49 protein-coding genes (1 of these 49 running past the window's edge) are annotated in these 57,671 nt (G+C 46.5%); 33 read left to right on the top strand and 16 right to left on the bottom strand.

Annotation, left to right across the window (positions count from 1 at the left end; translation table 11 throughout):
- Positions 1-393 carry the beginning of a peptide-N-glycosidase F-related protein gene (locus IY568_RS22160; protein WP_194868733.1) on the bottom strand. Its footprint begins 1,485 nt before the window's first position, so the window shows 393 of its 1,878 coding nt (coding positions 1-393); it begins with the start codon at positions 391-393; the stop codon falls past the left edge of the window.
- A 550-nt stretch (positions 394-943) separates the two neighbouring features.
- Between IY568_RS22160 and IY568_RS22155 the strand changes: the two genes are divergently transcribed.
- On the top strand, positions 944-3,439 hold the full coding sequence (locus IY568_RS22155) for a GH92 family glycosyl hydrolase (protein WP_194868732.1): 2,496 nt from the start codon (positions 944-946) through the stop codon (positions 3,437-3,439).
- A gap of 172 nt (positions 3,440-3,611) precedes the next feature.
- On the opposite strand, the gene IY568_RS22150 is transcribed toward IY568_RS22155, so the two are convergent.
- Entirely contained in the window at positions 3,612-4,682 is a 1,071-nt protein-coding gene (locus IY568_RS22150) for an esterase-like activity of phytase family protein (RefSeq protein ID WP_194868731.1), read from the bottom strand.
- A gap of 323 nt (positions 4,683-5,005) precedes the next feature.
- Here IY568_RS22150 and IY568_RS22145 point away from each other — a divergent pair, with 323 nt between their 5' ends.
- The 3 genes from IY568_RS22145 to IY568_RS22135 all read left to right on the top strand — a co-directional run bounded on the left by IY568_RS22145 (position 5,006) and on the right by IY568_RS22135 (position 8,113).
- Positions 5,006-5,800, top strand: coding sequence for an MBL fold metallo-hydrolase (locus IY568_RS22145; protein WP_194868730.1), 795 nt, complete (start codon positions 5,006-5,008; stop codon positions 5,798-5,800).
- A 93-nt stretch (positions 5,801-5,893) separates the two neighbouring features.
- Positions 5,894-6,922, top strand: a complete 1,029-nt coding sequence (locus tag IY568_RS22140) for a helix-turn-helix domain-containing protein (protein WP_194868729.1) — start codon at positions 5,894-5,896, stop codon at positions 6,920-6,922.
- Positions 6,923-7,003: 81 nt separating this feature from the next.
- Positions 7,004-8,113: a nuclear transport factor 2 family protein gene (locus IY568_RS22135; protein ID WP_194868728.1), complete on the top strand. Its 1,110-nt coding sequence runs from the start codon at positions 7,004-7,006 to the stop codon at positions 8,111-8,113.
- A 112-nt stretch (positions 8,114-8,225) separates the two neighbouring features.
- On the opposite strand, the gene IY568_RS22130 is transcribed toward IY568_RS22135, so the two are convergent.
- The 3 genes from IY568_RS22130 to IY568_RS22120 form a co-directional block, all read right to left on the bottom strand.
- Positions 8,226-8,972, bottom strand: a complete 747-nt coding sequence (locus IY568_RS22130) for a hypothetical protein (RefSeq protein ID WP_194868727.1) — start codon at positions 8,970-8,972, stop codon at positions 8,226-8,228.
- 429 nt (positions 8,973-9,401) lie between these two features.
- A complete protein-coding gene (locus IY568_RS22125; protein ID WP_125563721.1) occupies positions 9,402-10,703 on the bottom strand; it encodes a peroxidase, FMP-type in 1,302 nt (433 codons plus the stop codon).
- A 274-nt stretch (positions 10,704-10,977) separates the two neighbouring features.
- Positions 10,978-11,892 carry a LysR family transcriptional regulator gene (locus IY568_RS22120; RefSeq protein WP_125563719.1) on the bottom strand — a complete coding sequence of 305 codons (915 nt, stop codon included), beginning with the start codon at positions 11,890-11,892 and terminating at the stop codon, positions 10,978-10,980.
- A gap of 126 nt (positions 11,893-12,018) precedes the next feature.
- Between IY568_RS22120 and IY568_RS24965 the strand changes: the two genes are divergently transcribed.
- From IY568_RS24965 to IY568_RS22110, 3 genes are all read left to right on the top strand, one after another.
- A complete protein-coding gene (locus tag IY568_RS24965) occupies positions 12,019-12,543 on the top strand; it encodes a DJ-1/PfpI family protein (protein WP_228553513.1) in 525 nt (174 codons plus the stop codon).
- 33 nt (positions 12,544-12,576) lie between these two features.
- Complete coding sequence (locus tag IY568_RS24960) at positions 12,577-12,864, top strand: hypothetical protein (protein ID WP_228553512.1); 288 nt, start codon at positions 12,577-12,579, stop codon at positions 12,862-12,864.
- A gap of 85 nt (positions 12,865-12,949) precedes the next feature.
- Positions 12,950-13,828: an SDR family oxidoreductase gene (locus tag IY568_RS22110; protein WP_194868726.1), complete on the top strand. Its 879-nt coding sequence runs from the start codon at positions 12,950-12,952 to the stop codon at positions 13,826-13,828.
- Between the two features lie 141 nt (positions 13,829-13,969).
- On the opposite strand, the gene IY568_RS22105 is transcribed toward IY568_RS22110, so the two are convergent.
- Positions 13,970-15,229: a phosphatidylserine decarboxylase gene (locus tag IY568_RS22105; RefSeq protein ID WP_194868725.1), complete on the bottom strand. Its 1,260-nt coding sequence runs from the start codon at positions 15,227-15,229 to the stop codon at positions 13,970-13,972.
- 271 nt (positions 15,230-15,500) lie between these two features.
- Here IY568_RS22105 and IY568_RS22100 point away from each other — a divergent pair, with 271 nt between their 5' ends.
- Positions 15,501-15,671, top strand: a complete 171-nt coding sequence (locus tag IY568_RS22100; RefSeq protein ID WP_125563711.1) for a DUF6435 family protein — start codon at positions 15,501-15,503, stop codon at positions 15,669-15,671.
- Positions 15,672-15,844: 173 nt separating this feature from the next.
- Here the strand turns inward: IY568_RS22100 and IY568_RS22095 are convergent, their stop codons facing one another.
- Positions 15,845-17,185: a dicarboxylate/amino acid:cation symporter gene (locus tag IY568_RS22095; RefSeq protein ID WP_194868724.1), complete on the bottom strand. Its 1,341-nt coding sequence runs from the start codon at positions 17,183-17,185 to the stop codon at positions 15,845-15,847.
- A gap of 299 nt (positions 17,186-17,484) precedes the next feature.
- Here IY568_RS22095 and IY568_RS22090 point away from each other — a divergent pair, with 299 nt between their 5' ends.
- From IY568_RS22090 to IY568_RS22045, 10 genes are all read left to right on the top strand, one after another.
- On the top strand, positions 17,485-18,237 hold the full coding sequence (locus IY568_RS22090; RefSeq protein WP_010386433.1) for an ABC transporter permease: 753 nt from the start codon (positions 17,485-17,487) through the stop codon (positions 18,235-18,237).
- Positions 18,237-18,935: an ATP-binding cassette domain-containing protein gene (locus IY568_RS22085; protein WP_194868723.1), complete on the top strand. Its 699-nt coding sequence runs from the start codon at positions 18,237-18,239 to the stop codon at positions 18,933-18,935. Before IY568_RS22090 ends, IY568_RS22085 begins: the two co-directional genes overlap by 1 nt.
- Positions 18,907-19,944 (top strand): MlaD family protein, encoded by a 1,038-nt coding sequence (locus IY568_RS22080; RefSeq protein WP_125563705.1) that lies wholly within the window; start codon positions 18,907-18,909, stop codon positions 19,942-19,944. The genes IY568_RS22085 and IY568_RS22080 overlap by 29 nt, the downstream gene beginning before the upstream one ends.
- A complete protein-coding gene (locus tag IY568_RS22075) occupies positions 19,937-20,743 on the top strand; it encodes a hypothetical protein (protein WP_194868722.1) in 807 nt (268 codons plus the stop codon). Before IY568_RS22080 ends, IY568_RS22075 begins: the two co-directional genes overlap by 8 nt.
- A 155-nt stretch (positions 20,744-20,898) precedes the next feature.
- Positions 20,899-21,534 (top strand): glycoside hydrolase family 19 protein, encoded by a 636-nt coding sequence (locus IY568_RS22070; protein ID WP_228553511.1) that lies wholly within the window; start codon positions 20,899-20,901, stop codon positions 21,532-21,534.
- A gap of 2 nt (positions 21,535-21,536) precedes the next feature.
- The gene (locus IY568_RS22065; protein ID WP_194868721.1) at positions 21,537-21,881 is read left to right on the top strand and encodes a hypothetical protein; all 345 of its coding nucleotides are present in this window, start codon (positions 21,537-21,539) and stop codon (positions 21,879-21,881) included.
- Positions 21,857-22,354 carry a lamin tail domain-containing protein gene (locus tag IY568_RS22060; RefSeq protein ID WP_228553510.1) on the top strand — a complete coding sequence of 166 codons (498 nt, stop codon included), beginning with the start codon at positions 21,857-21,859 and terminating at the stop codon, positions 22,352-22,354. The genes IY568_RS22065 and IY568_RS22060 overlap by 25 nt, the downstream gene beginning before the upstream one ends.
- An 18-nt stretch (positions 22,355-22,372) precedes the next feature.
- Positions 22,373-23,368, top strand: coding sequence for a hypothetical protein (locus IY568_RS22055; protein WP_194868719.1), 996 nt, complete (start codon positions 22,373-22,375; stop codon positions 23,366-23,368).
- 182 nt (positions 23,369-23,550) lie between these two features.
- Positions 23,551-24,213 (top strand): hypothetical protein, encoded by a 663-nt coding sequence (locus IY568_RS22050; RefSeq protein WP_194868718.1) that lies wholly within the window; start codon positions 23,551-23,553, stop codon positions 24,211-24,213.
- 104 nt (positions 24,214-24,317) lie between these two features.
- The gene (locus IY568_RS22045; RefSeq protein ID WP_194868717.1) at positions 24,318-25,316 is read left to right on the top strand and encodes a hypothetical protein; all 999 of its coding nucleotides are present in this window, start codon (positions 24,318-24,320) and stop codon (positions 25,314-25,316) included.
- 49 nt (positions 25,317-25,365) lie between these two features.
- Here the strand turns inward: IY568_RS22045 and IY568_RS22040 are convergent, their stop codons facing one another.
- The 4 genes from IY568_RS22040 to IY568_RS22025 form a co-directional block, all read right to left on the bottom strand.
- Complete coding sequence (locus tag IY568_RS22040) at positions 25,366-26,667, bottom strand: dicarboxylate/amino acid:cation symporter (protein ID WP_164517617.1); 1,302 nt, start codon at positions 26,665-26,667, stop codon at positions 25,366-25,368.
- 10 nt (positions 26,668-26,677) lie between these two features.
- The gene (locus IY568_RS22035) at positions 26,678-27,535 is read right to left on the bottom strand and encodes a substrate-binding periplasmic protein (protein ID WP_194868716.1); all 858 of its coding nucleotides are present in this window, start codon (positions 27,533-27,535) and stop codon (positions 26,678-26,680) included.
- Between the two features lie 10 nt (positions 27,536-27,545).
- Positions 27,546-28,679, bottom strand: coding sequence for a DcaP family trimeric outer membrane transporter (locus tag IY568_RS22030; RefSeq protein WP_194868715.1), 1,134 nt, complete (start codon positions 28,677-28,679; stop codon positions 27,546-27,548).
- Positions 28,680-28,919: 240 nt separating this feature from the next.
- Positions 28,920-30,428, bottom strand: coding sequence for a helix-turn-helix domain-containing protein (locus tag IY568_RS22025; RefSeq protein ID WP_125563685.1), 1,509 nt, complete (start codon positions 30,426-30,428; stop codon positions 28,920-28,922).
- Between the two features lie 355 nt (positions 30,429-30,783).
- Between IY568_RS22025 and IY568_RS22020 the strand changes: the two genes are divergently transcribed.
- Positions 30,784-31,185 (top strand): ACT domain-containing protein, encoded by a 402-nt coding sequence (locus IY568_RS22020; RefSeq protein ID WP_125563683.1) that lies wholly within the window; start codon positions 30,784-30,786, stop codon positions 31,183-31,185.
- Between the two features lie 13 nt (positions 31,186-31,198).
- On the opposite strand, the gene IY568_RS22015 is transcribed toward IY568_RS22020, so the two are convergent.
- Positions 31,199-31,957 (bottom strand): hypothetical protein, encoded by a 759-nt coding sequence (locus IY568_RS22015; RefSeq protein WP_125563681.1) that lies wholly within the window; start codon positions 31,955-31,957, stop codon positions 31,199-31,201.
- A 209-nt stretch (positions 31,958-32,166) separates the two neighbouring features.
- Here IY568_RS22015 and IY568_RS22010 point away from each other — a divergent pair, with 209 nt between their 5' ends.
- Complete coding sequence (locus IY568_RS22010) at positions 32,167-32,697, top strand: hypothetical protein (RefSeq protein WP_125563679.1); 531 nt, start codon at positions 32,167-32,169, stop codon at positions 32,695-32,697.
- Positions 32,698-32,703: 6 nt separating this feature from the next.
- Here IY568_RS22010 and IY568_RS22005 read toward each other — a convergent pair whose 3' ends face one another.
- On the bottom strand, positions 32,704-35,298 hold the full coding sequence (locus IY568_RS22005; protein WP_194868714.1) for a serine/threonine-protein kinase: 2,595 nt from the start codon (positions 35,296-35,298) through the stop codon (positions 32,704-32,706).
- Positions 35,299-35,599: 301 nt separating this feature from the next.
- Between IY568_RS22005 and IY568_RS22000 the strand changes: the two genes are divergently transcribed.
- Positions 35,600-36,601 carry an FHA domain-containing protein gene (locus IY568_RS22000; protein ID WP_125563675.1) on the top strand — a complete coding sequence of 334 codons (1,002 nt, stop codon included), beginning with the start codon at positions 35,600-35,602 and terminating at the stop codon, positions 36,599-36,601.
- Positions 36,602-36,745: 144 nt separating this feature from the next.
- Here the strand turns inward: IY568_RS22000 and IY568_RS21995 are convergent, their stop codons facing one another.
- A complete protein-coding gene (locus tag IY568_RS21995) occupies positions 36,746-37,690 on the bottom strand; it encodes an energy transducer TonB (protein WP_194868713.1) in 945 nt (314 codons plus the stop codon).
- A gap of 351 nt (positions 37,691-38,041) precedes the next feature.
- Here IY568_RS21995 and IY568_RS21990 point away from each other — a divergent pair, with 351 nt between their 5' ends.
- From IY568_RS21990 to IY568_RS21975, 4 genes are all read left to right on the top strand, one after another.
- Entirely contained in the window at positions 38,042-38,749 is a 708-nt protein-coding gene (locus IY568_RS21990; RefSeq protein WP_125563670.1) for a hypothetical protein, read from the top strand.
- Positions 38,750-39,047: 298 nt separating this feature from the next.
- Positions 39,048-40,028 carry a hypothetical protein gene (locus IY568_RS21985; protein WP_194868712.1) on the top strand — a complete coding sequence of 327 codons (981 nt, stop codon included), beginning with the start codon at positions 39,048-39,050 and terminating at the stop codon, positions 40,026-40,028.
- 346 nt (positions 40,029-40,374) lie between these two features.
- A complete protein-coding gene (locus tag IY568_RS21980) occupies positions 40,375-41,727 on the top strand; it encodes a M24 family metallopeptidase (protein WP_194868711.1) in 1,353 nt (450 codons plus the stop codon).
- Between the two features lie 239 nt (positions 41,728-41,966).
- The gene (locus IY568_RS21975) at positions 41,967-42,434 is read left to right on the top strand and encodes a hypothetical protein (RefSeq protein WP_125563662.1); all 468 of its coding nucleotides are present in this window, start codon (positions 41,967-41,969) and stop codon (positions 42,432-42,434) included.
- A gap of 38 nt (positions 42,435-42,472) precedes the next feature.
- On the opposite strand, the gene IY568_RS21970 is transcribed toward IY568_RS21975, so the two are convergent.
- A complete protein-coding gene (locus IY568_RS21970; protein WP_194868710.1) occupies positions 42,473-42,991 on the bottom strand; it encodes a flagellar protein FlhE in 519 nt (172 codons plus the stop codon).
- Between the two features lie 225 nt (positions 42,992-43,216).
- A complete protein-coding gene (locus IY568_RS21965; RefSeq protein WP_194868709.1) occupies positions 43,217-45,736 on the bottom strand; it encodes a TonB-dependent receptor plug domain-containing protein in 2,520 nt (839 codons plus the stop codon).
- Positions 45,737-46,075: 339 nt separating this feature from the next.
- On the opposite strand from IY568_RS21965, the gene IY568_RS21960 reads away from it, so the two are divergent.
- From IY568_RS21960 to IY568_RS21925, 8 genes are all read left to right on the top strand, one after another.
- Positions 46,076-46,522: an ATP-dependent zinc protease gene (locus IY568_RS21960; protein WP_138539720.1), complete on the top strand. Its 447-nt coding sequence runs from the start codon at positions 46,076-46,078 to the stop codon at positions 46,520-46,522.
- A gap of 1 nt (position 46,523) precedes the next feature.
- Positions 46,524-47,429, top strand: a complete 906-nt coding sequence (gene rimK, locus IY568_RS21955) for a 30S ribosomal protein S6--L-glutamate ligase (protein ID WP_010386451.1) — start codon at positions 46,524-46,526, stop codon at positions 47,427-47,429.
- Positions 47,416-48,471, top strand: a complete 1,056-nt coding sequence (locus tag IY568_RS21950; protein WP_125563652.1) for a succinylglutamate desuccinylase/aspartoacylase family protein — start codon at positions 47,416-47,418, stop codon at positions 48,469-48,471. The genes rimK and IY568_RS21950 overlap by 14 nt, the downstream gene beginning before the upstream one ends.
- A 355-nt stretch (positions 48,472-48,826) precedes the next feature.
- Entirely contained in the window at positions 48,827-49,576 is a 750-nt protein-coding gene (locus IY568_RS21945) for a PEP-CTERM/exosortase system-associated acyltransferase (protein WP_194868708.1), read from the top strand.
- A gap of 9 nt (positions 49,577-49,585) precedes the next feature.
- The gene (locus IY568_RS21940; protein ID WP_194868707.1) at positions 49,586-51,580 is read left to right on the top strand and encodes a ThiF family adenylyltransferase; all 1,995 of its coding nucleotides are present in this window, start codon (positions 49,586-49,588) and stop codon (positions 51,578-51,580) included.
- Between the two features lie 255 nt (positions 51,581-51,835).
- Positions 51,836-54,646 carry a bifunctional aconitate hydratase 2/2-methylisocitrate dehydratase gene (locus IY568_RS21935; protein ID WP_194868706.1) on the top strand — a complete coding sequence of 937 codons (2,811 nt, stop codon included), beginning with the start codon at positions 51,836-51,838 and terminating at the stop codon, positions 54,644-54,646.
- 603 nt (positions 54,647-55,249) lie between these two features.
- On the top strand, positions 55,250-55,498 hold the full coding sequence (locus tag IY568_RS21930) for a hypothetical protein (protein ID WP_194868705.1): 249 nt from the start codon (positions 55,250-55,252) through the stop codon (positions 55,496-55,498).
- A 215-nt stretch (positions 55,499-55,713) separates the two neighbouring features.
- Positions 55,714-56,961 (top strand): STAS-like domain-containing protein, encoded by a 1,248-nt coding sequence (locus IY568_RS21925; protein WP_194868704.1) that lies wholly within the window; start codon positions 55,714-55,716, stop codon positions 56,959-56,961.
- Positions 56,962-57,671: the final 710 nt, after the last annotated feature.

Raw genomic sequence — 57,671 nt, 5'->3', positions numbered from 1 at the left:
GCCACCATAGTGAACATTAAAGTGTCCCTTTCCTTGTAGCACAGGGATTAAATGCGACACATCAAAGGTATAGGTACGCCGCCAGGTGCGGTCAAAACCATGCATAGCGCGTTGCATATAACCCGCATAAGGTGTGATCAATCTGCCCAGCTCATAACTAGTACCGTCTTTCTGCCATTCAAATCGCACTGTGTAGTCCCAGTCGCTGCAGCCCTGACTCGCGCAGCCGAGTTCTATTTCAAGTAAGTGCCGGCCAGTATTCTCCTGACTCGCCAGTTCGACGGCAAATGTATGATCACCATGTTTGGTAAATGAGGTGAATGGCGTGAGCAGCTGCTCTTTGGCAAGTGCGGTAGTGCAAAACAGCAAAAGACAGATAAACCCGATTTTCATCTTTAATCCCTGAGTGTTTGTTTACAAATATTTTACCACTGTGCCACATAAGGATACATAGGCATATCAACTTTTCGGATTTGAGCTTGAAAATTATTAAAGTGGACTGGACTCTCGACACCAGAGCTTATAAAGGAAGAGTGAAGGTGGCTTTGTGCTTTCTCTGAGTGTAAAGGGTGTTGGACTTATCAGGTACACTGCCATTTACTCCTCTGGCTTTTTTGCAGCCTCGGCAGTTCAAAAGCATCTAGGCTCCGAGCGAAAGCCTATCTTAATTGATGACAATTCGAGTTGGTTCTAACTGTATTACAATCAGCTGCTTGGTGCGTATTTTGGGCTATCTCAGCTTAGGTAGCACTGTTGCGGGTGATTGGTTGGTGCAAAGTGAAAATACCGACCACGAGCGTCTCAATAATGTAGATTATCGCTCATAACCTTTAAATCGGCGCATTAAAATTGTGTAAATACTGTAAAAAATGGCAGTGTGATGGTCAGTTCACAACTACTATATTAAAAAAATTGGAACGATCCATTTGGGTGGGAATCAGTAATGAAACAAAACAAAGTGGTCAGGCATCTGGCTTTAGTATCAGTATCATCCGCTATTTTAGCTGCGTGCGGGCAGGCACCCAGTCAAAGTGCTGGTACGCAAGTATCAGCAAACTCTAACTATGTCACAGACGTTGTATCCTATGTGGATCCCTTGATTGGGACAAAGGGGCCGTTTAACCACAGGCAGGCCGGTAATGTGACGCCGGGTGCATTGGTGCCATTTGGGATGTTTAATTTTGGTCCTGAGCATGCGTACACTGAAGATTTACTGGCCGAATCTGAAGGGATCTCAAAAAAAATCCTGCAAGAAAAGAAACGTGTTCCTGTATCCCCAGGTGGCTACAATTATCAGGCTAGTCGTGTAAAAGGGTTTTCCTTTACGCGCCTGTCCGGAACCGGTTGTTTAGGTGCCTCAGGTGATATTCCTGTGATGCCATTTACAAAAGATATAACGTTTTCTCCTGCAACTGATCCAATTAATGCTTACTACAGCGCTGGTTTTAGCCATGATAATGAAACCGCCACACCGGGTTATTATCAGGTTGGTTTAGACAACGGTGTGAACGTTGAACTGGCCGCAACGACCCGCACGGGAATTGCAAACTTTACTTTTGATCAGGCAGACAACGCCAAGCTACTTTTTAGAACCTCATACTCACAATTGGGTAGTGGCGATGCTTATGTCAAAGTCGATGCTCAAAAAGGCGAAATCACAGGGTATGTAACCTCAGGAAATTTTTGTGGTTATCTTGGCGAGCACAACCAAAGAGACTATTACACGCTGCATTTCGTCGCTAAGCTGGATAAAGCCATTGCTGGTTCGGGTGGCTGGAAGGATGATGAGGTATTTACGGGGCAAGACTCGGCCAAAGGTGGAATGGGCTACGGCGATAATGGTTGGCCGGATATAGGCAAAGGTTCAGGTGTTTGGGTTGACCTGGATATGGAGGCGGGTGAAACCGTGCAAATGCGTGTTGGCATTTCATACGTGAGTCTTGATAACGCCAGAGAGAACCTTGAAAAAGAACAGGCAGAGCAAAGTTTTGCGCAGGTTAGGGCGCAGGCTCAGGCGGCTTGGGAAAACACGCTTTCTAAAGTGAAAGTGGAGTCTGACGATACCAGCAAACTCAGAGTTTTTTATACTGCGCTGTTCCATAGTTTGTATCATCCCAACATCTATTCAGATGTGAATGGTCAATATGTCGGGTTTGATCAGCAGGTTCATACTGTTGAAGGGACTCAGACGCATCAGTATGCCAACTTCTCCGGGTGGGATGTATACCGCTCTCAGCTACAGCTCGTTACTTTGTTAGACAAAAAGCGTGGCAGCGATATCGCTCAGTCATTGTTTAATCAGGCGAGCCAGTATAACGGCGTATGGGACCGCTGGACCCACAACGCGGGAGCAACCGGCGTCATGAGTGGTGATCCGTCGACAATCGCGATTGCAAACTTTGTGGCATTTGGTGCTGATGATTTTGACGTGACAGGCGCGTATGACTCATTGTACAAAGCCGCGACAGAGCCTACAGCATTTGATTTGTCTGAGGTTGGCTGTCCGGTATTTTGTCGCGGCCAAAAACCCTCATTAGATCAATGGCAACAACTCGGGTATATTTCAGATCAATCCAACAGCTGGGAAGGTGCATCGGAAACACTGGAACAGGCATCAAGCTATTTCTCCTTGTCTCAGTTGGCAGCACGCCTGGGTAAGCATGATGACGCTTCGCGTTTTGTGAATGAGGCAGGAAACTGGCGCAATCTCTACAACCCGTCTGCCACTGAGTCGCTGGGCTATATTCAGGGGCGCAACAAAGATGGCAGCTGGAAAGACGAGTTTGACCCGTTTTCTGGTCATCTATTTGTCGAAGGCAGCCCGGCTCAGTATTTATGGATGATCCCGCATGATGGGGCAGGACTGGCAAAAACCCTGGGCGGTGACAAAGCTATGATCCAACGACTGGACAGCCATTTCCGCAAACCAGATGGCACCTGGGTGTTGTATCGTGATTCAGCGGAGTTTTCAGATGTCTCAAATCAGCCATCCATTTTGTCACCTTGGATGTATCTTCATACCTCGGAGGCTTATAAAACACAGCAAACGGTGCGCGAGACAATGAAGCAGCTATGGCTGGATGCGCCTGATGGTATTCCAGGTCAGGACGACTTGGGTCAGATGTCTTCCTGGTATGTGTTCAGTAGTCTGGGACTTTATCCTAAATACCCGGGCCGTGCCGATCTGGTTTTGTCCAGTCCTCAGTTTAAACGTGCTCGCATTGGCAATCTGACGTTGAACGCACCGCAAGCATCAGACACGCATATTTATATTGATGCGCTTAAGGTCAATGGTAAAGTCAGTCTGAACAGTTGGATTGATGAAACCTATATTAACCAGCCTGTCACTTTGGATTTTTCTTTAAGTGAAGCGCCTAACAAAGCGTTTGGTGGGGCTGCTGAGCACAGGCCTCCGAGCTATGCGCCTTCTGTTCAATAACTGCAGTGTGAATAAGGTTGCAAACTTGACCAGAGGTAAGCGCGCCTCTGGCTAACAAAGAACATTCCCTATCAAAGCCCCGTGCCGTTTGCCGGGGCTTTTTTACCCATAAAGTCGTGTCATACTCAGATTTTATAGGGCAAGGGTTAGTGCATTTATTTTGCTGACGCCTTTATTTACCTGTTTTAACCTCGAACAACAGGATCTGACTCAGCTGCTTGCCATGTACGTTGAAATTATCATCAGACACCATGAGTAGGCTTATATTGCCATTGGCAAGCCGGGGACCAAAAGTCATGCCCTCCAGATTATCAATGTGTTTCGAGCCCAGTTGTTGCTTAATGCTAGCCATGTTTAACAGCAAAGTTTTATGAGCAGGGCGAACGGATTGCTGGTTGAGCGAGGCTACCTGGCTTGTATCGGTTACATTTTTAAAATCAACGAGGTAGATGCTGACGTCGTTCCCGCCGTCTGCTATACCCGCCGTGTATGAACGCTCCATGGTGAGCAGTTGATGTTCATTTACCTGTAATATCTCGACCAGGCCGGTAGTGCGAAACGCATCGGGTTTTGCCTCTGGGCGATTTACCATAGGTTCCAGGTAGTAGGCGAACTGTTTTTGCATACCCTTTGAGGCAAAATCAAAATAGGAGATGCGGACCAGGCTACCGTGCTCAATATTGGACTCTTCACCGTCTTGCTTGAGTGCACCTTCCGCAGACACCCAAATACCTTTGCCTGAGTGTGCAACAGTGAGTCCTTCGAAGACGGCATTATGTCTGGGCCCGCTTGTTTTACTGATCTCGAACATTTTCGGTAGTGTAAAGTTAACTAAACCTTGTTCAGTCTGCATGAAGATAGCCGGTGCATGCTTATATTTAATGCTGCCTTCACTGGTCCAAATAATGTCCTTGCCATTCGGCGCGATTCGAAGGCTTTCGGGATCTACAACACCTGAACGGGTTTGTTGGTTTACCAGTGGTAGGGATTTTTCGAACTTAACCTGTTCAATTTTTTGATCTTTAATCGCAATATTTGCCTGGAAATAGCGCGGCTTTTTAGAATCATCGGCGATTAATAAATAGCGTCCATTGGTGTATTCAATACTAGATAATCCACCGACTTTGTCTCCGTCGACGCGTAGATCAGCCGGAACAATAAACTCATCTAAAAACTCGAGCTGCATAGCGGCTGAGTTCGCGAAAAAAGGGGCCAATAAGGTTAAGAATAGACAACTGCGCATAAGGATCTTTACTTCAAATATTCAGGACAGAACAATATACGCAGGTAATATGAAGTTTGCATCACATTGGGCTTAAAAAGTGCAGAAGATAAAAACACTATTTAAAATTAAATGTAGATGGGTTGTTTTTTTGTTGAGGTACTGTTTCATTCTTTATCCCTACACAGTTATTGGCTCATTCACTGATAGTTCGCAACACGAGTGTTAAAACCCGGTCATTGCTTAAACTAGTGCTTGCTATATCACACCCTGTTCTATTAATGTCTTAAACGTATCAGGGTAGACTGCTCAATTATAAAAACAAAAATAACTTAGGAGTTGTGATGAGCATATTCAAAACGATATTAGCCATGGCGTTACTCTTACTGAGCTGCGTTGCGTTCAGTGCCAGTATTCAGGTGCAGGCTGTGTCGTCGCACTTGCATATTCTGACCGGGAAAGACTACGGCACTAATATTGGCCTGCTTGAAACGTCCGATGGATTAGTTTTAATTGACCCTATGCCAGGTGAGCAATATTTGGTAGCGCTGGAAAAAACCATTCAGGCAATCAACCGAAAACCCGTTACACATGTTTTCAATACCCATGCCCATACAGATCATACCGGTGGCAATGCCTATTTTATTAGCCGGGGTGCGCAACTTGTGACGGGAGAGATGAGGCAGTTTGGTCTGTTTCAACATGCCGTGAAGTCTCATACCACGACAGATAATATCTACTATCACAAGCCGAGCAATGCCATATTTGTCGGCGATGTGTTCGATACCAGCTGGCATCCTACCTTTTATGCAGGCGGTGTTGCGGGCTTTAAGAATGCGATAGACACAGTTTTAAGATTAGGTGATGAGCAGAGCCTGGTGGTTCCGGGGCATGGGGTTGCTACGGATAAAGCCTCGCTGCGAAGGTTCAGAAAAAACACCCTCGAATGGGTGGATACCATCCGTTTACTGAGCATTCAAGGGCTAAGCGTAGAGCAGATTATGACAAACAAAAAGGTTATTGACCTTGCTGAGCGGTTTAACCTCTCGGGTAAATCGCCATTTTTGCCACAAAAAGCCTATCAGCGGTTTATAGAGAGAACCATTCAGGTTATTGAGCGTGAGCACGGCTCTGTCTAGCGTTCGGTTTGTTATGACTCAAAGAAGTGTATCCTTGGCGTTGTCTGGCTGATATGCGATAGTGGCAGGGTCTGTGTCCTAATAATCATAACAATGGAATTCTCACGCTACTTTTTGTTCTTCTTTGCCTCACTGGGTGCATTTAACGGGGTTTTACTTGCCGCATGGATTTATCACAAGCGATGCGAGATAACGGGGGCACCCTGGTTATCCCTGCTATTGCTGATGCTGAGTATTCGTATTGGCAAATCGATTGCTTTCTATTTTAGCCCCGGACTCAGTAAAGACATCTTACAACTGGGGCTCAGTGCGTGCTGCCTGATTGGTCCAAGCTTGTTTTCTTTTTGTGTGCGTAACTTAAATCCGAACAAAAACAGCCCAATATTGCGATGGCATTTTGCAGGCTGGGTGCTTGTGGTTGTCTTCACTGGTGCAGTCTATCCCTATCATAGCAATCTGGAACTTTGGCAAACCTGGATATACAGAGGTTCAGGTTATGCCTGGTTTGGGTATTTAATCGCGGCAAGTTGGTTGTATCGGCATAAATTGGTCGCTTTATGGTCAAGACAAAATGCGCCAAACTGGCGCGATCTGCCCGTTGTTGTGCTGGGGGGCGGCTGGCTGATCTGGTTTGCTTACTATACTGCAGCTTACACGTCTTACATCATGGGGGCCTTGTCATTTTCCATGGTGTTGTATCTGAGTATCGTGGTCTATTCGGGGGGAGGCCGAACAAAAGAGAAGTACGCGGCGCAGCCGATATCGCCGCAGCAGAGCCATGAACTATCAACCAAATTAACTCAACTGTTCGATGAAGAGTTGTTGTTTACCGACCCTGGTATGTCATTACCCAGATTGGCCAAACGCTTGGGGGTCAGTCACACCAAGTTGTCACAGTTTTTAAACCAGTATTATGGTTGTAATTATAATCAATTTATTAATCGTTACAGGGTACAGCATGCTCAGTCACTTTTGCTGCAAGAGAAAAGCCTGACGATGGAACACCTTGCGGAATTATGTGGTTTCAATGCCAGCTCGACATTTTACACCGCATTTAAGAAATACGCAGGTCAGACCCCGAGTCAGTTTCGCGCGCAACAGACTCGCAAATTATCATGCTGAATACCTAAATTATAATTCAGGAGCTTGTTTTATAAGGTTATGTTTTAAGGTGAGGTGAAATTCGTTAACCGGAGAAACACCATGAAAACCTGTCTTAGATACGTCCTGATTTTGCTCTGTTTGATAAGCTCTGGACATAGTCTGGCGTCGGATAAAGCGGGTGTCTTACATGCTTTAAACGACTACTTACAGGGGACACGCGAGAGTGATCCTGTGCGCATCAAAAACGCATTTCATCCGCAAGCACAGTTGTTGCTGTCCCATGATACAAAACCATTTTGGACGGTGACAGCCGGGCAGTATGCGCGTTGGTTTGATCGTAAAAGTGATAAACAACGTCAGGGGAAAGTGCTTTCGCTGAAAATCGACGGTGACATCGCCATGGCGCGGCTAAAAATCACCGTAGCGCCTCCTTACAAGGCATATATCGATCATATCCTGCTTAAACAGATAGCCGGGAAATGGCAGATTGTTGGTAAAACCGCGACGGATCAAACTATTCAGTATCAAAATAAAAAAATCCTCTTTATTGCATCGAGTGCCAGCTTTCACGGCGATACAGAGCTGCCCGCCGGAACCAGTTTTTCTGAGCTTGTGTACGCCTATGACACGTTTATTAAAGCCGGATATACGGTGGATTTTATGAGTACCCGAGGGGGAGCATTGAGCCTGGCGTACGTGAATACGTCTGTGCCGATCCACAAACAGTATTTGTACGACCCTGAATTCATGTATGCAATTGGTCACAGCCTGGCACCGGAGCAGGTTGATGCGTCACAATATCATGCCGTGCATTATGTTGGGGGAAGCAATGCTATGTACGAGGTCGCTGAGCACCCTCAGATCCAGGCCATCGCCATGGCGGTGTACGAGCAAAATAATGGCATTATTTCTGCGGTCTGTCATGGTACCGCTGGTATTGTGAATTTAAAACTGAAGTCGGGTGCGTATTTGGTGGCCAATAAACGTGTTAGTGGCTATCCGGAATCTTTTGAGCGACAGGGCGCACCGTATCTTAAGGCGTTCCCATTCTTTATCGGTGAGCGAGTAAAGGCCAGAGGAGGCGAGTTTTTACATGGTGAACGGAACAAACCATTTGTTGAAATTGACGGCAGATTGATCACCGGACAAAATTATTTGTCTTCAGTGGCGGTGGCTGAGGCCATGATAGAGGTGTTAGATAAGCGTTAGGGTGGTAACACGGTGGCGAGGCAGTGAACTGGCCCTGTCAGGAGAGAAGGGGAAAATACTTGCCGCTTTTAAAGTAGAGGCAATTAATTGCCTCTACGCAAAGGTGAGCAAATTAGTTATTTTGCTCTTGCCACTTCAGTAACAGTGAAAGTGTTAAACCGCCGACCTGACCGGCTTCATTCAGGCCATAATGGGTCATGGCTGCGTGTCTGAATGCGTTTGAGACTGATGTTAGATACTCTTTCACGCCGTCCTGACAAGCTTCACGGTAATCTCCTTCTGTTGAACACTGGTTGTAATACTGCTCGATATTGGGAATATAGTGAGCAGCGAAGTGATCAGAGAGGTCGCCAATATAGGCGTCGATCAGAGGCTTGGAAGTCTGCTCCACAGCATCAAGTGTGGCGGTGTCATCCCAGCAGCGCGACCATACCTGAGGATGTGCAGCTTCTTTCTCTTCTAACGTAGCAATGATGTCGGTAACACGGTGCTGAAGTCTGAGCATTGAACGGGCATCGTCAAAAGCAGCGCAGTTTTGTGGTGAATTCACGGCCTTCTGGACACTGGATTCAAGGAATTGATTAAAGCTGATGCGCGCTGGCTCAAAATCTTGCGCCAGGTTGCGCCAAAGTGATAAAACCACACCCAATCGGTAGCCATAGAAATCGTAGTCTACTGCAACCCCTTTTTTGACCAGCCACTGAACATTGTCCAGTGTTTCCTGGTAGTGCCCGGAGTCATACAGGTAAAACGTGTCGTCCAGTTTGGTTTGAAGTTCAGGGTCTAAATTACTGGCGTGAGAGGAAAAACAGAAAGTGCCAGAAACCAGAAGGGCGGTGGAAATTAAAAGTTGTTTCATTTTACTCTACTCCTTAGGAAAAAATGAATTGTCTGTGGCTCCGTATTCAAAGCCACGGGTTAGTTTTTAATACTGCCTGATTGAGCAGTGGCAATTCATAAGCAGTATGCATGCCAAAATAGTAATTTATTACTTATTTATTTTTTCTCGCTCATTAAATGTTCGTATTTTTAGGCTGGTTGATCGTATTCGGCAACGTGCAGGGCGTTTTTTACCCGGTTAACATGGATAATAGGAGTCGCTGTAGACCTGAAATGGTGCTTCTATACAGACAGGTCGTTAAAGACTGCACTTAACTGGTGAAAATGTTTGCTGCGATTAACAATGAAGATGAAGAGTGTTGGGCTGAAAAGTTACATGATGTAAGTGATGTAGCGCGATTGCTGTTGCCGTCTAAGTCTTTCAGAAATCGCGCTAGACCAGGTTATGTTATTTGGCTTTGTGGTTCATGTGGTGCACCTGTGATTTGGGTTTGGTCACAGGCTCTTCCTCTTCTTCCTCTGGCAACTCGATGGCGTCATAACGCTCATTTTCTGGAATATCTTCCAAACGTCTTAAGGTGTTGACCTGAATATGCGGCCACTGTGTGGTTTCGCCACTGGCACCAAACATAAATTCAAAATCTACGATTTGCTCATACTGTAATTGATCGATGATTTTGTCCTTACCTGTTTCGTCCTGAATGATGATCTGTTCGAGCCACATGCGATGGCGCATGCGAACCACACGGCAGTAGCGTTCAATCATGACATTGTTCACGGTAGCGCCTTGCACTCCGGTATCGTGCTGGCTGTCTAACTCGATCAGATCATAGCTTTTGAAGTTTAATGCCTCATTGAACTCTGAAAGTAACAGATTTGGCTGGACAGTGTAGGGGAACTTTGCGCCATACTTATCGTAGTTAAAAATATTCAGGAAGTAGGCGCGTGCACTGTTGACGCCCTGATGTGCTTCAGGCTGACCTGGGTAGTCTCTTTGCTCATCCCGTGGCAGGTTTGTCCAGAAAGGTTTCTTCAGGCTGCCCGGGATCAGGTCGCGCTCAGGATCAATGCCCATGGTGGGAGAAATAGACAAGTAAGGTTGCTCCCAAAGCTTTGCAATCTCCGGTTTTTCAGGGGCATCAGGGGTTTTTTCTTTGTCAAAGTTGGTTACGCTACCCGTCAGGTGGATTGTTGTGCCATGAGGGATCACGCCTGAGCGAGAGATAGAATGGGGCGGAACAAATTGAGGGCCTTGCTCGCCCGGACCAATGACAGGGACGCCTCCATCTTCTGCAACCGTTTCAACGGTTGAGGGGCGAGAAAACATAGTGCGTGGATTTTGGTATTGGCCATTCTCTTCCCATGGCATAGTGTTGTCGCCCAGCCACAGGTACATGCCATTCTCAAAGTGCTGCAGATCGCCATCGTTATCTATGATGGCTGTTTCATATTTTACCGGGCCATTAAATTGCTCGTTTGATCCTGCACGGTTACGAACCGGCGCGTTCACTTTTGTAAAGGTTAACTGTTCGCGGTATTGCTGTGATTTGAAATGAAAAACCCCAAATACGGTTTCTGAAGAAGTACCGGGTGAGGGCATGGGAGTGGTATGCAGGCCTTTGGGGCCACCTTTCCAGTTTACCCAGGTACCATGCAGTTTATCGAGCACGCCAAATTGCGGGACTGTGGGTTCATTGTCTTTTAATTCCGGGTAAGGGCGAACGGATGATTGTGGTGTCTTGCTAGTCATTGCATAGTCCTTATTTTTACGCCAACTTTTAGCAACTTGCTTTTCACAGGGCTGGTTGTTAGTAATATGTCGACGGGCTATTTCAAAGGGAACACGTACACCCTTCGGCGCATAAAGCGAAGGGCGTGTGTGGTAACGGTATGCGAAAAGAATGGACCAAATATACTCACTAAACCATTACAAGCTATTACAGGTCTTGACGGATTAAGCCCGATAATTTTCCATAAAAAATATCAGGCTAAGTCTTTTTTGACTGAGCAGATACCCTTGTTGTTCAGGGTGCAGTATTACGGGCAACAGTGATAATTTCCTGGCGGAACCAGCGGCTTGCCTGATCGTCTTTATTGCGGATATCCCAGTACATTTTCATTGAAAAAGGGGGCACCGACAAGGGAGGCTCAAACTCAGCAATATTAAATTTGGACTGAATGGCGGCCACAAACTTACGTGGCGCTGTAAAGATCGCATCACTGGTTTCAACAATATAAGGCGCGCTGGAGAAGTTAGCGACTTTGTATTGTACTTTTCGGGTATGTCCCAACTTGTCCAGCGCGTCATCCACGGTACCCCGAATGTCTTTCCCTGTGCCAGCCAGAATATGCGGGTAGCGACAATAGCTTGCTAAATCGAGTGCAGAATCCAGGCAGGGGTGGTCATGTCTGACGACCGACACATAGTCGTCTTTGTATAAGGTGGTTACCATCAGAGCAGGGTGACTGGACTCTATCACGCTGATTGAGAAGTCTACTTCCCCACTTTCTATCTGACTGGCAAAACCGCGTTTATCGAGCTTGGCAAAGACCACCTGAATATTTGGCGCGACTTTGCTCAGGTGAGGGATCAGAACTGGCGCCAGTGACTGCTCGACCAGGTCGCTGGTGGCGATAAAAAAGGTGCGACTTGAGTGCGCTGGCTCAAACTGCTCCTGGGTGAGGATATGGCGTTCAAAGTCATTGAGCCAGCGACTGAGCTGTGATTGCAGATATTCCGCACGGGGTGTCAGGATCAATTTGTTACCCTGACGGATCACCAATGAATCATTAAAGCTGTGGCGTAGTTTTTTCAGTGTGTGGCTGACCGCCGACTGCGTCAGACCCGCGCGCTCTCCTGCCCGAGTCAGGTTTTTAGTTTCAAAAATCAGCTGAAGCAGGCGTAGCTGATTTAGCTCGATATCTGAAATGTTACTCATGCTCACCTCTATGGGTATTACTCATATTCATGGCTATATTAGAGTAATTAATTTCATTAATGAAGTGGGGCGGCTTATTCTAGACCCAAGTTAAGAACACAGGTCATCAAATCTCAGGAGATGAACATGAAATTAAAAACACTCGCAGCACTAACAGCATTGATTGCAAGCCCACTGACTCTGGCCGATGAGATCCTCGTGGTTATGTCGGACACCGCACAAATGACACTTAAAAACGGTTACGACTACAAAACAGGCGTTTACCTGAACGAGCTGATGGAACCGGTTAAGTTATTCCTGGATGCAGGTCATACGCTGACGTTTGCTTCTCCAAAGGGCATGGCACCCAGACTTGACCCGGTATCTGATACGTCAGACCACTTCCTGGACGTCAGCAAGGCGAACTATGAGGCGCACAAAGCGTTATTTAATCAGCTTAAAATTGATGATAAGACTGACAGTCCGGTTGTCAGCTTTGCTCGCATAGAGCAAATCGGTATCGACAAATTTGACGCGGTATTTGTGCCGGGCGGTCATGCACCTTTGGGCGATTTGGTAGCAAACCCGCAACTGGGCGAGTTTTTACGTCACTTCAATGCCCAGAAAAAACCCACCGGCTTAGTCTGCCATGGTCCGGTGGCCTTGCTTTAGGCACTGCCAAATGCTGCACAGTTTGAGGTAGCTATGAAGTCGGGCAAGAACGCCAAACCCGCAGACGGCTGGGTGTATGAGGGGTATCGCATGACCACATTCAGTAACTCTGAAGAAGCCGTTGCAACACAATATTACCTTGGCGGTGACGAACTCCACTATTGGCCACAGGATGCACTGACCAAAGCCGGTGGTGACTATTCTCGCGGTGAAAAAGACTGGCACCCACATGTTGTGGTTGACCGCGAATTGATCACCGGTCAGAACAACAAATCGTCCACTGGTGTTGCATTAGCATTACTTAAGCAACTTGATCAATAACCGCTACGGCAAAGAAAGGTAAGCGCACTGCAAGTGTTCTTGTGGTGCCTGACAAACAAGATTTTAGAAAATTCTGGAGAATAGTATGACTCAATCAGTTTTAGTGACGGGCTCAAACAGCGGATTTGGTTACCTCATTGCGAACACGCTGGCGGATAATGGTTTTACCGTAGTGGGCACCATGCGCGACCCGCAAGGGCGCAATGCCTCGGTTGCCAATGAGCTCAGGACGAAAGGGATCCATGTTATCGATATCGACGTGACCAACGATGAAAGTGTGGAGCAAGGGGTAAAAGCAGCAATTGAGCAGGCAGGGCACATTGATGTACTGATCAATAATGCGGGCGTAGGCACCCTTGGTTGGCAGGAAAGCTTTGATATCGACGATTTTAAGCGTGTGTTTGATATCAATGTGTTTGGCGTGCAGCGTATGACGCGAGCTCTGTTGCCACATATGAAACAACGTGGACAGGGAACCTTAGTGCAGATTTCCAGTATTTTAGGCCAGTTCGTATTGCCGTTCCTGGGCTCTTACAACGCAACGAAGCATGCGGTCGAAGGTCTGGCAGAAAACTATCGTGTAGAGCTGTCTCAGTTCGGTATTCAGTCTTTAATTGTGCAGCCGGGCGGATTTGGTACTGATTTTGGTGCAAACCTGCTGAGATCAAGCGATAAAGCAGTCACCGAGAGCTACGGTGAGCATGCTGATGCGCCTGAGCAGATGTGGGCAGGCACAGAGCAAGGTCACGATGCAGACAATGCACCCAGCCCGCAAATGGTCGCAGACGCGGTACTGGCGCTGCTGCAAACAGAGGTGTCTGAGCGCCCGTTCAGAACCACAGTGGATGGCTCGGGCTTAAACCCGGTTATTGAAGCGGTCAACGAAGCGCGAGAAAAAGCCATGCAACATATCTATGCTGCCTACGGTATGGACGCCATGTTCACAGTAAAACAAAGCTCATAACTTTACTGTGGAATGAGGTGCACAGGTCTTTTCCCCTGCACGGAGTTGGGGGGAATGGCCAGACATTATCCCCGATAGTTTATGCGCCTGGATGCTTTTAAGCATCAGGCGCATAGCGACCGAATATCAACCTGTTCACTGTTACCATTCAAGTGGGGGAACAACTCGGCCAAGACACCCTCTGACTTGCATTTGGGTTGGGTTATTTGGCCCTCTTACAGGTTGCTCACCGACTTTAAATTGATATTCTTTGCCGGGTTCAAACGCCAGTACAATTGAGGACCCTCCGTAGCCAAAGTGACCCATATACTGACCTCGTTCCAGCTCAGCGCCATTTTCTATGACATTCACTATGCTCCCGACGCCCCAAAAACCAATGGCAATCATAGCCACCAGCCCGAGGTCGGCCGTTTTTATCACCCAAACATACCGCTGATGCTTACCCAGTTTTTGATACCAACCAGCTTTATCGCTATTTTTAGGCGGTAACGGGTCGTAGGGGTGGCGAGGATTAAAGTTATCAAAGTCATAGTTATACGCGCCTTCATATAATCCCTGGTCAATCACGGTGCCAGAAACAGGGGCATGAAAATGGTGGTAATCGGTAAACCAAAGCAAGATATCCAGTAATGGGCCACCAATGAAACAGCGCCCATATCCCGGGATAGCGTCTATCAAATTAAATCGATCGCCAGATTTTCCTGGCAGCACATAGTGGTTATTGGCATGGCTTTCGTTAATTTCATAACCGCCCTTATCGAGGAAAAAGACCCCGCCATCACAGGGAGAAACAATAACTCCTTGCTCGCCGGCTCTATGGCAAAGAGGGCGTTGCCCCGGCTTAAGGTTACGCAGGAAAAACTGATTGAAAGACCCAAAGCCACCTTGAGGATTATGAGGGTCAGGGCGTTCATAGTGATTAATATTGAATGGGTGCTGATCTGTCCCAGAGTAGTTCATCCACGCACTCAAGGTACCGGTGGACGATGTGCTGTTTATCCAGTCACCATGGAAGTTTAGAAATTGCCGGAACCAGCCTCTGAAATAGCCGTCGTTAGCGAGTTTCAGGCCAGACTCCGTATTCACCAGATAGTCCCAATACTCGATGTATTGTCCTGGGTTGTCTGGCGTCGGTGTGTAAGTTAACCACTGAGCAAAAAAGCTTTGCAGGGTATAGCCTGGCTCACGATATAGATACGGCTGCCAGAAAGCAGCGATATCTTTACGTCGGGCTATATGGGTTTCTGAGCACACTTCGGCGAGTGCTTCGAGGTACCAAAGCAGGTTGAGCTGATTTTCAAGAAAAACGCCATCCAAACCCGCAATATGAAGCTCTGCCAAAGAACTGATGTCATCCCAGTTAATGGGCTCGGGTAGGGGGATCGTCGAAATGTCAGTCATGGTATTGTCCTGTGGGTTCAAAGCATCTACGCTTGGTTGTCAGTCGAGTGTTTGAGATAGAGCACAATGACTTATATAGGTGAGGGATACAGAGTGGGCAATTACAGCAGATTACACTGAGTCGATTATGCAAAAGCAGACGTTATTCGCGCCATCTAGCGGTTAAAATTGTGCTGTAAAAATCGCAGAGAAATCCGTTCAATGGATGTATGATCCAAAGCTACCTGCAACACGTTTAACACATCAAACTTGTTATCAGGAAAGTCTGCCAATGTTTCAATTCTTAAAACGCGATCCCACCAAAAAGTTACGTAAAGCCTATGATGCCAAGCTGGAGCAGGCGATGCATGCTCAGCGTAATGGCGACATTAGAGGATATGCGATGCTCACAGCTGAGGCCGAGTCGTTGTGGCAGCAAATAGAGCAGTTAGAAGCTAAGTAGAACTTGGTACAGACGCTATGCTCTTTGGTTGATCAGCGTTGTGTAAAAGCCAAAACAATCATTCAGCGACTTTTTGCAGGTGTGCATTCGGCTAATAAATGTCCCATTTTAACTGTTTAAGAAGTGGCCTTCACTGGAATACCAAATCCAGCTGCTCCTGAGTGCTTTTCTTCCTATGTTGTGAGTTCATTTGTGGCTATCTGGCTCTGTTCGGCTAATGCAGTTTCGTGTCTTAACCAGCGATTCATCACCACACAGGCTGTCAGGTCACCACTTACATTGATAACGGTGCGACACATATCTAAAATTCGGTCAACCCCGAGTATCAAAGCTATGCCCGCGGCAGGGATACCAAAGCTGGCTAACACGGACGCCAGGATCACAATACCGACGCCAGGGGTACTGGGTGAGCCGATTGATGCACCGACTGTGGTTAGGATCAGCAGTACGACCTGGTTCACAGACAAGTCAACGCCAAATACCTGGGTAAGGAAAATCGCAGCCACGACCTGATAAAGCGCGGTGCCGTCCATGTTAATGGTTGCACCAAGTGGTACGATAAATTGCACAATTGGTTTTTTTACCCCAAGTTGTTCCTGGGCAGTACGCATAGAGAGCGGCATGACCGCCGCGGAGCTGGAGGTTGAAAATGCCAATAATTGCGCGCCGCGGATCGCCCTTAAAAAAGTCAGAGGATGGATTTTAGCAATAAAAGAGGCGAACAGGGTATAGATAATCAACAAGCCCGCGAGTCCCAGCAGAACCGTCGCAACATAGGCTGAAACCCCAATCAATGCATCCACACCAATACGTATGGTGATATCACACAGCAAGCCAAACACCGCAAAAGGTGCCAACAGCATGGCCCAGTTAACGATTTGCAGTGAAACAGACTGGATCCCATCCATAAAATCTATCATCAGGGCTTTACGCCGCTCTGCCAGGGTGGTCAGTGCCGTGCCAATGAAGCTAGCGTATATGACGATGGCAAACATGTCTTTATCAAGCGTGGATTGCGTTGGATTAGCGGGAATAATGGCTGCGACTTTATCCGGTATGGAGCTTTGTGTTGCCTGCGTTGCGACAATTTGAGTGGGTTGATCCACAATGGCGCTGAACAAGCCACTGTCCACATAGTTACCCGGCTCTATCAGGTAAACCACTGCAAGGCCGAGCATAACTGCAACAAAGGTAGTTGTGACAAAGTAAGGCAAAATACGCATACCGACTTTCTTTAAAAAGTCTGTGTCTTTGTTACCCGCAATACCCAGAATAATAGAAGATAAAACCAGCGGTATTACCACCATTTGGATCAGAGCAAGGAATACGCGTCCGGGCAGGGCAACCCATTGTGCAATGTCCATAGCGGCAGAGTGACTGACCAAGGCCGCGCCCTGAGGAGAAAGCAATAAGCCGATTGAAATGCCGAGCGCCAGTGCGATTAGAATTTGCAGCCAGAGACGCTTTTTCTGTAATAAGCCGGCAGGCGTGTTTGTCGTTTGACTGTTTGTCATCATGATTTCCCTGTTAAGCAGCACGCGATTTGGAGTAATTAGTCTAGCATCTTGACTAGAATTAACATTGACCGGTATCAAATGTGCGCGGTTCTTCGTTCTTTTGACGGGGATTGCTCTTCCTGTGCATTATGTTGAGATAAGTTTTCCTCCAGATCAAATAAGCGACAGCGCGCTTCGTGAAGTAATCACTTTTTGTTCACGGTATTACACCAAATTACTGCTACGCTTAAAGATAACCGAATCAATTAGGGCCAGAGCATGCTGTGTCTGTTGTACCAATACAATAGGGAGCAGTAATGATTAAGTATGGATTTTTACCTTTTTCAGCCTATGTGATATCTGACTTTTTAGTCTTTCATCGTCACCGTTCAATTAGTCTGGAAATTTTACTACGGCAGATCCGTTTTACCGGTGTAGAGGCACTCGGTTTGGTAATGCTGATTGCTTTATTGATAGGCGCACTGATCATTGTTCAGGGTTATCCTTTGTTGTCCTCCATTGGTCAGGTTAAGTGGACCTATGCCATTTTGATTTCAACCATTGTCAGGGATCTCGGCCCGTTTATTGTTTGCTTTGTGGTGCTGGCCCGATCTGGTACTGCGATCACCACAGAATTGGGCAACATGGTGGTTCGTAAGGAGATAGATGCACTGATAGCCATGGGCGTATCACCGATCTCCTATCTCGTTGCACCTAGGGTTTTAGGTATGGTTGCATCGCTCATTTTACTCATGAGTTACTTTGTTGCGTGCGGTATTTTTGGCGGCTATCTGGTCAGCAATGCATTTGCCTCGATCCCTCTGAGCACGTTTTTCGCTAAGCTCATGGCACAGCTGCACTGGCTTGATATGGTGATCATGTTGGCTAAAGTCGCATTTTCCGGATTGATGATTAGTCTGATTGCCAGCTATCACGGTCTGACCGTGAAAAGCGCGATTACTGAGGTACCGCAGCGCAATATTAAAGCGGTTGGTCGGGGTTTGATAGCCTTATGTGTGATCCATGTGATGTTTACTTTGTTGTATTTCGCTCTGATGGGTGACTGGTGATGAAAATCGCACTAAAAGACATAAGCCACAGCGTGGCAGATCAACCTATTCTTGCCAGTATTAACGTGACTGTTGAGCCGGGAGAATGTTTGTTGATCACTGGGCGTTCAGGCAGTGGTAAATCGGTTTTGTTCAACATTATTTGTGATATCACTCGCCCTCAACAGGGTCATGTGCTGATCGATGACGTTGAGATAGCGACAATGACGGCGTTGCAGTATGCGCGTTTTCGCCGTGATCTGGGGGTGATCTTCCAGGTTTCTGCACTGATATCCAACCTGACGCTAGAAGAAAACCTGCTGCTACCATTAAATCGCCATCATAGCCGGCTTAGTTTGGACGAAAAACGCCAAAAAGTGGGGAAGATTTGTCGGCAATTCGGGTTGACTCAGTATCTTGACCAGCGCACCGACCGTTTGTCTTCCGGATTGGCATCACTTGCCGGACTGGCTCGTGCGTTAATCATGGAGCCAAAAGCGCTGATTTGGGATGCGCCAATGGCACAGGTTGACCGCGCCTGGTGCCAACATGAGCTTGAGTTACTCAAGGACCTTAAAGACAAAGGGACGACACTGGTGCTGTGCTCAAATCGACAGGAGTTAATCACGAGCCTGGCAGATCACCAATTGCATTTGGGAGTACCGGACGAACTAACTCTGGGGAGTGAGCATGCAGCACAAGCCCAAAAATGCCAATAGAATCGTCATCGCCTTCAGCCTTACCGGGGTATTACTCCTGGCCGCATTTTGCATCATGATCCTGGTGAATAATCACACCTTTGCCGACAAAGTTTATTATAAGACAGTGCTGGATAACGCGCGTGGCTTGAGCGCGTTGCCTGCTGTATATTTCAAAGGAATGGAAATCGGGCGAATTGACAGTTATCAGCTCAATTTGCAGAGTAATGAGATTGACGTTGAGTTTTGGGTGTTTCAAGAGTACAGCACAAAAGTCGTAAAATACGCGCTGCTAACGGGTGAACAACATCCTATTTTTGATGAGGTCACGACGCTAGATTTGCTGTTACCCGAAGCGGATAAAGTGGGCCCTTTTGTGTCCTTGCCGGCAGGGGCATTGGTACCACACATCAACAGCGCGCTTGGTCAGCAATATCTCGCTGCAGGCTATGTATCGCGCTCAAAAGACGATGTGGAGTCGATCCTGACTAGTATTCAGGATCTTTTGCAGAATTTACAAAAGGAAGACAATCCAGAAGCGGGCTCCTTGTTCAGAGCACTCGACAGAGTCGCAAAGATCAGTGATCACATCATGATAGTCAGTGAAGAATTGCGCGAAAGCGAATTGTTACCTGAAGCTGAAAAAACCCTCAAGCAGAGCCAGGTCTGGCTGGCTCAAATGCCGCAATTACTCAATCAGCTGAATCAGACCCTGGTTAAAACAGACAGCATGCTGACCCAGGCTCAATCGACTTTAACAACGTATGGTCAGCCCACTGAACTAGTGAAAGAAATCACTGACAGCCAACTGCCGCTGGTTCTGCACAACCTCAACGCTAACCTTACTGTCATGCAGCAAATGCTCAAAGATGTGCACGGTGAGCGAGAGCAGTTTGTCCTGACAGTACACAGTGTGCAGCAAGTCCTGACACAAATGGAAAAAACCCTGGAGGCGCTCAATAATCACCCGGTATTCAGAGAAGGGATCAGTGCGCCCGTCGACAACGAAGGGATCGAAATGCATGATTAAGATACGTTGTCTGATATTGCTTTGTGTCCTTAGTGGGTTGATTGGTTGCTCCTCGGCGCCGGAGCGAGATTATCAGGTTAACACCTATCAGCGGCAGGCTTCAGCCTGGTTGGCTCAGGGTGATCGCAAACGACAGCTGGGGGCTTATCAGCAGGCTTTACAGTATTACGATAATGCTTATCGATATGCCAGTAAACGGCATGATGTGGCGCAAATGGGATTAGCCCGGCTTAAGCAAGCGGCGGTATATATCAAGCTAGGGCAGGGTAAATTGGCGGAAAGCAAAATCGCTCAGGCTGCTGAGTTTGCCAGGTTTGAGCAGACCGAGCTTATGCCTGCCATTGACTTTATGCGCAGTAAATTGGCATTTTCTCGTGGCGAGCAGGCACAAGCACAGTCAATTTTGAGCAAATTACAGGCTCAGTACGGCGATCAGCCAGAAAAACAGGTTTACTATCGTTGGGTGGGTTGGCAATATGCGCCAGATCGGTTGGACTGGCTTCAGGCTGGACAGGATATGCAACTACTGGCAAAAATGAAAGCCGACAGGACACTGAAAAACATTGAGATTTTGTCTTTTGTAATTTATCACAACGTACTTTGGCGGGTTGCGTTCGGACAACAAGATGTGCCCCAGGCGATAGAGGCCGCGATTACACACTTCGCATCTCTGGAGCTGACGAATAGATTGATTGATTGCTTTGAGATCGCAAAGCAGTACTATCTTTCGGTGGGCGATGAAGCCCGGGCTCAATATTATCAGACGCGTCTTACCGAAGTGAGCGGTTTTGGTCGTTAAGCCTGTGCACTTGTCTTTCTCTTAGCTTAAATCCACATCTGTATATGTTGTTGCTAATCGTAGATTACCTGCGAACCTGCATGTAATAGTCCGAGTCTCTACACTGGCGTTTGGGCAAACTGATGGTCATCTAATCAGACCACAGGACAATCACCATGCAACTTTCACAAAGCCTTATCAAGGACATTATGCCCCATGCCAGTATTGATAATATTCGTTATTACCTGAGTGCACTGAACTCAGTGTTGCCTGAGTACGAGATAACAACGCCATTAAGGATGGCGCACTTTTTGGCACAAATTGGTCATGAAAGCGGCAGTCTGAAATATAAGCAGGAAAATCTTAATTACTCAACAGTGGCGCTGAGCTCCGTATTTAGCAAGTACTTCCCGGATGCGACGCTTGCTGCTGAATATGCGCGTAAACCAGAGCTGATTGCCAATCGGGTGTATGCCGATAGGATGGGCAATGGTGATGAAGGCTCCGGAGATGGCTGGCGCTATCGTGGGCGGGGGCTAATACAGTTGACAGGTAAAAGTAACTATCAAAGGTGTGGGGAAGCGATAGGGCAAGATCTGCTCGGTCAGCCTGACCTGATCTGCAGTGAGCCGGAAATCGCGGTCAGATCGGCTTGTTTTTACTGGCAAAGTCGCAAATTGAACGCGCTGGCTGATCAGGATGAACTGGTCGCCATTACCCGAAAAATAAATGGCGGGATCCATGGTCTGGAAGACAGAGCGGCATTTTTAAATCGTGCCAAACAATTTATGTCGATAGATCAGGGAGTGTGACTATGGATGCAATTAGCAAAATGTCGCTGATTGAATTAAGTCGCCACTTTGCCTACCTGCAAAATAGCGAATTGTGCTGGCAAAGGCTGGAGCATCTTATTCTGCAACAATGCAAAGAGAACTTTGTTCAGGCGCGCCAAAGCGCTCAGGAAGTTGATGCCATGTCTATCTGGTGGCAAACGTGTTTTGAGCTGCTATCGGCACATCAAATCCAGATCTGCCATGTGAACTATCGGGAAGAGTACATAGAGCTTTTCAACCGGGGCCGGCGATTGTTGATTTACATGGCTGGAAATTATGCGCGGGTGATCAGGGGCAGTCGTTGGTTTTTCCGCGCCGAACACTGATGCACCCCCAAGAAAAGCTCACCATCACAACCAGTGAGCATGACTCTACACTCAACTTTGCCAGTGCTCGACCTATCTGGAACAACCGGGGAGACAGTGCAACTTTGTTAGATGCCAGTTGGGCTGAGATCTGCTGTTGGAAATATGGTGTTGCTGCCCACTGTGAGGTTGCCATTAGTCAGGTTCACTATGACAGAGCGCAGCACGATGAATACGTTGAAATTGCTAATCTGGGATCGGCCTGGGTAGATCTCAGTGGCTGGTCTGTTGTCGGCGATAAATCACAGCAGTTTGAGTTCCCTTCAGGCGCGGTATTACGCCCACAAGGCATGTTGCGGGTTTATACTAGCCTGTGTCATCCACAAACAGGCGGGTTCAGTTTTAACAGTAAACAGGCTTTGTGGATGCGAGAGGGAGGCGAAGCATGTTTGCTTGACTATCAGAGTCGGCTGGTGAGTAAGTTTAGCTGGTGAATCAGGGAGGATAGGTAAATGGTTACGCAAGCTGCCAGCAAAGAGCCTGAGGCCGGGACACCAACCATCCGGTTGAGGCCATGGACGCAACTCATCGAAGAATGCCATGCTATGATGGCATTTGCGTTTCGCAAGGGATTACAGGTACCAGAAAGCACGGTGATCATGCTATATCAACTTGATCTCGAAGATAAAAATGTGGCAGGTGCGCGGGATCTTGCCCGGGTACACAACCGCCTGGCTGAGCTGGTATCACCGGCTAAACCAGAGACCATTTGGCTGATGGCAGAAGAAAGCCATAAGGGATCCTGGTTGTTATTTTTGGGTCGGGTGAAATTGATCCGAAAAATGATGCTGGTGGCGATCAGCTCACTGGTCGCGCTTATTGCACTAAGTCTGTCGAGTTACATTAACAACGAGAACATGGTTGCCAGTATGTTCGATATGGAAGGAACCAGGTTGCTATATGTGCAGGCAATTTTGCTCGCTGCTGCGGCAATCGGGGCCTCATTTTCTGCGCTGTTTAAAGCAAATAGTTATGTGACCGCGGGTTGTTACGACCCCAAATATGAAAGTTCTTACTGGGTGCGCTTTGTAGTCGGTCTGATTGCCGGGATCATTCTTACACAATTGATCCCGATTGACTTGCAAGCAGTAGCCGATGCCACAGCTGCACAGCATCGTGGTACTGAGATCAGCCAGGCTGCGCTGAGAATTACGATGGCATTGGTCGGTGGGTTCTCTGCTAATTTGGTGTATAAAATACTCGACAGAGTGGTTGAAACTGTACAGTCATTTATTGCTCCGCCAACTACTCCTTCACCTGACAACAGTACACAATCACAGGCTCCACATGTGCGTATACAAGAATTGGAGCAACTCACTTCAGTAAGCCTGAGCATCCTTGCTATCCAACAAAAGCTGATCAGCGATCCTGATATTACGCTTGAGCAAATTCAATTGATGCTCAGTGAGTTGATCGATGCAGTGACGTCAAGTCGCCACGCACAATGATAGTACCATGGTCTGATTATGCTTGCTGTCGACTTGCAAAAGTCGTAATGGTAATCAGCCCATGTATTGCTATGACTAAGTGCATAGATTTACAGCAAAAAACAGCAGAAATCCCCCGATAAATTGGCGCGATAAATCTTATTCTGATCCTAGTGTAATGTTCAAACTATGGAGCAGAAAAAATGAGTACATTGAGTTTTCGTTTATGTGAGGCCCCCGATGGGCGTCGATTCGCCTGTTTGTCAGATCAACCTGAAGTAACGGAATTGTTCGATCTGGGTTATACGCTGGCGAGCCGAAATCGGCACAGCGTCATACCGACTTTGCCGCGACAAAGCTGGGAAAGTGAATACAGTGTAACCGGAGAGGCATTTACCCCCTTACAGGTAAAAGAAGAGCTGCCGCAAGGGATCAGGTATGCTTTTAATGCCTTGTTATCTGAACTCATTGAAGGTGTGGATGTGTTGTTTTGCAGTTATGCGCTTGGGAATGCAAATAGCCTCCCTGTTTGTGATGACATCATGGATAGATATCGCACGACCGACTTCGTACTTTTCCCTCAGGCTGCCAATCATAGTAAGGTCTCTGACATACCACCTTACCTGGTTTCTTACAGTTTGCCACGCAACGAGCTGTCAGGTATCGAACAGCATCGTATCTACTGTCAACTAAGTAGTTTTGCGTTTGCGCAGGCTTTTCAGGCCATTATTGAGCAGCGGGTCAAAGCCGCGCAAACATTTTGTGACCTGACTCAAATGACGTCAACGATAGATAAATTGACAGCGCAAAGAGCCATCAATCGTTTTACAGAATGCCTGCGCGCCCATCATCAGCCTAGTCAGTAGCACACGTCTCTCACGGGCTTACTCAGCGCCGCCATGTGTTGAACCAGGAGAGCAAAGAGTTACTTGGTTCAACGTATTACGCAATTTATTTTTCCGGAGCCTTTATGACTTCCTTGTTCCATTTTTATGGCACCTACCTGGCAGGGCTTGCTCTTAACTTTGAACCCAAACGCGCACGTCTGTTGGCGAAATATGCTGGGCAGGGTGTGTTGCAGCGGGTACCGCAAAAGACCCTAAACTGGCATTGCGACTCAACGTACCTTACGCCGATCCAAACGGGGTGTGCGGATAATAATATCGATAGTTTTGGCCCAGCTCACTGTAAACTGGCTTTTTCTCACTTACCGGCTTTTGGTGAGTATGAGCAACGAATGGGTGAACCAGCACTGCTATTAGACGAAGCAGGTTTATCAACTTCCCCCTCTGGGCGGTTGGCTGAAACAATGATTAAACCTCAGTTAAACAAGCTACCCGCCTTTTTGATGTGTCAGCCGGACAGCCGGTTTTCCCGGAGGATGCTCAACGACGTGATTTATAAGTCTCGCTATCACAATGAAGTACAGCGGATGTCTGAAGCTTTGTTTGGTTGTCGCCTCTACGTTTATCAGAGTACCTGGCCTTTAGCGCACTGGCCGGCGCTTTGTCAGAGCTGGCTTGCGACCTGTTATGCGCTGGATTGCTGGCAACACAATAAACCCCTGAAACTGTTTGGCAACGACTGGCAAATGTGCAGAAATGCGCGTGTTCAGGCTATCTACCGTAGGTTGTGCGCTATGTATCCGCAAATGATCAAAACACCGAACAGCGTAAGCCGGGAGCGCTTGTGGACGGCATTGCTCAGTGAATACAAAATGCCTGAACTGGCTGATAAAGGTAATACAGCATCACGGGAAACGGCTTTTTTGGAGCAGGCGCGGCGATATGGCCAGATCACCAAAGCGGGGCGCATTCTGGCATTGAGCCAATTTAGAGAGTCTAACTGGTATAAATTTAATCTTGCCGCTACTTACCATTGCAACTGGCTATCACGGCAATTGCACCACCGTGGCTTTAATCAGTTTGATACCAGGCAATGTCTGGGCTCGGCTTTTGTGTCCTATTAATTCTGCCTGAGGTATCACCGGGTCGTGATTTGACGACCCGGATGATTTGTTAGGAGTGTTGTTGCGTTAGGCGCTTTTCGTCTGGGTTGGGTTTCGGTAGCACTACTGAGATAATGGCGCACGAGCTGTGTACTATGGCCAGCACCCGAAACGGTGCAACAATCGGATCTATCACCACGAATAACACTAAAACGGCATCCAAGGGAAGGCCAAGCGGACCAGAGACCAAAGTCAGCATGGTAAGCATAGATACACCTGAGGAACCTGCGGTAGCAGTACCCGCCAGAACGGACCCAATAATGATCACCATCACTGTAAGCAGATCTATATCGAGATTATATATTTGTACGACAAACACGGTTGCCAGCGCAAAATAAAGCGTTGGGCCAATTCGACACAGGTTGAAAGTAAGGGGCACCAGTAAATCGACCTTTTGCTTTTGATAACCAAATTTATCGGTTAGTGCATTAAGCGCTGCTGGCAGGCTCGCCATTGAATTCGCTGTACCCAGTGACACTGTAATGGGTTCTTTGAGTGCACTAAGAGAATACCAAAAGGTCCCCGTACGATGCCAAAGAACCAAACACATTAGTACAAACCAGCCGACAAAAGTTAGAATCACGACGGGAATAAACTTGATCATGGCCAGGATGGCGTCAGAGCCGATTTGCGATAGCGTTGAGGCAAGCAGGCCGCACAAACCAAATGGAAACACATACATTAGCCACTGGACGAGTTTGCTAAAAGCCGAGTAAATCGCTTCAAAAGAGGTACAGATGTGTTCTGCTACAGTATGTTTGATGGTGCCAATGGCAAATCCGAATAAAATGGCGAAAAACAGTACCTTAATGGTATAGCCATTGGCCAGCGCGGAAAAAATATTGGAGGGGACAAGGGTAAAAAAGAAAGCCTGAAGGAGCGAACTTTCTTTGGGAGGTTGATAAGTTTCATTCAGATCCACCGCCAAATCGACCGCAGATAGGTCCTGGATCACGTTACCTATTGCATCCAGAGAGGCGGTATCCAGGTGGCTGCCGGGATTGAACATCAGGCCAAATAAAGTGCCGGTTGCACTGGCTGCAAAAATACCGCCCAGAAACACCCAGCTCAGGCGACTGACAAAGCGCTGACTGTCCGGTTGATTCAGCAAGCGGCCAATACTCAGAGCAATCGCTGTGAGCAGGATTGGCAGCACACACATAGTTAGCATATCGAGATAAAACTGTCCGAGTGGTGATACGACTTTAATCAATTGGGGTTCATTCAGGCCGATGTGGATACCGGCTCCGGCGCCAATAAAAATGGCCCAGTTGCTTTTTAGATGGTGCAGGTAAAATACAAACTTATTCATGATTACTCCGTTAATAGCGATGGATCTGATTGATGACGTCGTCGTAGTCAAACAACACTTTGTCGGCATTCAGGTCCAGTGAGAGGTTATCGAGATAGGATTCAAGCAGTGCTCTTAAGAAGTGCGCATTAGGCGCTAAAGCAATGCCTTTCGGGTCATAGTCTTTTTCCAACACCACGGTGAGCAATGACATAGCATTGTTTTTATTGTCGACTATGACTTTTTTTACCTCAGCTTCATCGCGAAAAGCCGCAATCACCCGTTGTGCTTTGAGGGCCTGGATGGCGTCCTGCCAGGTGGGATAGGGCACTATCGTCATCTGGCTGAATCTTTGCCGGGCATAGCCGACGTAGGAAGAATTGCCAATTACCGCCAATTTGCCCTGTAGTGTCTGGATAGTTTCAATTTTGCTGCGGTTGTTGAGTTGTTGCTGAAGCAAAATACGATTAACCAACAGGCCTTTACGCAATCGAATATAGGGGCGGGTGAACAGTACCCGGCTGGCTCTTTCAAAGGTGATACTGAGTTTACAGATGGCCAGATCAGCTTTGTCCTCGGCAACCATATCAATTGCCTGGTTCAGGGTTTTCGCACTGCGATCAAAGCTCAGCGTAACGCCCAGCTTATCGGCAAAGCCTCTGATCAGCTCTACGTCAACACCGGTCAGCTTGCCTTGGGTGTCATGGTAGTAAAACGGGGGCGTGTCTTTGTGATACATTGCAACACGCAATGTGCCTCGACTGAGTATTTTGGCCAGTGCAGGTGCCTGCTCCAGGCTTGGCGAGTCGGTTTGCGTCTGAGTTGCGAAGGTACTGGGGGTAAACAAACAACATAGCAGACAGAGTAGAAAAAAAGGGTTAGATTTCATGGGCGTGTCCTTAAAAGCGATATTTGGTTGATAGCTGAATACGGCGCAACCAATGTGTTTGCTGATTGGTTAACACTCGACGAACCAGTGCGTACTCGAGCCCGATGTACATTGCCGTGGAAAGCTGATGGATTGTGTTGAAGTGCAGTGAGGTAAATTTATAAGACAGAGGGCTGTCAGAGGTAATCGATTTGGGGTGCGAGATATGCACTGTACCCAGACTTAGGTTACTACGCCAACGCTCATCAAAGCGATACTGATAGGCTAGATAGCCTCCACCGCTGTTGAGTAAATTGAGTCCGGTAGGTGTCAGGTAAGCGGCGTAATTGTTGGCTTCCTGTGTATAGCGTCCTAGTCCTCTGCCATACCCTAAATAGCCTTTCAGCGTTGTATTTGAACCAAGAGTAAGCTTAGTTGATAAGCCAACACCAAACGCATGTTCAGTTTCTGATTGGTTTGACTGAGTGGTGTTTTCGAGTTTCAGTTGACGGTAAACCGACTGCAAAGAAACATGCCCTGAATTGAGTGTCAGGTGTGCCCGGGCGCTCATATCAAACAAGGGGTCGACACTGTTGTAATCGGATTGTGCTGAGGGTTCAGTACTGACGTAATCAGTTTGTGGATTTTCTGCGGCCACACTTAATTGCCAGTTGGCGTGTCTGTAAGTGTATCGGATCTGACTCTGACGCAGCATGGACTGGCCTGCTTCGTTGGCAAAGTCGAGCGTCTCGGGAAAACTCGTGACATCGACAAAGTTCGACCAGTTTTGACCAACTTGCCAGTGCCCGGTATCTATATAAGCGAGCCTGAGGCGCGGTGTGGACCCATTTGCAATTTTCTCACTGCCTGAGCTGGGAGATGAGCCCTCAGCAAAAAAGTCTAGCTCCAGTACAGCTGTCAGGCTGGAGTGCTGGTCACTTTGCCAGCTTGCTCTGACTCGTGACTCTCTGGCATGAATCCGGGTTGTGTTGGTTGGCTCCCCTTGTCCTAAGGTCGCATAATCTGTTCGATCACCACTGTGTCCTGACAGCTGGTAGAGTGCATCGACTTTTATGTAGCCTGACAGGCTAAGTTGCGGGGGGGCTGCGTTTGCGCTTGTACTGATAAGCACTGAACTCAGTGCAAACAGAAATGGCTTTTTCACGATTTTTTCCTTCTTTTACATAATTAACAGGAGCTTAGCTTTGGAGTGAATAGGATGCTGAGGGGAAGCGCTGAAGTAATCGGGTAAAACGCGGCAATGTGTTTAGCGGTACATAGAGAGGTTTAATAAAGCCATGTCTGTGGTGTGGTTGCCCGGGTGGTCAAAGAAGTCGGCAAAGGTCTATTTCTGTGACGACCCGGGGATATTTATATGACGTATTGTGAGTAATTTGCATTGCTATCAGGGGTGACAACGCACCGCCTGTTGTAAGCGCTTTTTATATTCGCGAGGAGGTACCTGGGTATAACGACGAAAGATCTTTTCAAAGTGACTGAGATCGCCAAACCCGACATCCATGCAGAGATCAGTGATCCTCATGTTGGGGTTTTTTTCGAGCATACGGCAGGCATGTCGTATTCTTAGCTCAGCAAGAATTTGTTTAAAGCTTTTGCCGAGTGTGCGTTTAAATAAGTAGGACAGGTGAGAAGGGCTGACAAATGCGTTGGCCGCCAGCGTGCCAAGCGAAAGGTCGTGTTGCCAGTGTGTACTGATGTAGCTGAGCGCTTTTTGCATGCTAGGATGAAACTTGGCAAACACACTTAACTCCTGATCCAGTAAGGCCTGAATACAGCGTGTTGTTATGTGCTCGTTTGAATACTGGTTATCAGTTACCAGCTGCGGACATAATTCTTTGATATGACAGACATCTATCTCAGGACGTTGTGTGCAGGTCAGTAAGCGAAGTACCGTTTTTTCAAGTTCTTGTGTGTTGTTGGGCCAATGGTAATTGCAAAAAATTTGCCGAGCGGCTTCGCTAAATCGTTGTTCCCGGTACAGTCGATGCCGTTTTGTAAACACATCCACCAGCGGCAATATATCTTCATGACGTTCGCGCAGGGGCGGCAGGGTGATTGAGAAGAAGTTTATTTTTTGCCACAGAGAGCCGGAGAACCGACCTTGTGTAATGCGTTTTTCTATATTTTCGCTGCTGGCCGTAATTAACCTGATTTGTTGCAGGTTAACTGTCGACTCAGTACCGATATGGTTGCTGCGAGTTGTGAGCATATCACATAACAGACCCTGTTGGCTTTGACTGAGGCTTTCCAGATTATTAAGAAATACACAGCCACGCTTGAAGCGACCAGCAATAAAGTGAAGCTTTTCAGAAAATTGTGTGTCATTCAGGCTCGCACAATCGATTTCATAGAAAGCATGTGCACTGGATGGGCCGTTAAAATGCAACTTGCAAGCTACGTCAAGCACTTCGCTACCCGGCTCTGCCTGGATAAATACGGGGCAACCGCTTTCAGCGATCCGTTCAATGGTTTTTTCCAATGCCATGATGGGCTCACTATACCCCATCAGGGTAATGGCATGCCCAAGGTGATGATGTGACAGAGACTGGACAGAATTACGCCTGACTAACACGGCGAGTTGACTGGTGATCAGCGATAATTGGTTTTGATTTGGCTGTGTATCCTGGTTCTTGATCAGATTAAGGGCACCAATTTTTTTGCGCTGATAAACAATGGGAAAGCTATGTTGTTCGGCTTTTGTGCAATGATTGTCCTGATTGAAATAGATGTGTGTTCTGGCCGGGTTGTTGAAGTCGCTGACTTCCAGTTGCACCTGTTTTAGCAGGTGCGGTGGCAGCCGGCTATTCAGATAACGGGTGAGTGATTTTGTGAGTGGCGCATGCTGTTCAAAAGGCGACATCTGGCGTGTAGCTGGGTGGTTTAACTCGTTCATCGTTGACTCCAAAGCAATAACAACTTTGTCTGTCCAAACTCCTTTTTAAGCAATAAGTCTGCCTATTCAGTGACTTATTACCCGGCTGTATGGCTGCAAACAAGGTTTTTTAGGTGGTTGATGAATACAAGTTAAGGAATTTATTCAGGATTCAATCGGGGTAAACTACGAAGTATTAGTTACTTCTCATTACACATGGGTTAATTTTAATTGAATAAGATGGGTTTTATATGTTTAATTTAATGCTTTTGCACTCAGCTCTGTATTGGTTAAGAGATTTTATTGAGCTTGGCGCTGTGATTTGAGTTTGGTAGAGTAGCAGGGTGTGAAATAACCTGAAAAAGGAACAACTGGAATGGCAGGTATTATTGAATTGACAGCATTACTTAAAACCATGGAACCTGTTTTGCATGAGCCCGAATATGTTTTTTGTACTGTATCGGGCCGCCTTGATGAGTATGTGCCACTGAATCCCATTGCAACCTTTCAGGAACAAGAGGGGCTAACACTGATAGTAGAAAAAGCGGCGGCACAGCAGTATGGCCTTGAGTATGAAGGCCCATTTCACCAGATAACTTTGAGTGTTCACTCCAGTCTGGAAGCCGTTGGCCTTACAGCTGCCGTTGCGCGATGTCTGACCGAACAGGGCATCAGTGCCAATGTAGTTGCCGCGTTTTATCACGATCATATTTTTGTACAGACCAACCATGCGCAGGCTGCTTTGAGCGCTCTGACTACTTTGGCGGCATCAAGCTAATTGATACAAAGGTCTAGTCATTTATCAAATTTACAAAACGGCTATATCTGAAATAATCTCGCTCTTGCGTGTGATTGAGTGTGTTTTTATGGTATTTGATAACGCCACTCATTCTGCCAGAGCTGCCACCGCCTCTTAGTGTGGCAGCCTCTTTATCACTCAGGCAAACTGTGCGGCCTTTACTTGTTAGTGGGGTTTGCATTTCTCCGATAACCTCGCTATTGCACGCCAGTTCCCCAGCATAGCTATGGTTTAATAGCGGTGCAGTACTGTTAGTAATTTGCGTCAATAAATAGGATTGCCCGCAAATTCGTGCAGCCTGACCAAACTGATACTTTAGACCTAACAACAGTGCGTCGAAATCATGAGATGAAATAGTAACCAGGTTTTTATAATGCGTGCTGCCACTGATTGCTTGTGTTTCCAGTTGAGCATAATATGAGGCAGCATCCAGGTTGAGTCCATCCAGATCATAGTGTTGCAAAAAATCGACCACACTCTGACAAAACCCCTGGCAGCCATTAATGTCCTGGCTAAGGTAGCGCCAACCGTTATCATCAGGTGAAAGGCTGAGCAGCAAGCGGGTATTAGGGTAGTTTGCGCGCGTTGCATCCAGATGTGCCTGAAAGGCGTTGGTACCGCCGACTGCGACGAGCCTGGCCCCGTCCAGACCAGCAGGTCTTACCTGTACACCACTGATATACATCACTTTTTCGCATGTTGTATTGCGGTTTTCGGCCTCTACTGGGCGAGAATTATAATCAAAAGTCATAACGATAACTTAATAGTTTACCTATCTGGGACAATACTATGAAGAGATTTGCTCACGCACACCATTACACCAGTATTACACCTTCTTACATGCACTAGCAGGAGATGTTTTGTTGTGGTAAAAGGAATAATAATTGGCGGATTTCATTGGTGTTTTTCTAAAACACGGAGTAAGCTGAACAGCGAAATAACCGATAAGGAATGACGAAGATGCAAAACAAAGTTATGAGTGTAGAACTTAACAGCAAGAGTTTTCTGTTTCGACTTAGCCCGACGGGCACGAGTGAACAGTGGGGTTTGAAATACTACGATCAGGAGTGTGGAGAATATAAGTTGGTATCGGAGGATGCGCAACTCAATGTTGAGTTTGATTTGGGTGATATACCTGGCATTTCAGATAATGCTCGGCGTGCCTTGATCTCCAAACAGCAGGCTGTTTTTATTGTAGAGATGGAAGAGTGCACGTCAGGAGATTGGCGCTTTTGGCAAAACGGTATTTCTCTGTCCAGTGAGCAAGATGCACAGGATTATAATCTGACGACAGAAATTCAAAGCTCAGGTAAAACCCTGGTTCTGACGATTGATAATGTGCTTCGTAATGCCGCTCTGCCGGGTGACATGTTTGAAACCATCGACTTCCGTTTCGTTGCTGTGAGATTAAATAACTCAGCGGGTCAGCTGAACGAGATATTCTACTCTCAGGACCCTAGAGTAGGTGTACGAAGAAATAAACCAGCCTAAACAGCATCAAACTTCTGAAGGTTGAGGGCTAGTTCTGCATAGCGGGCTTTCTTGTGTCAATAATGCGAGAAAGCCTGGATTACCGCACAAAGACCTAAACCAGGGTAAGTTAAACCAAACTGTGCCATAACCCACTTCTAATGCGGCTTTGGCATGAACGATTGCAGACGTTTGTTCATTGGCCAAGGCGTAAACCAGCGCTGCCGTGAAAGCATATTCACTGTTGTCAGGGGAAAGCTTAATTGCACGATTTAAGGTGCTGATAGCTTGCTCAAATTGACCCAGTTGGGCATGAGCTTGCGCTCTGTCGAGTAATTCATACATTGAGTGCTGATCTGCATTTAAATGGATGACACGTTGATAATGTTGAGTTGCTTCCTGCATATTGCCATTTAGCTTTTCTATGTCCGCAAGGTTCAGTAAAAACAAGGTATTATTTTCGACATCAGGCAAAGATCTGGCTACTTCCAGCGCTGCCGGGTATTGTTGATCTAGCATCAGGGTCAATGCCAGCATATTCAAATCCATTGGTTGAGGATCTTTTTGCACAACGACTTGATATCGTGTGATGGCTTTGTCCAGTTGCCCCTGTATCATAAAGATGTCAGCAAGTAGTTGGTTAGCCAGGTAGTCATCGGGTGTGATTTCAATAATCTTATTCAACAGGGAGATAGCACGTTCAAACTGACTATTTAAATACAGGTCATTGGCAAGGTTAAACATCACAAAGGTGCTACTGCGCAAAGAAAGCGCCTTCTCAAGGTGCTCAATAGACTGATCGAGTGCGCCTTGTTTTTTTGCTTTACGAGCTAAAATAATTTGCGCGTCATAGTCACTTAGTGACCTGGCTGTGGCTTTTTCGTAGTGTACGTCAAAGGCTTGCATATCATTTTTTTCCAACGCCAGAAGCATCATTTCTCTTTGAAAAAGTACACTTTGTTTATAGCTTATGGGTGCATTATTAAGCTTCATGCTTAACCGAGCCAGTATCGCGTTATCTTTACTTTGATGATAAATATTTAATCCAACATCGACCAGCAGAGTATACGCGGCAGAAAGTTCTGGGGCGTCAGTTAAAAGCGCTTCCAGCCTGTTGAGGCTATCGATGTTGTAAGCACCGTTGGTGTTAACATCTTCATATATGGCAAGATAATCCAGATATTCTTTTTGGTTTATTTTCCAGCGCTGCACTTTTTTTGGTGCAATTTCCCCAAATAGCTTTGCGGCATGTTGCTGAGCCGTATAAAAATTATTCAGGTGTGTATTGGCTGGCATGGGCCAGGATATTTGCTGCTGAACCGTCCACTTGTCGCCGTATAACCTGCTGAATGTGACTTCGCAGCTGGCATCAGAGCAGTCTATTTCACTGGTAATGATATCAGTGGCACCTGTAGCGCTAGCCACTTCCTGTAGACTGGAATAGGCCTCATGGTTATAAACCACCAGTTCCAGTCCTTCATTTTGCAAAATGTATTGTCTGATAGCTTGATTGATCGTTGCACTCACTACATTTTTTTGCGGTGGCTTTAGCACCGCAATATAACGGGTGGTATCTGTGCGCTCCGAGCTATTCCAGGTCAGGAAAAAGGTGATGAGCGTAAACACCATGATGCAAAACGAAGCCAAAAATACGACACGACGATTCGTGTACCAACTTATCTTAGGTGCCTTGTTTTGCTGTTCAGGTGCAGCGTGCAGAGGCACTGTTTCTTGTTCCAATATCGCATTTTGTGTGAGTGCTATCAGAATGTGTTCAAGACGCTTGGCTACTTGCCTTGCATCCGCCGGGCGCTCTTTGGGGGAGGTTGAAAGCAGTTGGTTCAACAAACAGCAAAGCGGCTCAGGCAGAGCTGGAATGATCTCATCGGCGTTGTCATACTCACCCGTTAAAATACGTCCACGTATATTGGTTTTGCCAAATGGATGGCGTCCACTGATAAGTTCATACGCTAATACGCCAAAAGAAAATAAATCCGATTGAGGAGTCAGGGTATCTCCTCGTAACTGTTCGGGTGAAATTGCCAGTATACTGCCATGGCTTTGATGCACTTTGGCAGTATGTTCATCTTCATGTGCCTGAGTGAGACGTGCAATGCCAAAGTCCGTGATTTTAACTTGCTGATTTGTATCGAGCAGGATATTTGACGGCTTAAGGTCACAGTGGATCACACCACATTGATGGGCCGCTGCAACACCATTGGCGATTTGTATCAGTAGTGTGAGCTTTTGCTCGAGGCTCAGTATGTGAGTTTTCTGGTGAAAAAGTAAAGTATTGCCATCAACGTACTCCATAATCAGGAAGACCTGTGAGGGCGTAGTTATTATATCGTAAAGTTGAACGATGTGAGTGTGATTTAATCTTGCGAGGATCTGTGCTTCTGCAATTGCGACAGAGATATCTTCGTCTGTGCCATGCATCTTAAGTCGCTTGATAGCAACCTGGCGGTTGAGTCGGGTATCTTCTGCGAGTAATACTTCGCCCATTCCTCCTTCCCCTAACACTTTTATAACATGATAATGTTCGGGTAAGTCAGCTTGCTGGACTCTGAGATTGTGATCCGCTGGCTGCGTTGTGTGTGAAGGTTGGTGCGATTTATCCATGTTATCTATTATCTTGTGCCTTACGGATGGCAACGCGTTAAACGTATTTCTTGTGCCGGGAAAGTGGCCTTGAACAGTGCCATATGTACCGAATTGTCATAGTAACGTTTAAGCAAATCAAATGCCAGCTTATCCGATCAGAGGCCAGTAGTGACTGTTTTGAATATGACAATACTTAGGTGTAATGTGGTGAAATCTGTGTTTTCAGTAAACGGTGTTATGCTTATGAAGGGACAGTAAACTGGGATTTGGCACAACACATTGTGTGACAGCCTCCCAGAGCCGTTATCGAGGAGCGACTATGGCCACGTTAAAGCATAAACAGCAATCTAAGTATTTATATTTAAAGTCATTTCATCGATTTGGGCGACTCAAACACTCCGTGGATAGCTGCTTTGATGAATTGGCTATTTCGCGGATCCATGCCGTTATTGAATGGCAACAGGGCTACTGGTTTTTACGTGATTTGAGTCGTAATGGCACCTGGTTAAATGATGTCAGAGTGCCTTACAATCAGGATGTTGCATTAAACATCAATGACGAAATTCGGTTTTCCGACTCAAGTTGTCACAGTTTCTGTGTCACAGACTTAGCACCACCCGAAGATTTGCTGGTGCCATATAGTCATGATGAGCTTGTCGATGGACAAGAGCCGGTGATTCAGTTGGAGAACTATCATTTGCTACCCAGTGAATCGGATCCCGAGCTGATAGTGTATTTCAACAGTACGGAGCAATCCTGGTGTTATGAGGAGGTCGGCTCTGAACATCCTGTTAGTATTACCGATGGTGAGCAACTGCGGTTTGCGCAACAGGTTTGGAGTTTGATCCAGACACGAGCAAGTCAGCAGGAGTGTACAGCGGAAGTAACTGAAACGGATCCAGCCGATTTGGAATACTTATTTACACTGAGCCAGGATGAGGAGTACGCCGAATTACAGGTGAAGCAAGCGCAAGAGAAAGTCGATTTTGAAACCCGGACACACCATTATCTGACCGCACTATTGGCGCGTTACCGGGTAAAAGATATGCAACATCAAGTCGATGATGCGTCGCAGGGATGGGTGTCGGTGAAGCAATTGTCGCGTGATTTGGGACTGACAGAGAGTCATATCAATATCCAGATCCATCGTGCGCGCAAACAGTTTGTTGATCGTATGAAAGATAAATCCATGGCTGAGTCTCTTATTGAACGCAAGCGGGGGAGAGTTCGTTTTGGTGGCAGGCATTTCAGCATTGTCAAAGGTCAGCAGCTTGAAGCGTCTACCTTATATCAACAGCATGATGAGCTAATGGTAGGTTAGCGAAATACTTTGCTTTGTTGCGACCTAGTAGTCAGGATAAGCCCAAATCGTTTTTGGACTTATCCTGTCTTGGCAGGGTATCATGTCACGTAATTAAATTGAGCCGGTTATAAGGCCTGTCCTGGTTTGTGAGTGGGCAAATGGTTAATAGTTCAGGCCCCACCGAAATTCAATGTTAAGTGCCTGGCCTTCGATCACTTTGCCATTCGTGTCCAGATTGACGAGGTACCGCCATTGCGTTAATGCATCAATCCCAGCCTGGTCAAAAACGCCTGTAGGGCTTGATTCTAAGACCGTAATGTTTACGGGCTTTCCCTGACTATCGATATCAAATTGTAGCGATATATGGCTTTCAATTCTCTGGTAAGCTGCTTCTCTCGGATAGTCGTATGGCACTTGATATTTAACAACGGGCTCCTTGGGCAAAGAAAACCTAGGTTGTTTCGCTTGCTCTATCTTCACTGAGGTGAGTGCGACAAAACTGGCGTAGACATCTGACTTTTGTGAGCTTTTATTCATTTTTTCTCTGAGTGCACTCATTGCCGCTTTATCGTCCTGCTGTAAGGCAATATAAAGCAACACCGGGTCAAGATATCTGTCTGCTGATATCCCCATATATGTGTAATAGGCGCCGATCTTACTTTTAGCTTCATCAAAATACCCCAGTCTAAATAATCTGAGAAGTTCAAGGCGTAACAGTGTCGCGTGTTTTTCTGAGTCCAAATGTTGCCCGGACAGCGCGGCTTGTGCGTAATACACCACCATATGGTCCATTTGGTTGCGATCGTGCACCAGCGCAAGTTGATAGTTTATTGCAGCAGTCTCAGCCTTAGTACCTGGGGTTAGGCCCTCTAAAAGTTCTATTGCAGGGAGTATTTTACCTGAACGGCTCAGTGCATTAGCCCGCTCAAGCTTGGCTTGAATTGATTTGCTGATTGGGCTGTTTTTACGTTGTTGATGGCACTGATAGGTTAGGGGGTTGCAGTGCCCGATTGCATCCGCCATGGTCCGATGAGATTGACCGGAAGACTGGCAGCCGCTCAGTGCAATAAGTGCTGCGAGTTGTAGATAAAGTAATTTCATTTTCATGTTAATTATCCCAGTTGCTCAGGTCAGATTATATCATATGGCAGCATTTGGCTGGTGAGTTTTCAAATTTGCATACAAAGTGGACAAATACACGATTTGGGTGTTTCAGGCCCGCGACATCCTCATATCAGTAAGTGGACACTCAACTATTCGCTAATCTACGTATTTTTACAATTGGAATATATTAAGACACTATTGCCAGAAGTGAACTATAGGTTATTATTGCGCACAAATGGATATTCTCGCTTGCTCAACGGGGGAGAATAGGAGTGGCGGCAGAAACCTGTTTACAGTGGACGCCGTGAGTACAGTTGCTGATTGAGAGCAAAGTAGATTAAACAAAAGAGCAATATGAAAACGTTAACACATTTCTTTTTATTGGGTTTGATGATTTTAGTCGCTGGGTGCGCCAGTAAACCGCTGACGCATGATTATCAGGGCAATATCAATATACGCACATTGCAAGTAGAGCTGGCACCGATCAGAGATCCAGATCAAAACTTGTCTGGTGATTATTCAGAGTTAACCAAAGCCATTAAGGGCGTGCAGGAGATCCTGGACATGTTTGACCCGGCTCAGAGAAATGAGTTGATGGAGCAGTTACATACTTTTGAAACGACTCTGGTTGATGGCATTCGCCAGCGTGCTGCACTGCCACTGAACCCTGTTACAGAGTCTGAAGTGAGCATGCAATACGGTGACAATAACGAGCTGTTAAGCGTTGAGTATGATTATCCACTGGTTGATGGTGCTTATCTTAACTTGTTTGTGACCATTTATTATACTGAGCGCTCGGACTTGGCGGTTGGCGCACAAGAGCTAAACGCCAACTTTATTGAGCTAAGGCCAGAAATTATCCTGCAAATTGATGGCTACAATGAAAAGGGAGAGCTGTTCTGGCGTCAAACAAGCCGCTATGAGTCACAAGAAATGTATAAGTTTGGCGACCAATATATTCTTGGCGTACCAACTGAGCGCCTCAAGGAAGCACAAATTTTCCTTGTGCCAATGGCCAAAGGCGTTACCGATAATTTGCAAATTTTAAGCGAGGCTAAGTAACTTTTCTGTTCGCTAAGGCCTTTGCGATTGCAAAGGCCATCACGTCACTTTTATCACCTGATACTTCTCTCATCTTTTCAATAGCCAGAAATTTAATCAATCCCACCTTATATCTTTTGGACAAAGTTATTTTGTTAGTTTTTATTCTTCTCTAATGTAAATGATAATGATTTTTGTTTGCTTTTGATTGCGTTGGAGCGTATTCTTGTCGCGCCATTTATATCTGTTATTTAGCGGTTTTGAATAGGAGGTGTAATGGCAAAGCAATAATGAATTCAATTGTATAAAGGAGTAAATCGTGAATAGACACATTAATTTATGGATACTTGCAGTTATAGCCTCGTTTGCATTTTTTGGACAAGCCAACGCTTTCGATATCTATGAGGAATATGAATATGTAGAGCAGTGGAATGCGACTGGTGAATTTACCTACCGGCGGCATGGGCAAAATGTTACTTATAGCAAGCAGCACATGGGCTTGCTGAAAGCAACTGAAAAGATCAAACAATTGAGAGCGGTAGAAGATGAAATGTATACCCAAATTAAAAATGAGGTAACCGCTGCTATTTCAGGTAAGGCTAGCCTGTATGGATTCGATTTTAAAATACAAGGCCCTTTCAAAGTGAGTCTTCGCGGCCAGCCAAATGGCAATGTAACAGCGACTGTTGGCGGTTTTAGCGTTTATGCCTTAGCTAAAATTAAAAAGAGTTGGTATGCAAAAGGAAAAATAATTGTTTCTAGCAATGTATTGAATTTGAGCGGTAATTATAATGTTAATACCGGCGTAATCAGTGGACTCAGGTTAAATCCGGGTTTTGATATTAACGTTTCGATAGATGTTGACTCTGTGTTCGACTTTATTCCTGGCTTCAATGCAATTTTAACGAATAAATTGGAGGATAAGATTGAAATCACTGCTGAATCAAAGATCCAGGCCGCGTTAAGTAGTCGAATAAATCAGTATCAGAAGACTATATTTGGGCTCGACCAAGCGATTCCAACTGGGGTTTATGTTATTGGTGGTGAGGATTACGCTGTTAAGTTGAAAGATGAATTTGCTGAATTAATTCGTGGTGCGCATATAGAGCTCACCATTGACAGGACTAAAAGGCAGCTTTTTCATGATTTCAATGGCCAAACAAGCTTCAACACTATCATTTTGGGTCAGGCTAGCATTAACTTAAACAACAAGTTTCAGTTAACAGTAAAAGACACCCCCAAAATTGTAAAATGCACAGAAATGAATGGGCACCGCTGGTGTGATCCGGTTAATAATTAACCGTAACTTGGCTTAAGGTACGAGCGGACAGATTACTGCTCGTACACCTCGACAACAAGTTTCTGTCTTAAATCTTAAAGTCAAAGACGCGTATTTACGAATACCAGCTAGCGCAGTAACAACCAATAATTCCACCAAACTCATATTCGTAACGAAATTTTCTGCCCATAATTACAGGCATAGAGGATGATAATACGCTATTTCCTTTACTATGCATTCGTCCTGATTCGTTTGATGGCCTCTTGATGCTGCAATATGATTGATTGCTGATTACAACTAAAAACAGGTTGTTATTTGGCTCAGCCAGTAGCGGCCAGAAACACTATCAACAAATAGCAGGACAATTATGCAGAGAATTATTGGATTATTTTTGACCTTATGCGGGATGAGCATGCCTTCTCTGGCAGCAGAATATACGCAGGGCAGGCAGATAGCTGAGTTGCCTGATGTATTGTCATTCCGAGAGCGTGTTCAGCCCATTAATGACATGGTGACAGACCGACTGGATAATTTACTCCCTAAGCTGATGCAAGAAGCTGACCTGGATATGTGGCTGGTGATTAATCGAGAGTATGGAGAGGACAAGCTGTTTTATACGCTTGTACCACAACCTACGTTTGCGGCGCGGCGTACGACTTTGTTGGTTTTCTCAAAGCAAGCTGATGGCAGCGTTGAGCGATTTAGTGTCAGTCGTTACCCCATCGGGGACCTATACCCGACGGTGTGGAAAGGTGGCACAAAAGCGCAACAATGGCAGCGCCTGGCTGAAGTCATTGCTGAGCGTGATCCAAAACGCATCGGTATTAACGTAAGCGAAGACTGGGCACTGGCTGATGGTCTGAGCGTGGGGCTACATCAGCAACTATTGAAGGTATTACCCGGTAAATACCAAGAGCGATTGGTAAGCGCTGAAGACTTGGTGATCCGTTGGCTTGAGACGCGTAGTCAAAAAGAGCTTAACGTATACCCTCAGGCCGTAACATTGGCACGACGTGTCATTGCTGAAGCATTCTCTAATAAGGTGATCACACCCGGTGTAACCACCACCAAAGATGTTGAATGGTATTTACGCGAACGTTTCGAAGAACTTCAGCTCAGACCCTGGTTTCAACCATATGTGAACATTCAGCGCCAGGGTGATAAAACCAGCAAACAAGACGTTTTCATAGGCGAATATAATCGCACCATTTTGCCAGGAGATATCATTCACACCGATGTGGGGATTTGTTACCTCAATCAATGTACCGATACACAAGAAATGGGCTATGTACTTAAATTGCACGAAACGGATGTGCCAAAGGGTCTCAAACAGGCAATGGCGATGGGTAATCGCTGGCAGGATATTTTAACCAGTAACTTTAAAACTGGCTTAACGGGTAATGAGATCCTGGCCAATACCATCAAACAAAGTGAGGCGGCAGGGATCGTGAGCAGCACCTATACCCATCCGTTAGGATTTGTGGGTCATGCGCCGGGACCAACCATCGGCATGTGGGACAATCAGGGGCCGACGCCTGTACAGGGAGATTGGAAACTCCATCCAAATACCGTCTATGCCATTGAAGGTAATATTAAAACCCAGTTACCGGAATGGGATGATCAATGGATCCAAATCAAGCTGGAGCAAGATGCGGTATTTGATGGTAAGCAAGTTTGGTATCTGGCTGGTCGACAAACGCAATGGCATCTTATTCGATAGCGTTTAACTGGTTAAACAAGGCCCGCCTATGCGGGCTTTGTTTTATCACAGTGAATACGAGTATATCCACATTACAACAGGGCAATCAGCGGTATGTTTAGTGCGGCAATTTGACGCCATAATGCGGCATCTCTTTGCAACTACAGGCAATGTATCCTGGTAATTCTCTAAATTTAAAGGGTATTTAGAAGTGGCGTAGGTTTTGCTTAAGTAACAAAACATTCACAAGGAGACGAATTATGATTTTAAATACCTCTATCCAGAGCGCAGTGAACCCAGTCTCGCAGTATGCTGCCGTTAAGACTACCAACACGGTAGCTGATGTCAGTAACCAATCTACACAATCCAGCTCCGCGGCCGTGAAGCATACATGGGATTCTTTTCGGGATGATGTTGAATCCGACCCTGTATTTGCAAGAGAAATGGCAGAGGCAATCACTTTTATCCCTAACAAAATGACTGTAAACCTCGACGAGGCGCCACCACTGACTGATCCCGTTGCACACAAAAAGTGGGCCGATCAATCTGTCGAGTTTGACCGCATTGCTGAGCAAGTGACTGAGCAACGTATTGCATTGTTCAATCGTATGAAAGGTGAGGGCGCCTCTGATGCTGATATTTATAACGAAATGATTGCGTTTAATAAAGCTCTGCCAATGGACTATCAGGCAAAAGCAGGCATGTTAAGTGTTAACGAGTATGCATGATGTTTATAGGCCTTCTTTTGAAGGCCTATAGCTTATTGCTAATTATAATTGACGATAACTTGACTGCGCTGTCCGTAAGCGGCCGGTGATAGCACGCTGCCATTGCCACGGACACCAAATGCGAAGATAAATTTCTTATTGGCAGCCTGATCATTGAAGTTAGTGAGTCGACCTGATTTGCTGGTACTCACGTTGACACAATTATTCGTTGAATTAAGGCACAGGTAAACCAACATGCCTGGCGGTACATATGAGTAACTCCACGAATAATTAACTGACGTAATTTTTGAGCCAAAAGGCACAGAACCTACAACGGGCAGGTCCAGCGTGTAATAAAGGCCCGTATTTCTTAATGTTGGTCCATAACCACTACTGGCCCAGGCACCGCCATTGATCGTAATCGGGCCCTCAACGTTATTCGGTGAAATTTCTTCAGTAGATACTGAGATGGCAGGATAAAGCAGGTCATCAGGTTGAGTGGTGGCTGCCGAAGCACTCGTCCATAAGACAGACGCAGATACCAAGCATAATGAATATATGTGTTTTTTTGAAAACATGTACTAACTCCTTTTGTTGTAAAGATGTTAGTATTTTGTTTTTTTCTTGATTGTGTCAATTAAGTAATCTTCAAGTCAAACAGCAACTTTTTGAGTGAACCCTAACGCAGGTATATACTTTAAAGTCTCAGGATAAACAGTATTGGGCAGGAAAATATAAGGGTCTAAACTGCAAAGTTTACCCCCACAGCTGAGTGTGCAGCCGCAGGGGAGTTTGATACGAAATTAGAAGTTAAATGAAACCTTACCGTACACAAAGCGGCCATCGGTGCTGTAAGCCGAGAACGCTGAGTATGGGAAGATTTGGTTAAAGTTACTGAACCCTATGTTGCTGACGGTATCCTGTGGATATTGATCAAACAGGTTATTGGCACCAAGGGCAACGCGCCATTGCTCATTGACTTTGTACGCTACTTCCAGATCGGTGATCCATATGGCTTCCAGCACTTCATCTTTTTCAACTGTGCTGGAAGGGTCGGTGACCTCGCCGTAGCGGGTTGCCTTAACCATGACCTGCCACTGTTCACGCTGCCAGTTAGCAACCAGGTTCCATTTGTTATCTGGTGTCCCGGATTCAAAGCGCTCAATTTCACGACGAGCAAAATACTGATAGCTTTCGCCCAGCGCAGCCAGCTCTGCCGGGTTCGCTTTCACATTGGTCACCTCAGTGTCATTGAGGTTTAACGCTGCACTCAGGTTAAGATCGCCATAATCAGCCAAGTCAAAGCGATAGGTTGCTACAATGTCTACGCCCTGAGTACGGGAATCGATGGCATTGGTAAAGTAGCGCACACGCTGAACGTTAAACTCGCCAGCCTGTTGCAGGATCTGCTCAACCGCGTCGCCACTGAGGTTTTCTGACATCACAATGCGGTCATCAATGTCAATGCGATATGCATCTAGCGTCAGGCTGAACGCATCCTGGGTGTAGATGAATCCGGCAGTCAGGTTGACCGACTCTTCTGCTTCCAGAGGTTGTGCGCCAAGTGCCGCCGCCGCTGGGGTATCTACCGGATACAAGCCTACTTCACTGGGTACACCGTCTTCAAAAACCGTGGCAATTGATTTGTAGGAGGTCTGTGCCAGAGAAGGGGCACGGAATCCTGTGCTCAGGGCACCACGCAGTGACAGTTGGTCATTAACTACATAACGAGTTGCAAGTTTACCGGTCAGTGTAGAGCCAAAGTCGCTGTAATCTTCATAACGCGCTGCCAGAACCAGGTTCCAGTCTGTTGTCAGGTAAGTATCCAATTCGGCAAACAAGGCGATGTTATGACGTGACTCATCAACCGCACTTTCTGGTGAAAATCCGGCCAGAACCTGAGCACCACCAGCGGCAACCGGTTGTCCGTTAGCATCCAGAACGGTCTGGTAAGAGGCTAATTCACCGGCCTGGATCTCATAAGTTTCGCGGCGATACTCACTGCCAAGTGTCACAAACACACTATCGTAAAGGCCTAAGTCCAGCTCGGTTTTTGCTTCAGCGTTAACCAACAGCTGACTGTAGACCAAAGCACCGTTGTCAAACTCTGTTGGGCTGCTTGCACCCATTGACGTGTTCAGGCTGTTTGATACGCCAAAGCCGAAGTCGTTCAGACCATAGTTTGTGCTGACGTCGTACTGCCAGTCACCCGCATCACCTTTGGCACCGACTGCGAAACTGTAGTCGCGTACTTCGGTGTCAATTTGCGGTAAGAAGCCATCAGGGTAGACTTCAGTCAGGTTACGGCTATCCTGTGGACGACGGAAAAAGCCACCTGAATTACCATCGCGGCTTGAGAAGCTGCCAAAGGAATACAGGTCCAGCTCGGAGTTAAGTGTGTACCCCGCATTGTAGAATAGAGCGAAATCTTCGATGTCGGCTTTACCAAACCTGTGGTTATAACGCTCAGCCGAAAATTCTCGTGGATCCAGCTTACCGTTTTCATCCCGGGCATACTGTTCGCGCTCATCGATGCCAGAGCGGTTGGTCGGCTGCTTGTTACGTAGTTCAGCAGCCACATTGATAAAACCGTTGTCGCCCAATGCAAAGCCCATATTGCCGCTGATGGTTGTTGTGCCACCATCGTTCAGCTCGCGATCTGCGCCTTTGTCAAATGCCAGGTTGCCTTCGGCATCCTCGTAGGTACGCAACAACTGAGGTGAACCGGCCATTTGAGTATCGTATTCACCGTAGGTGACCGACAGGTTGCCACCTTCGTCGGCATCATTTAGTACAATGTTGATCACGCCAGCAATGGCATCTGAGCCGTACTGTGCAGCGGCACCATCACGCAAAACTTCGATGCGCTTGATAGCGGCCGTTGGAATAGTATTGAGGTCTACCGCTGTAGAGCCACGACCTACGGTCCCGTTTAGATTGAGCAGCGCACTGGCGTGGCGGCGCTTACCATTGATAAGCACCAAAGTATGGTCAGGCGCCAACCCACGTAACACAGCAGGACGAGCATGATCTGTCCCGTCTGCCAGTTGTGAATTAGGGAAATTAAAGCTGGGTACCAGCGTTGTCAAAACTTGGCTCAGTTCAAGCTGACCTGAGCTGGTGATTTCATCCATGCTGATCACATCGACCGGTACTGTGCTTTCAGCAACACTGCGCAAGCTGCGGCGAGTACCTGTGACTTCAATCACTTCTGTGGTGTTACTGGCTGTGGGTGCCTGGCTTTCTTCTGCATTAATTTGAAACGAAGCGGCGGCGCCCAGCACCAAGCTGATGCTGGCTGCCAGAGTACTCGGTCTTAACATAGAGATTCCTGTTTATATGTTGATTTCTATACGGGCTAAGTTGTCTGGCCCATGAAAAGGACGGCAATACTAAAGGTGGAAAATTCGATGCGAAATTCGAATTCGTTATAAATTATAACCGCTCAAGTTTTTATGCTTTTTTAGTTACATTGCGTTAAATGCTGATCATAAGATTACAAAGCATCAATCAGAGGTGGGCGAATGATGCTCAGAGGTGTCAGGTTCGGGTTGATGCACTTTTCGTTGTTCAATCAGTTTTTTTGCTGCTTTGGATAAAATTATTTCGTTGGTCTAAGGTTAAGCTCAAGGGTATAAAGCATTTTTACCAAGGAGCAAAACATGTCGACTTTAATGATGGTTGGGTGGCGTGAATGGCTGGCTTTGCCTCAGCTGGGGATAAGCCGCATCAAAGCCAAGGTGGACACCGGAGCTAGGACGTCTTGTTTACATGCGTTCAAAGTTGAAGAGTTCACGCAAGATGGCGCACCCTGGGTGCGGTTTTGGATGCATCCGGAACAAAAAAATACTGAGTATGAAGTCGTGTGTGCAGCCCCTGTGCTGGATGTGCGCACGGTGACAGACTCAGGTGGCCATCAGGAGTCTCGCTATGTGATCCAGTCAATGCTGCACATAGGGGACCAGGCCTGGCCCATCGAAATTACGCTGACAAACCGGGATAACATGAAATTTCGCATGCTTTTGGGGCGCACAGCAATGGCAGGGCGGATCAGCGTTGATCCAGCAGCCTCTTATTTGACTAAGAAAAGAATTGAAGCAAGGAATTAAAATGAAAATCGCCATTCTATCCCGGAATAAAAATCTCTACTCAACGCGTCGTTTAATTGAAGCGGCTGAGCAACGCGGTCACGAACCTGTGGTGTTGGACGTATTACGTTGTTATATGAACATTAATTCTAATGAACCAGAGATTCACTTCAAAGGCGATAAAATCGTTGGGGTGGATGCAGTGGTGCCAAGAATTGGTGCATCTGTGACGTTTTATGGCTGTGCAGTGTTGCGTCAGTTCGAAATGATGGGGATTTATCCGCTCAATGAGTCTGTGGCGATCACCCGCTCACGCGACAAATTGCGCTCTTTGCAGCTGTTGTCTCGTAAAGGCGTGGGCATGCCTATTACTGGGTTTGCTAATAAGCCTGATGACGTCAAAGACTTGTTGGATATGGTCGGTGGTGCGCCTGTGGTGATTAAGCTGCTGGAAGGAACGCAGGGAATAGGGGTGGTGCTTGCAGAAACCCGTAAAGCAGCAGAAAGCGTGATCGAAGCCTTTATGGGCCTGAAAGCCAATATTATGGTGCAGGAATATATTAAAGAAGCGGGTGGCGCGGATATTCGCTGTTTTGTGATCGGAGATAAAGTGATTGCCGCAATGAAGCGTCAGGCACAGGAAGGCGAGTTTCGCTCAAACCTGCACCGTGGCGGTAGCGCCAGCCTTATTCGGATCACACCTGAGGAGCGCAAAACCGCGGTTGCTGCGGCCAAAGCGATGGGGCTGAATGTTGCCGGCGTCGATCTGCTGCGTTCGGAGCGTGGTCCTTTGGTGATGGAAGTAAACTCATCGCCGGGCCTTGAGGGCATAGAAAAAGCGACCGGTAAGGATATCGCCGGTATGATCATAGAATTTATGGAAAAAAATGCAGCCAGTAAGAGGACCGCGACGCGTGGCAAAGGCTAAGAAAAACCAGGTATTTACACTACTAAACACACAAATAGAGGTGGCTGAGCGCAAGACGCTGTCGTTGGAGGTGGCAAAACTATACACCCATTCTCCGCTTACGATCCCCATCGAGGTGGTGAATGGTGCCGAGGCGGGTCCTGTGGTGATGGTGTGCGCTGCGATCCATGGCGATGAACTGAATGGCGTAGAGGTTGTACGTCAGTTACTGACAAAAGTAGAGCCCAAAGCATTGCGAGGCACGTTAATTGCTGTGCCAGTGGTAAATGTATTTGGTTTTATTCATAAGTCTCGTTATTTGCCTGACAGGCGGGATTTGAACCGGTGCTTTCCCGGTTCGGAGCGGGGATCACTGGCAGCCAGGGTGGCCAACGTGTTTTTTAAACGAGTCGCGAGCAAGTGCACGCATATTATTGACTTGCATACTGGCGCAATACACCGCTCAAATCTGCCGCAGATCCGGGCAAACCTGGAATGCGAAGCAACGGCGGATATTGCAAAAGCCTTTGGTACGCCCGTAGTGATAGATGCAACGTTGCGCAACGGTTCTTTGCGCAGTGAGGCTAGTAACCTTGGGATCCCGGTGATCACATACGAAGGGGGAGAGGCATTGCGTTTTGACCCACTGGCAATTGCTGCCGGATTGCAAGGCGTCGAAAATGTGTTAAGGCGGCTTAAGGTGCTCAAAGGCAGGCGCTCGAAAAAGCTACCTGAACCTGTGATAGCTGACTCCACCAGCTGGGTCAGGGCGCATACTGACGGGATCGTGCGAGCTATGGTTGGTCTGGGAGAGCGAGTTAATAAAGAGCAGGTGCTGGGTTACATCAGCAACCCTTTGGGGGGCAATGAAGTGGCTATACAGGCGCCACGCAGCGGTATCATTATCGGGCAGCAGTCTTTGCCTTTGGTGAACGAAGGCGATGCGGTGTTTCATATCGCCTATTTTGCCCATGCTAATACCATAGTCGAGCAACAGCTCGGTGAGTTTATCGACGAGCTGGATTTAGAAGAGCAGCCGGTCGACACAGAACTAAACAACTGATCATACAGCTGGCCCAGCGTGCCTGGCCAGCTACCTCTCTGCCTGTGCTTGCGAAGATAGAGAAACTGTCTCAGGCACTCTTTTTACAACCCCCTTGGTTTCACCTGAGCTTTTACACACAGCTTATTTAATTTGTTGTGAGAATTCGCAAGCTGTTCAGCGGAATTGGGCGTTAAGCCCTACCTTTGAATATAGCAGGCACACCGGACTGGCTTATTAATAACGAATCATTCCGATCCCTTGGTCTCATTTGCCCCGTTTTTTCGCACAACTTCGTTGTTTCTACCAAGTACAAAAAAAAGGCTGGCCATATACTGTGCAGCTATCTGGAATACTCAGGTTAGAAAGGAAAAATATGGAATCTATGTCTGTTGGCGCTGAGTTCATGCGAACATTTGACGTACAGCTCGCGCAGTCGCAAAAACAAAAGGACGCCGTTTTTTATATCCGTCATCAAGTTTATTGTGATGAGCTGAGCTGGGAAGCGAGGCAGCAAACACAACTGGAACGGGACGAATACGACAATCATTCAATTCATTGTTTGTTGCAGCATAAGCCCAGCAAGCAATATGTCGGGTGTATTCGATTGATCATTCCTTCGCCTCATTCGTCTTTAACCTTACCCAGCCAGGACCAGTACGGTGGGTATTTAAAAACGAGCCTGTTGTTGCCATTGTTGCAGTCGGGTACGTTAAGTGAATGCTCCCGGCTGGCATTGCTGCCTGAAGTAAGGCGCCAAAATAACAACAGTTATCGCCGGGGTGAGGCAAGTACTTTGCTGCAGCTTACGTATCAACACACTCAGCTTATGTCTGTCAGCTTGTATTTCTGTTGTATTGCCCTGGCTAAAGCACACCAGTGTCGGGGCACTTTATTGTTGGCCAATTCAAAGTTAACCAAACACCTTAAAATGCTTGGTCTGACCCTCACCAGGCTTAGTGAAGATATTGAGCATAGAGGTTGCAGGGCGGTATATCACTTTGATACGCATGAGTTTAAGGCGCAGCAGCTTCGCAGTGACGTACTCAGCGATCTATACCTGGCTGTGGAGCGCCGGCTTTCTCAGCAGTTAAATAATACTGAACTTGCCTGTGAATTATCCTAAGGAATGATGATGAATACGCATTTTGATTATGATCTGGCTTTTTCCAGAAATATTGGGTGGGTGACCTCCACAGAGCAACAGGTTTTAAAACGTAAAAAGGTGGCCATTGCGGGTTTAGGGGGCGTAGGAGGGTCTCATTTATTGGCGTTGGTCAGGCTGGGGATCACACGGTTTAATCTTGCTGATTTTGACGAGTTTGGGTGTGAAAACACCAATCGACAGGTGGGCGCAACGACCGCAAGTTATGGTAAAAAAAAGCTCGATACGATGATCAATATGGCCAGAGAAATCAACCCTGATATTGAGATCACAGGGTTCAGCGAGGGGGTGACCGAGCATAACCTGACAGAGTTTTTAGCTGATGTTGATTGCTATATTGATGCACTGGATTTCTTTGTATTGAATATAAGACGGCGTGTGTTTGCACAGTGCTATGACCTGGGCATACCGGCAACGACGGCTGCGCCCATTGGAATGGGGACTGCATACATTAACTTCCTGCCCGGAAAAATGTCGTTCGAGCAGTACTTTGACCTTGCGGGATATACGGAGTGTGACCAGTACATCCGGTTTTATCTGGGCCTGACCCCCGCCAATTTGCAGAAATCGGCACTGGTTGACCCGTCAACTGTGGACCTGGCGAATAAAAAAGGGCCCTCGACTGTGGTTGGATGCCAGCTGGCGACGGGCGTGGCAGTGGCTCAGGTTGCCAAAATACTGCTTAATCGTGGACCAGTTATCTGCGCGCCGCGTAGCCTGCACTTTGATGCCTTCAGCAATAAAATGAAAAAAGTATGGCGACCGGCTGGCAACCGTAACCCTCTACAACAGTTTTTGTTCAAACTGATCAGGAAAAAATTACAGACGCCCCGGCACGACGCCAAGCCCTCAGGATCCGTGCCCGCAAGCAATGCGATGACGACGGCGGAAAAAGTGATTGAACTGGCCAAGTGGGCACCCAGTGGCGACAACACCCAGCCATGGCTTTTTAAACTGCTCAGTGACACGACATTTATCATTTATGCCAGTAATACCAGTGAGCACAGCGTATATGATTTGGATGGACATTCCAGCGAGCTGGCGCACGGCATGCTATTGGAAGCCATTGATATTGCGGCCAGTCGCTACCACTGCCGAGCGGTTGTGAAGCAGACAGAGACGCAAGCGCCAGCAGGCCTTGCCAATACGCTTCATTATCAGGTTGAGTTAGAGCTGGACAGTAACGTAAAGCCGGATCCATTGCTTCCCTATGTTAAAACCCGCACAGTGCAGCGCCGTCCAATGGGGACCCGGGCGTTGACGGATGAGGAAAAAGCCGCGTTGCAGCAGTGCCTACCTGCTGGCTTTAAGCTGCACTTTTATGAGAGCCTGGCGCAAAAATGGCGGTGCGCCTGGTTGAACTTTAAAAATGCGAAAACCAGATTGACCATGAAGGAGGCCTATCACGTCCATAAGGAAATCATTGATTGGGGCCAGCAATTTAGTGACAGCAAAATACCAGAGCAAGCGCTGGGCATAGATAAAGGCACGGGCCAGCTGATGCAGTGGGCCTTCAAAAAGTGGAGCCGGGTTGCCTTTTTAAATCGATACCTGTTTGGTACGCTCGCACCCAGAATACAATTAGATTTGCTCCCAGGGATCTGTTCGAGTGCACATTTTACCCTGTGCGCGCCACATCCGGCTGAGTTACAGAACGACTATCTGGCTGCCGGGCGAGCGATTTATCGATTCTGGTTAATGACCGATGCTTTGCAGCTTGGCTTACAGCCGGGGTTAACACCGGTTATTTTTTCCCGTTACCTCGACAACGATGTGACTTTTACAGACGATCAATCCGTTTGTAGGCGGGCAAAGGCATGTCAGCGCCTCTATAAGTCTTTTATTCCCGAGCATAAAAACCTGGTCTTTATGGGTCGAGTGGGCAGAACTGCGCCGCCCGTATCCCGCTCCGTGAGGCGTTCACTGAAGACTTTGGTGCTCAGCGATAATGCCGCAGATAGCTAAGAGTCGTTTGGTCAGGTGTAAGTTCTTAGCAGCATAAACGCGCGCTCGTCGACACTAGACAATTAGTCGGAATTTCACATTTTCATTTTTGCTAAGCGATGATGTTTGGTATAAAGCAGCCTCACGCTGAATGTGAATCCGACTAGAAAAGTGACGTTAAAACAGGCTTTTTTAGTTAAATGATTACGTGAAACGGCAAAGTAGGGTAGAATAGCGCGGTTCTATCTACACGTATTACTGCCTGACGAGGTTTATATGAGTTTGTATAATGAGTACATGGAAGAAATCCAAACCCGTAAAACGGAACTTGGATTGAGTCCAAAACCAATCGATAGCGCTGATCTGCTATCTGAAATTATTGCCCAAATCAAAGACACAGGGCATGAGCACCGTGAAGATTCTCTGAACTTCTTCATCTACAACACGCTTCCGGGCACAACCAGCGCAGCTGGTGTGAAAGCACAATTCCTAAAAGAAATTATCCTGGGCGAAGAGACTGTAGCTGAAATTTCTGCGGACTTTGCATTTGAACTGCTTTCTCACATGAAAGGCGGTCCTTCAATTGCGGTACTACTTGACCTTGCACTGGGCAACGACGAAGCGGTTGCTAAGCAAGCTGCTGACGTACTTAAAACGCAGGTTTTCCTTTATGACGCAGACACGTCACGTTTAGAAGCGGCGTTTAAAGCGGGCAATGCAATTGCAAAAGACATCTTAGAAAGCTACGCGAAAGCTGAATTCTTTACTAAGCTGCCTGATATTGCAGAGAAAATTGAAGTTGTTACTTATATTGCCGGTGAAGGTGATATCTCAACTGACTTACTTTCTCCAGGTAACCAGGCACACTCACGTGCTGACCGTGAACTACACGGTAAATGTATGATCACCCCTGAGGCACAGCAAGAAATTGTTGAGCTGCAGAAGAAGCACCCAAATGCAAAAGTTATGCTGATTGCTGAAAAAGGCACTATGGGTGTAGGTTCATCTCGTATGTCTGGTGTGAACAACGTTGCACTTTGGGCAGGTACACAAGCAAGCCCGTACGTGCCATTCATCAATATTGCACCAGTTGTTGCGGGTACTAACGGTATTGCACCAATCTTCCTGACAACCGTTGATGTAACCGGTGGTATCGGTCTTGACCTTAAAAACTGGGTGAAGAAAACCGATGAAAACGGCAATGTAGTGACTGACGCGAACGGCGACCCAGTATTGGAAGAAGCTTACTCAGTGGCTACAGGCACTGTACTTACTATCGATACTAAAGCACAGAAGCTGTACAACGGCGACAAAGAGCTGGTTGATGTATCTTCTTCATTCACTCCACAAAAAGTCGAGTTCATGAAGGCGGGTGGTTCTTACGCTGTGGTATTCGGTAAGAAGCTACAAACGTTTGCAGCCGAAACGCTGGGCATTGAAGCACCAGAAGTGTATGCACCGTCTAAAGAAGTATCTCATGAAGGTCAGGGTCTGACTGCGGTTGAGAAAATCTTCAACCGTAACGCAGTAGGTGTTGCTTCTGACACACCACTTCATGCTGGTTCTAACGTTCGTGTTAAAGTGAACATCGTTGGTTCTCAGGACACCACAGGTCCAATGACGTCTCAGGAGCTGGAAGCCATGGCTGCTTCTACGATTTCTCCTTTGGTAGACGGCGCATATCAGTCAGGCTGTCACACTGCGTCTGTTTGGGATAAAAAAGCGCAAGCGAACATTCCTAAGCTAATGGCGTTCATGAACAAGTTTGGTCTGATCACAGCGCGTGACCCGAAAGGGGTTTATCACTCAATGACAGACGTAATCCACAAAGTACTGAACGACATTACTGTGGATGACCGCGCTATCATCATCGGTGGTGACTCGCACACGCGTATGTCTAAAGGTGTGGCATTCGGTGCTGACTCAGGTACTGTTGCGCTGGCACTGGCGACTGGTGAATCAGCAATGCCAATTCCAGAGTCTGTAAAAGTAACCTTCAAAGGTGCCATGGCTAAGCACATGGACTTCCGTGATGTGGTACACGCGACTCAGGCACAAATGCTGAAGCAATTCGGCGGTGAGAACGTGTTCCAGGGCCGTATCATCGAAGTACACATTGGTACTCTGATGGCGGACCAAGCGTTCACTTTCACTGACTGGACTGCAGAGATGAAAGCGAAAGCGTCAATCTGTATCTCTAACGATGAAACGTTGATCAAGTCAATCGAGCTGGCTAAGAGCCGCATCCAGATCATGATCAACAAGGGCATGGAGAACGAAGCGAAGACGTTACAAGGCCTTATCGACTTGGCCGATGAGCGTATCGCGGGTATCAACTCAGGTGAGCAACCTGCACTTGCACCTGATGACAATGCTAAGTACTACGCAGAAGTCGTTGTTAACCTGGACGAAATCGTTGAACCAATGATTGCTGACCCGGATGTAAACAACGAAGACGTTTCTAAGCGTTACACGCACGATGTGATCCGTCCTGTTTCTTTCTACGATGGCAAGCCAGTTGACCTGGGCTTCGTCGGTTCTTGTATGGTTCACAAAGGTGACATGCAGATCATCGCACAGATGCTCCGTAACCTTGAGAAGCAAAATGGCTCAATCGAGTTCAAAGCACCGCTGGTTGTTGCGCCACCAACGTATAACATCGTTGATGAGCTAAAAGCAGAAGGCGACTGGGAAGTACTGGCTAAGTACGCAGGCTTTGAGTTTGACGATGAAAATCCGAAGACGGCTGCACGTACTAAGTACGAAAACATTCTGTATCTTGAGCGTCCTGGATGTAACCTGTGTATGGGTAACCAGGAAAAAGCGGAACCAGGTGACACAGTTATCGCAACTTCTACGCGTCTGTTCCAGGGCCGTGTTGTAGCGGATTCTAGCGAGAAGAAAGGTGAATCACTACTTGGCTCTACGCCACTGGTAGTACTTTCAACGATTCTGGGTCGTTTCCCGACTATGGACGAGTACCAGGCCGCAGTTGAAGGCATCGACCTGACAGCGTTCACCCCACTTGAAGAAGAACTGACAACTAAGTTCGGTTCAGAGCAAGCGGTACCAGTTAAAGTACTTTAATCTTCACAGATTAAAATACTGAAAAAAGCGCGTTTATACGCGCTTTTTTGTTGGGTGGAGATTGGTGTTGGCGATATTGGTAGCCTGTTTCGGCGCTTTCTCTGTTTTTAGATGCAAAGGAAAATGTTGAGTTTTGTGTTTATAGATATCAAAAAAAGGAGATTAGGGCATTCTCACCCTGTGTTCTGTTTACCCATACAGTTATAAATGAGTCTCGTCTATACCAAGGCTCGGTTCCAACATAACTGTTTTAGCTTGAGTGGTGCAAATAAAAGTGTTATATTTTTGTTGTTAATGTGAATAAGTTAATTAATCTGTGAGCTGTACGGTTTTAGGAACTGAGTTTAATCGGCATTTTCGCTAATAAGCTGTTAGCTTTCAATACCAATGAAAAAGAGAATATATGTCAGATGAAGTAAATCAAATGATATCTTTTTTTGGGGGGGCGCCTCCATAATTGCGCTGTTTGGCAGTGTTGCTGGTGGATTTCTACTGTTTCTTAAAAAGTTTCAGCACAAGCATAAATTAGAGTCTGAGAAGCTGGTGGAAATACGCGGTAAGTGTTCTGAGAGAGATAAGTCTGCAACAACTCAAGGAAAGCGAATGGATCTTTTTATTTATCATCAGACTTTACTTTCATCAATGCAGTCCTCACGCGTTTCCGATGAGCTAGGGCGTTTGGCCTACTTTGTGTTTTCTATATCAGCAATATTCTTTTTTGCTTCTCTAGATGATAATGCTAATTATCTTATTGACAGAATATCCGGAAAAACCCTTTTGTTTTACGACAATTATTTGATCTTTTTCTTTTTTCTTAGCAATGCTAGTGACCTTAAATCTGCAATTACTTAGAGAGTCCAATAGGCATAAAAAGTTATGTCGGCAATGACGAATGGCTTGGTAGAGCAATTGAGAGAAGTTATTGAACCTAGCAAAAGCTAACAAGGCGCTGCTGACGGACAATTTTTCCGCTGCGCTCCGAAATTGCCGCAGAGAGCTGCGTTATGCAACTAAGCAAAGCTAGTGTGCAAAGTTTACAGAAAAGATAATTAAGGATGAAGGCTTAAATGAGTTCTGTTTTTCGAAAAGAAAACTGTATTGTTGTGAGAGGAGATCTTTACGATTTTCACCGGCTTCTATCTCAAATACATCAAGCAATTGAAGGTGCAGAATACAAAGATATTGTGCTTGATATGGAGGAATGTACCAGCGCATTTCCTGGCCCAATGCTCTCGCTTTGTGCTCAGGTTCTTGCTTATCGAAAAGCGGGGATTGACTTCACGCTCAAAGCCCCAAGGACCATGAAACTATTCAACTTATTTAAAAATGCTAACTGGAACTATCTACTAGATCCTAAGAACTTTGAAAAGTCTCAGTTTAGAGGCCACTCCCGAATTCCTGCTACTCAATATCAAACACCATCAGAACAGAATGAAGCAGTTAATAAAATTGTGAATGTGATATTAGGTGCTATCCCTGATATGCAGCGCAAGGATTTTGCGGCATTTGAGTGGGCGATTAATGAGATTACAGATAATGTGTTGGTGCACTCAGAGTCTTCTATTGGAGGGCTTGTTCAGGTTTCGACATTTAAGAGGAATAGTAAACAGGTACAATTTGTGGTTGCTGATGCTGGTATGGGAGTTCCTAAATCACTTAGGCTTGGGCGACCCGAGCTGACATCAGATACTGATGCTCTGGATCAAGCTATTAGAGAAGGGGTTACGAGGGATACTAAAGTAGGACAAGGCAATGGGCTATTTGGTAGTTACCAAATATGCAGTTTGTGTGAAGGACACTTTCGTATTGACGCAGGGAATGCAAAGTTAGTATTTAATAATAAAAAAGGGTTATCTATATCTAATGAAAGGATACCTTATGGGGGGACAATGGTTGAGGCTACTATCGATTTTACACAGCAGGGTTTGTTAGAAAAGGCTCTGAATTTTAAAGGAAACGAGCATACCCCTGTTGATTTTGTCGAAGTTGAATATGAAAAAAATGATGATGGGAGTATTCACTTTATCGTCGAACAAGAAGCACAATCATTCGGTAGTAGAGTCTCCGGAAAACCAGTTAGAACTAAACTGTCTAATTTAGAGAAAATGATAAGCGGCTCACAGATTGTTGTTGATTTAAAGAATATACCAATTATGTCTAGCAGCTTTGCTGACGAGGCCTTTGGGAAACTATTTATGCAGACAGGTGCTCTAGCTTTTATGAGTAAATTCAGATTTATAAATGTCATGCCAACGGTTCAGCAGCTTATAGATAAAGCAATTGCCCAAAGAATGGCAGTCGGAGTCGTGGATTAAGTCGCATAACAGAAAGTAAATTAAGGGAAATAGTACGGACACCCAATCAAAGAAGGAAGTAATTAAAAGAGACACCCATTCAAAACCAGCGCTCAGTAAGGGAAAAAACACGGATATCCATTGTAAAATAGGGTTAAAGGAGACACCTATTCAAAACCAAGGAAATTAAAGCAGACACCCATTCAAAACCAGTGCTCAGTGAGCGATTTTATTCAGTGTAGGAATGGATGTCTGCCTTTCTACCGTGTGGCATAGCAAAGTACTGCAAGAGTGACAGTCACCATTTGAGCTTCGGATCATGGTAAGCCTAACTTAATAAGCATTCACAATTAGCCAGGTTAGTAACGAATGAATAGCACGGACACCCAATCAAAAACTGTCCTAAATTTGGGGTCCGAGTTTGGGAGAGGGGGTCTGCTAGTTTTAATCAAGCTGGCCGTGCTAACGTGCTTGATGCCAGTCTGCTAGCTCTGTGACAAATTAAAAGAGAGTAGAATTAAAAGCAACAATTAAAGAAGACACCCATTCAAAACCAGCGCTCAGTGAGGGAAAAAACACGGATATCCATTGTAAAATAGGGTTAAAGTGTACTAGCTCAGACTTGACCTGACAGTTACCCGTTTTTCAATCGGTGATTGTCAGTCTAGATTTGGGCTAAATTCTTTTCAGCCCAGAGCGATTTCCCATCTAATAATGTTTCAAGTGGCGTT

It is taken from the genome of Pseudoalteromonas sp. PPB1, from assembly GCF_015356275.1.
Classification (GTDB): Bacteria; Pseudomonadota; Gammaproteobacteria; order Enterobacterales; family Alteromonadaceae; genus Pseudoalteromonas; species Pseudoalteromonas rubra_D.
The sequence above is the reverse complement of the archived record's forward strand: the minus strand, read 5'-3'. Positions and strand labels throughout refer to the sequence as shown.

Excerpts from the sequence above, each read along its gene's own strand:
- IY568_RS22025 (WP_125563685.1), bottom strand. The coding sequence starts at position 30,428 with ATGAACGAGTTAAACCACCCAGCTACACGCCAGATGTCGCCTTTTGAA.
- IY568_RS22075 (WP_194868722.1), top strand. The coding sequence starts at position 19,937 with ATGATTAAGATACGTTGTCTGATATTGCTTTGTGTCCTTAGTGGGTTG.
- IY568_RS21930 (WP_194868705.1), top strand. The coding sequence starts at position 55,250 with ATGGATCTTTTTATTTATCATCAGACTTTACTTTCATCAATGCAGTCC.
- IY568_RS22035 (WP_194868716.1), bottom strand. The coding sequence starts at position 27,535 with ATGAAATCTAACCCTTTTTTTCTACTCTGTCTGCTATGTTGTTTGTTT.
- IY568_RS22050 (WP_194868718.1), top strand. The coding sequence starts at position 23,551 with ATGAGTACATTGAGTTTTCGTTTATGTGAGGCCCCCGATGGGCGTCGA.
- IY568_RS24965 (WP_228553513.1), top strand. The coding sequence starts at position 12,019 with ATGAAATTAAAAACACTCGCAGCACTAACAGCATTGATTGCAAGCCCA.
- IY568_RS21975 (WP_125563662.1), top strand. The coding sequence starts at position 41,967 with ATGATTTTAAATACCTCTATCCAGAGCGCAGTGAACCCAGTCTCGCAG.
- IY568_RS21980 (WP_194868711.1), top strand. The coding sequence starts at position 40,375 with ATGCAGAGAATTATTGGATTATTTTTGACCTTATGCGGGATGAGCATG.
- IY568_RS22070 (WP_228553511.1), top strand. The coding sequence starts at position 20,899 with ATGCAACTTTCACAAAGCCTTATCAAGGACATTATGCCCCATGCCAGT.
- IY568_RS22130 (WP_194868727.1), bottom strand. The coding sequence starts at position 8,972 with ATGAAACAACTTTTAATTTCCACCGCCCTTCTGGTTTCTGGCACTTTC.
- IY568_RS21935 (WP_194868706.1), top strand. The coding sequence starts at position 51,836 with ATGAGTTTGTATAATGAGTACATGGAAGAAATCCAAACCCGTAAAACG.
- IY568_RS21945 (WP_194868708.1), top strand. The coding sequence starts at position 48,827 with ATGGAATCTATGTCTGTTGGCGCTGAGTTCATGCGAACATTTGACGTA.
- IY568_RS22125 (WP_125563721.1), bottom strand. The coding sequence starts at position 10,703 with ATGACTAGCAAGACACCACAATCATCCGTTCGCCCTTACCCGGAATTA.
- IY568_RS22085 (WP_194868723.1), top strand. The coding sequence starts at position 18,237 with ATGAAAATCGCACTAAAAGACATAAGCCACAGCGTGGCAGATCAACCT.
- IY568_RS21940 (WP_194868707.1), top strand. The coding sequence starts at position 49,586 with ATGAATACGCATTTTGATTATGATCTGGCTTTTTCCAGAAATATTGGG.
- IY568_RS22135 (WP_194868728.1), top strand. The coding sequence starts at position 7,004 with ATGAAAACCTGTCTTAGATACGTCCTGATTTTGCTCTGTTTGATAAGC.
- IY568_RS22120 (WP_125563719.1), bottom strand. The coding sequence starts at position 11,892 with ATGAGTAACATTTCAGATATCGAGCTAAATCAGCTACGCCTGCTTCAG.
- IY568_RS21960 (WP_138539720.1), top strand. The coding sequence starts at position 46,076 with ATGTCGACTTTAATGATGGTTGGGTGGCGTGAATGGCTGGCTTTGCCT.
- IY568_RS22000 (WP_125563675.1), top strand. The coding sequence starts at position 35,600 with ATGGCCACGTTAAAGCATAAACAGCAATCTAAGTATTTATATTTAAAG.
- IY568_RS21995 (WP_194868713.1), bottom strand. The coding sequence starts at position 37,690 with ATGAAAATGAAATTACTTTATCTACAACTCGCAGCACTTATTGCACTG.
- IY568_RS22155 (WP_194868732.1), top strand. The coding sequence starts at position 944 with ATGAAACAAAACAAAGTGGTCAGGCATCTGGCTTTAGTATCAGTATCA.
- IY568_RS21990 (WP_125563670.1), top strand. The coding sequence starts at position 38,042 with ATGAAAACGTTAACACATTTCTTTTTATTGGGTTTGATGATTTTAGTC.
- IY568_RS22090 (WP_010386433.1), top strand. The coding sequence starts at position 17,485 with ATGATTAAGTATGGATTTTTACCTTTTTCAGCCTATGTGATATCTGAC.
- IY568_RS22095 (WP_194868724.1), bottom strand. The coding sequence starts at position 17,185 with ATGACAAACAGTCAAACGACAAACACGCCTGCCGGCTTATTACAGAAA.
- IY568_RS22100 (WP_125563711.1), top strand. The coding sequence starts at position 15,501 with ATGTTTCAATTCTTAAAACGCGATCCCACCAAAAAGTTACGTAAAGCC.
- IY568_RS24960 (WP_228553512.1), top strand. The coding sequence starts at position 12,577 with ATGAAGTCGGGCAAGAACGCCAAACCCGCAGACGGCTGGGTGTATGAG.
- IY568_RS22145 (WP_194868730.1), top strand. The coding sequence starts at position 5,006 with ATGAGCATATTCAAAACGATATTAGCCATGGCGTTACTCTTACTGAGC.
- IY568_RS22080 (WP_125563705.1), top strand. The coding sequence starts at position 18,907 with ATGCAGCACAAGCCCAAAAATGCCAATAGAATCGTCATCGCCTTCAGC.
- IY568_RS22105 (WP_194868725.1), bottom strand. The coding sequence starts at position 15,229 with ATGACTGACATTTCGACGATCCCCCTACCCGAGCCCATTAACTGGGAT.
- IY568_RS22010 (WP_125563679.1), top strand. The coding sequence starts at position 32,167 with ATGCAAAACAAAGTTATGAGTGTAGAACTTAACAGCAAGAGTTTTCTG.
- IY568_RS22045 (WP_194868717.1), top strand. The coding sequence starts at position 24,318 with ATGACTTCCTTGTTCCATTTTTATGGCACCTACCTGGCAGGGCTTGCT.
- IY568_RS22005 (WP_194868714.1), bottom strand. The coding sequence starts at position 35,298 with ATGGATAAATCGCACCAACCTTCACACACAACGCAGCCAGCGGATCAC.
- IY568_RS22110 (WP_194868726.1), top strand. The coding sequence starts at position 12,950 with ATGACTCAATCAGTTTTAGTGACGGGCTCAAACAGCGGATTTGGTTAC.
- IY568_RS22020 (WP_125563683.1), top strand. The coding sequence starts at position 30,784 with ATGGCAGGTATTATTGAATTGACAGCATTACTTAAAACCATGGAACCT.
- IY568_RS22055 (WP_194868719.1), top strand. The coding sequence starts at position 22,373 with ATGGTTACGCAAGCTGCCAGCAAAGAGCCTGAGGCCGGGACACCAACC.
- IY568_RS22150 (WP_194868731.1), bottom strand. The coding sequence starts at position 4,682 with ATGCGCAGTTGTCTATTCTTAACCTTATTGGCCCCTTTTTTCGCGAAC.
- IY568_RS22065 (WP_194868721.1), top strand. The coding sequence starts at position 21,537 with ATGGATGCAATTAGCAAAATGTCGCTGATTGAATTAAGTCGCCACTTT.
- IY568_RS22040 (WP_164517617.1), bottom strand. The coding sequence starts at position 26,667 with ATGAATAAGTTTGTATTTTACCTGCACCATCTAAAAAGCAACTGGGCC.
- IY568_RS22140 (WP_194868729.1), top strand. The coding sequence starts at position 5,894 with ATGGAATTCTCACGCTACTTTTTGTTCTTCTTTGCCTCACTGGGTGCA.
- IY568_RS21970 (WP_194868710.1), bottom strand. The coding sequence starts at position 42,991 with ATGTTTTCAAAAAAACACATATATTCATTATGCTTGGTATCTGCGTCT.
- IY568_RS21965 (WP_194868709.1), bottom strand. The coding sequence starts at position 45,736 with ATGTTAAGACCGAGTACTCTGGCAGCCAGCATCAGCTTGGTGCTGGGC.
- IY568_RS21925 (WP_194868704.1), top strand. The coding sequence starts at position 55,714 with ATGAGTTCTGTTTTTCGAAAAGAAAACTGTATTGTTGTGAGAGGAGAT.
- rimK (WP_010386451.1), top strand. The coding sequence starts at position 46,524 with ATGAAAATCGCCATTCTATCCCGGAATAAAAATCTCTACTCAACGCGT.
- IY568_RS22015 (WP_125563681.1), bottom strand. The coding sequence starts at position 31,957 with ATGACTTTTGATTATAATTCTCGCCCAGTAGAGGCCGAAAACCGCAAT.